Source organism: Lutibacter flavus, assembly GCF_900188355.1.
Taxonomy (GTDB): domain Bacteria; phylum Bacteroidota; class Bacteroidia; order Flavobacteriales; family Flavobacteriaceae; genus Lutibacter; species Lutibacter flavus.
The window spans coordinates 57,672-115,342 of record NZ_FZNX01000005.1 but is presented as its reverse complement, the minus strand read 5'-3'; the positions used below and the strand labels follow the sequence as shown (position 1 = coordinate 115,342).

Sequence of the window (57,671 nt, the reverse complement as noted above, 5' to 3'; positions counted from 1 at the left end):
TTATTAAAGTTTTTTCATATTTATTGTGCTTAGTTAGTTACTTATCTTACCCACAAGATTTAGCTATTAAAAGTGGCAGTTCATTAACTGTTTTACCTGGAACAGACTTTTATGTTAACGGAATAAATTTTAATCCTAGTAGCTTAAATTTTACCCTAAATGGTCCAATAGATTTTTCCAGAACAGCAACACCTGTTGGCGCAAGTATTGACAGAGTTTTTAATTTCAGCAACGCTATAACAAATTTTCAAGGTGATGTAACTTTTTTTTATGAAGATTCTGAGTTAGTTGCTAGCTCTGCAAATGAATTAACAATTGTACTTCGTACTAAGGATGGTGCAACTTGGGGTATTGATTTAATACCCATAAGAAAGGGAGGCTTAAATACGTTAACTTACAATTTCCCAACTTCAACAAATTTTTCATCAATTACAGCTAGTAAACCAGGTATTACCCTTTCGGTAAGTAAATTTAATGAGTTAAAAATAAATCTTTTTCCAAATCCGGTAATTTCAAGTTTTCAAATAACTACAGATTTAACTATTGAAACATTAATTTATAATAATTTAGGCCAAGCAGTTTTTAAATCGAATGAAAAAAATATTGATGTATCTCAATTAAGTGCTGGCACTTATTTAATTATTGTTAAAGACCTAAATAGTAATAATTTTAATTCTTATCAAATAATTAAATTATAGTCTTTAAAACATCTCTGTCTTTTAGAAAATTTCAAATCATAAAGAGATATGTAATTTCCAAAAATAAAATTTTATCTTTGCTATTATAGTGAGTAATTATAAAAATTCTTTTATTAATTACAATAACCTACCCTATTTATTATGAGTAAAAAACGCCTTTTCCTTTTAGATGCATATGCCTTAATTTTTCGTGGTTATTATGCCCTTATAAAAAACCCAAGAATAAACTCCAAAGGAATGGATACTTCCGCAATATTAGGGTTTACAAATTCTTTGTTAGATGTAATAAAAAGAGAAAATCCAGATCATTTAGCAGTTGCATTTGACAATGGTGGTTCTTTAACCAGAAATGAGGCTTTTCCTGAATATAAATCAAACCGACAGTCAACACCCGAAGCTATAAAAATTGCGATTCCCTATATTCATAAAATACTGGAAGCAATGCATATTCCAATTATTGAAAAACCAGGATTTGAAGCTGATGATTTAATTGGAACACTTTCTAAACAAGCAGAAAAAGCAGGTTATCAAACATTTATGGTAACTCCCGATAAGGATTTTGCTCAACTGGTTTCTGAAAATATTTTTATGTACAAACCGGCAAGAATGGGAAATGGTATAGAAATTTGGGGAATTCCAGAAGTACAAGCAAAATTTGAAGTTGATCGACCGGAACAGGTAATAGATTATCTTGGTATGATGGGTGATGCTGTAGATAACATTCCTGGATTACCGGGAGTTGGAGATAAGACTGCAAAAAAATTCTTAAAAGAATATGGTAGCATGGAAAATCTTTTAGCAAATACCCACGAGTTAAAAGGCAAAATGAAAGAAAAGATTGAAGCTAACAAAGAACTTGGCTTACTATCTAAAGAATTAGCAACAATTATTTTAGATTGCCCAGTTGAATTTCACGAAGAAAATTTTGAATTAAACCATCCAGATCTTCAAAAAACAAATGAGATTTTTAAAGAATTAGAATTTAGAAGAATTGCTGAAAGTCTTCCTAAAATATTTAAAAATCATACTGAAGCTAACTCTACGAATGAAAAAGAAGTGGTTACTATTCCTCAAAAAACAGAGCATTCATCCAATCAGCAATTTGATTTATTTTCAACTCCTATTGAAAACCAACAAGAAGAAAAAGAAATTTCGGGATATAGATCAAACGAAAATTTAGATCATTTATATCAATTTGTAGCGACTCCATTTTCAAGAAAATTATTACTGCAAAAATTAATTCAACAAAAATCTGTTAGTTTTCATATTGAAACCATTGGAACCAATTGTTTTGATGCTGAGATAGTTGGATTGGCTTTCTCTTATGAAAAAGGAAAAGGATATTATGTATCCATTCCAATCAACAAAAAAGAATCTAAAAATATATTGGAGGAATTTCGACCATTTTTTGAAAATGAAGCAATTGAAAAAATTGGTCAGGAAACAAAACAAACAATTAAAATTCTTAGCAACAATGGTATTCAACTAAAAGGAAATCTATTTGATACTCAATTAGCGCATTATCTTTTACAACCAGATATGCGACATGATTTAAATGTGTTGTCTGAAACTTATTTAAATTACCAACCTATTAACTTAACAGATTTTATTGGTAAAAAAGGTAAAAATCAACTTTCAATTCGTGAAATCGATTTAAAGAAACAAGCTGAGTACGCTACTGAAAATGCTGATATTATTTTTCAATTAAAAAGCATTTTTGAAAAAAAATTAGAAGACCTTAATCTCACTAAACTTTATAATGACATTGAAATTCCAGTATTGCGCGTTTTAGCATCAATGGAATTAGAAGGCATAAAATTAGACGCTCAATTTTTAAATTCTTTATCTGAAGAGCTAACCAATGATATTCAAAAATTAGAAAGTAAAATTTTTAAAGAGGCTGGTGTTGAATTTAATTTAGCTTCTCCAAAACAATTAGGAGATGTTTTATTTGATCATTTAAAATTAGTTGATAAACCCAAAAAAACAAAGACTGGGCAATATGCAACTGGTGAAGAAATTTTATCAAAATTAGCCCCCAAACATTTAATTGTTCAAGAAATATTGGAATGGCGTGGTTTGGTAAAATTAAAAAACACCTATGTTGATGCCTTGCCAAATGAAGTAAATGTAATTACTGGAAGAATCCATACAACTTACAGTCAGACAGTTGCCTCAACAGGAAGATTGAGTTCTAACAATCCTAATCTTCAAAATATTCCTATAAGAACTGAGAGAGGACGCTTAGTTAGAAAAGCCTTTGTTCCAAGAAATGAAGCATACACTTTAGTAGCTGCCGATTATTCTCAAATTGAATTACGAATAATTGCAGCACTTAGCGAAGATGAAAGTATGATTGAATCATTTAAAAGAGGAGAAGATATTCACGCAGCAACTGCAGCTAAAGTTTTTGGGATTCCTTTAAATGAAGTGACACGTTCACAACGTGGAGATGCAAAAGCTGTAAATTTTGGAATCATTTATGGACAAGGTGCTTTTACTTTAGCGCAACAATTAAATAAATCTAGGTCTGAAGCAAAAGAGTTAATCGATAATTACTACAAAAATTTCCCGAAACTAAAACAATATATTGCAAATCAGGTTGATTTTGCTCGTGACAATGGTTATGTTGAAACAATTTTAAACCGTCGCAGATACTTAAAAAATATCAATTCGCATAATGCCATTGTTCGGTCAGGTGATGAACGAAATGCTGTAAACGCACCAATTCAAGGAAGCGCTGCAGATATTATTAAAATTGCAATGATTCATATTCATAAATTTTTAACTGAAGGAAATTACAAAACCAAAATGTTATTACAAATTCATGATGAATTGGTTTTTGATATGCACAATGCAGAATTAGAACAATTAAAGCCTATAATAAAACAAAAAATGGAAAGTGCATTTAAACTTTCTGTACCGCTAACTGTTGATTTAGGAGAAGGTAAAAATTGGTTAGAAGCTCATTAAAAAAATTAGTTACAAAGTTGACAAGTTGAAAAGTCGTAAAGTTTCTAAAAACAAGCTTTTACCTATTGATTTTAGCCAAATAACTTCAGAATAAAATATTGCTAACTTACTGTTTGTTATATAAATAATTGTTTGTACATTTGCACTCCCTTTTTAGGGACAAAAAATAATGTTTAACTATAACAAAGAATTTAATTGTGAATAAATTAAGTTACAAAACAGTGTCAGCTAACAAAAATACCGTTACTAAAGAGTGGGTATTAGTTGATGCAGACGGCCAAACGTTGGGTCGTCTAGCTTCTAAAATAGCAATGCTAATTAGAGGTAAATACAAGCCAAATTACACTCCTCACGTAGATTGTGGAGACAATGTAGTGGTTATCAACGCAGAGAAAATTACATTATCTGGAAAGAAATGGAGTGACAAATCTTACATTCGTCACACAGGTTATCCAGGAGGACAAAGATCATTAACTGCAACAGAAATGTTTGAAAAAGACCCAACACGTCTTGTAGAAAAAGCAGTTAAAGGGATGTTACCAAAAAACAAATTAGGAAGTGCTTTGTACAAAAATCTGTACGTATATGCTGGTACAGAACACCAACAAACTGCACAAACACCTAAAGTTATTAACCCTAACGATCTTAAATAATAATGGATACAATACACAAAATAGGTAGAAGAAAAACAGCTGTTGCTCGTGTTTACGTTTCAGAAGGAAAAGGAAACATTGTGGTTAACAAAAAAGACTATAAAAACTACTTTACAACTCCGCATTTACAATACAAAATAATGCAAGCGTTAAACTTAACTGATAATGCAACTGCATTTGACATTAAAATTAATGTTTTTGGTGGTGGTATAACTGGACAAGCTGAAGCAATTAGATTAGGAATTTCTAGAGTTTTAGTTGAGTTAGATCCAGAAAATAGAGCAATTCTTAAACCAGAAGGATTACTTACTAGAGACCCAAGAATGGTTGAACGTAAAAAATTCGGTCAAAAGAAAGCAAGAAAAAAATTCCAATTCTCAAAACGTTAATCGTTTTATTAAATTGGTACACCAAATTATTTGGTGGTTCATTGAAATTAAAAACAAAGTTGTCGTTGATCAGTCAATGACTGTAAATAAGTTTAGCATCCAAATAGGGAAGATCGGTTTACCGCTACTTCCCTATTGCTAACTCAACGGAACGTAAACTAAATACAAATGGCAAATATTGAAATTAAAGAATTATTAGATGCAGGTGTGCACTTTGGACACCTTACTAGAAAATGGGATCCAAACATGGCTCCTTACATTTATGGAGAACGTAACGGTGTTCACATTATCGACCTTTACAAAACTTCTGCAAAAATTGAAGAAGCTGCTGAAGCTTTAAAGAAAATTGCAACATCTGGGAGAAAAATCCTTTTCGTAGCTACGAAAAAACAAGCAAAAGAAATTATTGCTGAAAAATCAAAAAGCATCAACATGCCTTACATCACTGAAAGATGGCCAGGTGGTATGTTAACAAACTTTATTACTATTAGAAAAGCTGTTAAAAAAATGGCTACTATTGATAGAATGAAGTTAGATGGATCTTTTGATGCACTTTCAAAAAGAGAAAAATTACAAATTAACCGTCAACGTGAAAAACTTGAGAAAAACTTAGGTTCTATTACAGATATGACACGTTTACCAGGTGCAATTTTTGTAGTTGATGTTAAAAAAGAGCACATTGCTGTTGCAGAAGCTAAAAACTTAAACATTCCAATTTTTGCAATGATTGATACAAACTCAGATCCAAGAGGAATTGATTATGTTGTACCTGCAAATGATGATGCTTCAAAATCTATTGAAAAAGTTTTAGGTTATATAACTGATTCAATTACTGAAGGTTTAGCAGAAAGAAAAGCTGGTAAAGAAAAAGTAGCAGATGCTAAAGCTGAAGCTAAAACAGCAGTGAAAAAATAATTAATGTAAAATAGTTGAATTTAAAATTCAATAAAAAATAGTAAAAAAAATGGCAAAAATTACAGCCGCAGAAGTAAACAATTTAAGAAAATCTACCGGAGCTGGTATGATGGACTGTAAAAATGCACTTGTTGAAGCAGAAGGAGATTTTGACAAAGCAGTAGATATCTTACGTAAAAAAGGACAAAAAGTAGCTGATAAAAGAGCTGATAGAGATACAGCAGAAGGAGCAGTTATTGCAAGCGTTAATGAAGCTAAAACTGTTGGGGCTATCATTTCATTGAAATGTGAAACTGACTTTGTTGCTAAAAACGATGCTTTTGTTGCATTAGCTAAAGAATTTGCTGCAATTGCAGTAAACTGTGATTCAAAAGATGAATTTTTAGCTGCTGATTTTGGAGGAATGACAGTTGCTGAAAAATTAATTGAGCAAACTGGAGTAATTGGTGAAAAATTAGAAATTGGTGCTTTTGAAAAAGTAACTGGTGAATTTGTTGGTTCTTACATTCACGCTGGAAATAAAATTGCTGCTATCACAGCATTATCTGCAAATGTAGATGGTGTTGATGTTGTAGCTAAAGACCTTTCTATGCAAGCTGCCGCAATGGGAGCTTCTATTTTATCTTACAAAGATTTTGATCCAGAATTTGTTGCTTCTGAAACTGAAGCTAGAATTGCTGTAATCGAAAAGGATAACATTGAATTAGGAAGATTAGGTAAAACACTTAAAAATGTTCCTACTTTTATTTCAAGATCTCAATTAACTGATGAGGTTATTGAGCAAACCAAATTAAAATTACAAGAGGAATTAAAAGCAGAAGGCAAACCTGAAGCAATTTGGGATAGAATTCTTCCTGGAAAATTAGAAAGATTTATTTCTGATAATACAACTTTAGATACTGAAAAATGTCTATTAGATCAAGTTTTCATTAAAGATGAAAAATTAACCGTTGCAGAATATGTAAAAACTATTGGTGATGATGTGTCTGTAGTAGACTTTAAAAGAGTTTCTATAGCATAATTAAATGCTTTATAAAACAAAAAAACCTCACAATTGTGAGGTTTTTTTGTTTTATATCTTTATGAAAATTTTTCGTCTATATAAAATATAAGTGAGAAACCAAAAGAAGATAATATGTGTAATTGCAAATAATAAGGAACCATTCATATTACCAGCTAATGGTACAAATATTTCAGAATATAAATAACCATATCCATTCAAAATTTCACCTGAAGCAATTTGAATACGAACAAAATATGCAATTACTGAAACATAAATTCCAGAAAACATATATATAGCTAACGGATTTGTACCAAAATGGATAAATGGAACTGCCCATTTTTTAAAACTTTTCACATCAATTATCCATAATAAAAATGCTAAAAATACCATAGCCCAACCACCAGCATACAAAACGTAAGAACTAGACCATAAAGGTTTATTTATTGGGAATAAAAAACTCCAAATAAAACCAATAAATACAAAAACTGCTCCATACATTAATAATTTTTTAACTGCTACCATTGTATCTCCAGACAACTCAATTAATCTTCCTGAGAAATAACCTAATAATAGAGTGCCTACAGAAGGTATAGAAGAAAGAAGGCCTTCAGGATCAAAAGGAATCCCAAAACCGCTATACAAATGGTTTTTCCCAAATAAAAGCAAATCTACTTCACGAACAAAATTAGTTGACAATTCAAACGGAGCTTCTGCAGATCCAAAAAATAACAATCCCCAATACCCTAACAATATTCCGCTAAAAATAAATAGTAATTGTTTGTAATTGAATTGCATACATAAAAGCGCACCTATTAGATAAGCAATTGCAATCCGCTGCAAAACTCCTAAATAACGTAAATTTTCAAAATCGAACTTTGGAAAAGCATTCAAAAAAACACCTAACAAAAACATTATTGAAAATCGTTTTAATACTTTGTAAAGTGATTTCTTTGTAATTCCTTTATCAAATTTTTTAAAAGAAAACCACATTGATACACCAACAATAAACAAGAAAAACGGAAAAACTAAATCGGTTGGAGTACAACCATTCCATTTAGAGTGTAACAATGGTGGATATACATAACTCCAATTACCTGGAGTGTTAACCATAATCATTAATGCAATTGTAAGTCCTCTCATCACATCAAGAGCTATTAAACGTTGAGCAGCCATATTAAAAACTTTATAAATTATTTTTTTAATCCTAATTTATGCCCAGAAATGGCATAATACAATATGATAAGATAACAAGGTAATAAAATCCAATACCCAGAAGTTGCAGATTCTGCAGAAGCAGCTGCTTCGCTCAGTCCTTGAGTTATCAATTCTAGTTTTTTACCGTCTACTAATTTTCCGTATAACGGAGGGATAATTGCACCCCCAGAAATTGCCATAATTAATAAAGCTGAGGCCGTTTTTGTGAATTTACCTAATCCTTTTAATGTTAAGGGCCAGACAGCGGGCCATACCAATGCATTTGCCACACCTAAAGCTGCAACAAATAAAATTGAAATAAATCCAGTTGTAAAAACAATACAAAAAGTTAATACGATTCCTAAAACAGCACTTAATTTTAATGCTAATGCCTGGTTTATATATTTTGGAATTAAAAACACTCCCAAGGCATAAGTTGCAACCATTGCCATTAGTGTAAATGTTGTAAAATATTTTGCTTCATCACCAGATATTCCTAAAGAAATTCCGTACGCAATAATTGTATCTCCAGCAATAACCTCAGCACCAACGTAAACAAATAACGTCAATACACCCAACCATAAATGTGGAAATTGAAAAATACTCGTTTTAGTGGTTTCTCCTTCAACAACTTCTTCAATCGGTTCTGCTTCTACGTGAGGTAATGGAGCTTTTCTAATCAAAATTCCTAAGATAAAAAGAACAACTGCCATAATAATATATGGCATAACAACACTATCTGCCATTGTATCTAATAATTGTGCCTTTTCAGTAGCATCAACATTATTAAGTTTTTCTTTAATCTCATCAATACCAGATAATAATATTGCTCCAAATATTAACGATCCTAAAGCTCCTGCAACTTTGTTCGCAATTCCCATAATTGCAATTCTTTTAGCGGCACTTTCTATTGGACCTAAAATTGTAATGTATGGATTTGATGCTGTTTGTAACAATGTCATACCCATTCCCTGAATAAAAATTCCTGCTAAAAACACCCAATAAGTTCTGGCCTCTGCTGCTGGTATAAAAACCAATGCTCCAATTGCCATAACAAATAAACCAAGTGACATTCCTTTTCGATAACCAATTTTATTTAATATATATGAAGCTGGTAAAGCCATTACTACAAACGAAATATACGAAGCTGAAGCAACTAAAAATGATTGTGCTGAAGTTAATTCGTTAATGGTTTTCATAAACGGAATTAATGCACCATTTATCCAGGTTACAAACCCGAATATAAAAAACAATCCAGCTATAATAAGTATAGGAATTAATGTGTTATTTTTATTAGAATTGAGGTGATTGGTTGTAGACATATTTGATTGTATAATTTGTTAAAGAATATTCTTCTAAGATAATATTAAAAATATGTTTTAGAAACAATTTTCTCTAATCGGCATAAAAACATAGCTGAACTTAACCTAATCAAACATAAACGATTTTTATTAGGATACATTAATCCGCAAAATCAGTGCTATTAAATATTTTATGCTTTGCTTGAACCAGATAATTTCTACCAATTGGAATTCTTTTTTTATCTATTTCTACAGTGTTCCCTTCTACCGAAGTAATTTTATTGATCGCAATTGTAAACGACCTATGAATTCTTAAAAAATTATCACTTGGTAATTCTTCAGAAATACTAGTCATAGATTTGTGTACCAAATAATTTTCAATTCTAGTAAATACCTTTATATAATCTTTTAAACTTTCAATATATAAAATATCATTCAGTTTAATTTTCATCATTTTTTTATTTACTTTCAAAAAAATAAAGGGTTCTTCTTTTATAACAATATCGGTTAGTTTTTCTTTCTCTAAATTTATTCTTGCTTGAATTTTATTAATAGCTTTCAAAAACCTTCCAAAGGGAATAGGTTTTACTAAATAATCCAACACGTCCAAATCAAAACTTTCAACGGCAAATTCTCTATAAGCGGTTGTAATTACGATATGCGGTTTCACAGAAATCGTTCTTAAAAATTCTAATCCACTCATTTTAGGCATATTAATATCTAAAAATATGACATCTATTTCATTTTCTTCAATTGTTTGCAAAGCCGAAATTGCCGTATTAAAAGTAGCAATTAGTTCAATATTTTGAAATTCACTCAAATGATTTTTAATCACTGAAATGGCTAAAGGCTCATCATCTATAATTATACATCTAATTATCATTGAATTGGAATTTTTAAACTAACCAAATAGTTGTTTTTTTTAATAGTTGTTTTAAGTTGAAATTTATTGTTAAATAACAATTCTAGCCTTCTTTTTACATTTTTAATCCCTATGCCATGTTTTTTATTAGATTTATAAAACTCATTAAAATTGTTTTCAACTTTAAATTTAAGCATATTATCTTTTAAAACTTCAAAAGCTATTTCTACCTCAATTAATTCATTTTCCTTGGAACCATGCTTAAAACAATTTTCAATAAATGGTAAAAATAATAAAGGTGGGACTTTAATGTTTTCAATATCACCTGTAATTTTTATTTTTGAACTTACTCGATCTCCATAACGCAACTTTTCTAAATCTAAATAATTTTGAATGTAATTAATCTCGTCATAAAGATTAATAAAAGGCTCTTTAACATCATATAAAATGTATTGCATAATATCGGAAAGCTTCAATACAACTTCTGGAGCAACATCAGATTTTTCTAAAGTTAATGCATACAAGTTATTTAAGGTGTTAAAAAAAAAGTGTGGCTGAATTTGAGATTTCAACAAATCTAACTCAGTTCTTAGTTGTATTTTTTGAAACTCTTCTGCTCTTCTTTTTTCATAAATCCAATCAAACCCTAATTTAATGGCAGAAACTAAAGCAACTACATATAATTCACCCAAAATTACAGCAACAATATGGTTAAATGTAAATGCTTGTTGTGAGCCTTCAGCTTCGGGCCAAATATTTTTAGTTACTAATAAAAAATTTAAACCAGTTCTAATGGAATATAATATGAACAATGAAAGTAAAAGAAAGAGAATATAACGTTTAAATTTTCTGGTTAAAATGTATTTTGGAATTAAATAATAAATATTAAAATACACGATTACTATGTGTAAAGGAAATTCTACTAAATTAGATTTTAAGGAATACCAATAATCATCAAAATAACTTCCCCATCTAATTACATTAAATATGAAATAACTAAACCAAAATAAAATATGATATTTTGTTGGGATGATACTACTTGTATTTTTAAACCATTTTAATTTAAAATAACTCAATTTTTACGCTTTAAATGTTAAAGTTTATAATCATATTCCAATCTATCTTTTTGGCTGTTTTTTTGTTATTTGTAAATTTTCTTTTTAAAATTCATTTTAAACCTTTCTGCTTTACAAAATCTAAATTAATTAAAATTATGGCTTATTCATATGATTTGCACATTAAAAATAAAAACAATTTCTAATAAATTAATACCGAAAAAATTACAGCACTAAAAGCTATCTGAAATATTATCATATAAATAATGTAAACAGAAGGTAATTATACTTTCCGGTTTGTTATTTATAGTTAATTCTATGCTTTTAGTCGAATAAATAATTTCAAACATTTAGTATTTATTAACTTTACTATATAATAATTCTTTTTATGAAAACTATATCTAAAATAAGTATTGAGCATCAAACTCCTGGTCAATTTGAAGATACCAGATTTGAAAAAATACACAATATTGTTTTTTCTAACTCTGAAGAAGGCTCAATTTGTGTAGCACAAGAAATTGCCAATTTAATTAGAAGTAAGCAAGCCGAAAATAAAGTTTGTATTCTTGGCCTTGCAACAGGTTCTTCTCCAATTAAGGTATATGAAGAATTAGTTAGGATGCATAAGGAGGAAGGATTAAGTTTTTCTAATGTTATTACATTTAACTTAGATGAATACTATCCGATGGATAAAAATAGTGTGCACAGCTATTACTATTTTATGCATCAGCATTTATTTAATCATGTAGATATAGATCCTGCAAATATCAACATCCCTTGTGGAACAGTTTCTGCTGAAGATTTACACCAATATTGTATTGATTACGATTTAAAAATTAAAGAAATTGGAGGACTTGATTTTCAGCTTTTAGGGATTGGAAGAACCGGTCATATCGGGTTTAACGAACCAGGATCTCATTATAACTCCGGCACACGAAGCATTACACTGGATCATTTAACAAGAGCTGATGCTGCTCCTTCATTTTTAGGAATTAATAACGTCCCTAAAAAAGCGATTACAATGGGTATTGGTACCGTTAAAAAAGCCAAAAGAATTATTTTATTAGCGTGGGGACACAACAAAGCTTCTGTAGTTAAAGAAACAATTGAAGGGGAAATTACTTCAGAAGTACCAGCCACTTATCTACAAGATCATCCAAACACCACATTTATTTTAAATGATGAAGCAGCCCAAGATTTAACTCGATTAAACACACCTTGGTTAGTTGGTCCTTGTATTTGGGATGAAGAATTAACTAGTAAAGCCATTGTTTGGCTGTGTCAACTAACAAAAAAATCAATCCTAAAATTGACAGATAAAGATTATAATAATAATGGAATGTCAAGTTTACTCGCTCAAGAAGGTTCTGCATATGATATAAACATTAAAATGTTTAATAAATTACAGCACACTATTACAGGTTGGCCAGGTGGAAAACCGAATGCAGATGATTCATCAAGACCAGAAAGAGCAAATCCAGTTAAAAAAAGAGTCATTATTTTTAGCCCACATCCAGATGATGATGTAATATCCATGGGAGGAACATTTGATAGACTCGTATCTCAAGGACATGAAGTACATGTTGCTTATCAAACATCTGGAAATATTGCAGTTTCAAATTCAGAAGCTTTAAAATTTGCTGAAGTTATTAAAGATGTAAATTCAACAAATCTAAATATTGATGCTTTAATCAATAAAATAATTTCAAAGAAAGAAGATGTTGAGGATGAGATAGAAGTTAGAAAACTTAAGGGTTACATTAGAAAAAGAGAATCTTTTGCTGCAACTCGTTTTATTGGTGTGCCTGATAAAAATGTGCATTTTTTAAACCTTCCTTTTTATGAAACGGGAACAGTAAAAAAGAAACCTTTAAGCAAAATAGATATAGATATTGTTTCAAAATTAATTGCTGAAGTTAAACCACATCAAATTTATGCCGCAGGAGATTTGGCCGACCCACATGGAACTCATAAAGTATGCTTAGATGCAATTTTTGCAGCCTTAAAAGAATTAAAACACCATGATTATATGAAAGATTGTTGGGTTTGGTTGTATAGAGGTGCTTGGCACGAATGGGACATTCATCAAATTGACATGGCGGTACCTATGAGTCCAGATCAAGTATTAAAAAAACGTAAAGCTATATTCTACCATCAATCTCAAAAAGATGGTGTAATGTTTCAAGGAAATGACACAAGGGAATTTTGGGTAAGGGCAGAAGAAAGAAATAATGAGACTGCAATTAAATATAATAACCTAGGTTTAGCCGATTATGAAGCTTTAGAGGCTTTTAAAAGATATCACTATTAAAATTTATTATGAAAAAACTTATTTTCGTTATTCTAGCTATCGTTTCAAATTTGGGTATAGCTCAAAAAAATGAATTGAATTTAATGCCTTGGCCTCAAGAAATTACCATTGGTAATGAGCAATTTATTATTGAACCCAACTTTAACATTGGAATTTCAAATAATTCTTCTGAAAGAATAAAAATTGCAACCACAAAATTTTTAAGAAGACTTAGTGGAAGAACAGGCGTTTTTATAGATGAAGGTTTTGCATTTACAACTCAAGAAATTCTTAATCCTTCCTTAGAAATCTCCTTTCAACGAATAGGAAATTTGGTAGTTAATGAAGATGAATCTTATCATTTAGAAGTAACAAAAAGTACTATTAAAATTACTGCAATTACAGATTTAGGAGTTCTCCATGCATTAGAAACCCTGCTACAATTGGTTAATAATAATGAAAATTCATATTACTTTACAGCAGCAACCATTAAGGATTCTCCAAGATTTACATGGCGTGGTTTAATGATAGATGTTGCACGCCATTTTGAACCTGTAGATGTTATAAAACGAAATTTAGATGCTATGGCAGCCGTTAAAATGAATGTTTTTCATTGGCATTTAACAGATGATCAGGGTTTTAGAATAGAATCTAAAACGCATCCCAAATTACACGAATTAGGCTCAGATGGTTTGTATTATACCCAAGAACAAATTAAAGATATTGTAAAATATGCAGGCGAAAGAGGGATTAGAGTTATACCGGAAGTAGATGTTCCAGGTCATGCAACCGCAATTTTAACCGCATATCCTGAAATAGGAAGTAAAGATACTAGCTATTCAATTGAAAGATTTTCAGGGATTTTTGATCCTACATTAGATCCAACAAATGAAAAAACCTATGAAATTTTAGGTGATTTATTTGGAGAAATGGCGTTGCTATTTCCTGATAAATATTTTCACATTGGGGGAGATGAAAATGAAGGGAAACATTGGGATGAAAACGAACATATTCAGGAATTTAAAAAGGTAAACAATTTAGAGTCAAACCATGACTTACAAACATATATGAATATACGTTTAGCAGATATTTTAGCAAAACATGGAAAGTTAGTAATGGGCTGGGAAGAAATAATGACTGATAATATGCCAATCACGGCATTAATTCATTCTTGGAAAGGAGAAAATGAGGGTATTGAAGGAGGAAGTTCTTTAGAAAAAGCAGCTGAAAAAGGGTATAAAACAGTTCTTTCGGATGGTTATTATATAGATTTAATGCAACCTGCTATTGATCATTATTTAGTTAATCCTTTACCTAAAAACAACAATTTAACCGCTGAAGAAAAGGCTCGTATTTTAGGCGGGGAAGCGACAATGTGGAGTGAATTAGTAACCAGTTTAACAATAGATTCTAGAATATGGCCTAGAACTGCTGCAATAGCAGAACGCCTTTGGTCTTCAGAAGAAGTTACTGATGTATCTAATATGTATAAACGATTAGAAACTATAAGTTTTAGATTGGAAGAACTAGGAATAAACCATATTAGAAACAGAGATGTAATTTTAAGAAACATTACTAATAACCAAAATATTGAGTGGTTAAAAACCTTAACTAAAATATACGAACCTATAAAAATATATTCTAGAAATAAAGGAGGAACAGAATATAAAACCTTTTCACCTTTTACATTATTTGCAGATGCATGTTCAGCAGATGCAAGTGATGGAATTATTTTTAACAAGTTAGTAAATGACTTTATTTCAACTAGTAACGAAAATAGCAAAAAGGAAATTATTGCTTATTTAAAAAAATGGTCGGACAATTATAGTCAATTTATACTAATGAAAAAAAAGAGTCCAATACTAAGAGATATTGAACCTATTTCAAAAAATTTATCTGAAATTGCAACTACTCTTTTATCAATTATTGATTCTGAAAAATTAAAAAAAGTTGATTTAAATAACTCTAAAGAACAACTTTTAAAAATTAAAAATCCAGTGGTAGATGTAGAATTAATCATATTCCAAGATTTAAAAAAACTTACTACTTTTTTAATTAATGAAAAAAAATAAATATCAAAAAATAAATATTTCTTCCATTTCACAGTAACATTTCATATAATTACTTCTAAAGTATTTCTTATATTTGCATAACTTTCAAAGAAAATATGGCTTATAAAAGAATTCTATTAAAACTAAGTGGTGAAGCTCTAATGGGAGATCGCCAACATGGTATTGATCCAAAAAGGTTATCAGAATACGCACAAGAAATAAAAAACATTGTTGATCAAGGTATTGAAGTCGCAATTGTAATTGGTGGAGGAAATATTTTTAGAGGTGTTGCAGGAGCAAGTAACGGAATAGATAGAGTTCAGGGTGATTATATGGGGATGCTTGCAACAGCCATTAACGGATTGGCTTTGCAAAGCGCTATAGAAACTGCCGGGGTTAAAACCCGATTGCTAACTGCCATTAAAATGGAGCAGGTTGCTGAACCATTTATTAAAAGAAGAGCTGTTCGTCATTTAGAAAAAGGACGTGTAGTTATTTTTGGATGTGGAACAGGAAATCCATATTTTACAACAGATACAGCTGCAGTATTAAGAGCAATTGAGATAAATGCAGATGTAATTTTAAAAGGAACAAGAGTTGATGGAATCTATACTGAAGATCCTGAAAAAAATAAAAACGCGATAAAATTGGACTCTATTACTTATGAAGATGCAATAAATAAAGGTTTAAAAATAATGGATACTACTGCATTTACATTAAGTCAGGAAAATAATTTGCCAATCATTGTTTTTGACATGAACACTCAAGGAAATCTTGAAAAAGTTGTATCTGGAGAAAACATTGGAACAAAAGTTGATAAATAAGAATTAAATTAAGTTTTTCAATTATGAACGAAGAATTAAACTTTATAATAGACAGTACAAAAGAATTAATGCAAAATGCAATAGCGCATTTGGAAAAGGCTTTTAGAAATATTAGAGCTGGTAAAGCAAGTCCTGCAATGATAGGTAGTGTAACCGTAGATTATTATGGCACTCAAACTCCTTTAACACAAGTAGCAAATGTGAGTACTATGGATGCGCACACTATTACTGTTCAGCCTTGGGAAAAACATATGCTTCATGAAATTGAAAAAGCAATTATGATTGCTAATTTAGGTTTCAATCCAATGAACAATGGAGAAATAGTTATTATTAACGTACCCGCTTTAACTGAAGAAAGACGTAAAGAACTTTCTAAACAAGCTAAAGCTGAAGCAGAAGATGCTAAAGTTAGTATTAGAAATGACCGTAGAGAAGCAATGCATGAAATTAAAAAAACTGATGCTTCTGAAGATATGAAAGCGAATGCTGAAGTTGATATTCAAAATTTAACTGATAAATACTCAAAAGAAGTTGAAGATCTTTATAAGATAAAAGACGAAGAAATAATGAAGGTTTAATTCTATTTTATTAAAGTTAAACTTATCATAAAAGCTAGAAGCACTCATTTGAGTGCTTTTTTATTCTCATATATTTGTTAAGTCTTTATAAAAACCATAAGATGAAAAAAGTTTTACTCTTAATTTTTTTAATTCCCATTTTATCTTTTTCCCAAAATCAAATTCAAGGAATAGTTTTAGACAGTAAAACAAATAAACCTTTACCCTTTGCGTCAGTTGTAACAAATACAAACTTTGGTTCACTTTCAGATGTTGATGGAAAATTCTCTATTCAGACCAAAAACCCATTTAATAATATTACTATTTCTTATATTGGTTACAAATCTGCATCTGTTCCAATTGATATTAAAGATCGGTTTATAACTATAAAATTAACCGCTTCTGTGGAAAGTTTAAATGAAGTTTTAATAACTGCAAAAGAAAATCCTGCACTTAGAATTATTAGAAATACTATAAAAAATAAACCAAGAAATAACATAGAAAAATCGTTAAGTTCTTTTAAGTTTAATACTTATAATAAAATTTTAGTTACTGCAAACCCTGATTCTATTGATGGAAAAATAGACTCCGTTTTTATCATTAAAAAAGACGGAAAAAAAGAATTCCATAAACTGGACTCCTCTAATTTCAAATTTAAAAAGGAAATTGTAAAACAGCACATGTACATCTCTGAAAAAGTTTCAGAGTTTCAATTTCAAAAAGGAAAGAAGAAAAAAGAAGTGGTACTGGCTTCTAGAATGGCCGGTTTAAAACAACCTATTTATGAGTTATTAGCAATTACTTTTCAGGATTTTTCTTTTTATAATGAAGTATATATAATTGCTGGGACAAAATACATCAATCCAATTGCTGATAATGCTTTAAAACATTACAATTACAAAATATTAGACACTATAAATAACGGAAATGGAGAATCAATTCTTATTTATTTTAAGCCTAAAGAAAAGAAAGAAGTTCTTGGTATTGAAGGCGTTTTATATATTGACACTAAAGAATATGCAATTACTAAAGCAATAGCAGAGTTAAAAGGTATAGTTAATGTAAAAGCAACCCAAAATTATATTTTTAAAAAGAAATATAATATTTGGTTCCCAAGTGAAATGAATATAGTTTTAAGAAAGGGTGAAAATGAGGAAAACATTTCATTGTTTGGAGGTACTGTAAAATTTTCGAAAAGTAAAAAAAGTGATTCAATTATTAACACGCAAAAAAACGATGGGGGTGATGTCTCCTATTTTATTTCAAAATCGGTAAATTCTAACATCTCAATAAATACACCTGTAATTGTAAAAAGTTCATCTTCAACTATTCAATTTGAAGACAACGCACATAAAAGAACAGAAGAATTTTGGAATTCTTACAGAACTGACACACTAACAAAACGAGGTGAAGCCACCTATATATTTTTAGATAGTGTTGCAGAGAAGGAAGGTGTAGGAAAAAAAATAAATTTAGCTAGAAATGTTTTAAAAGGCTATTATCCAACAAAATATTTTAATCTAAACCTAGGAAAAATTCTAAACCTAAATAATTATGAAGGGTTACGATTAGGTTTTGGAGGTGAAACAAATTCTAACTTTTCAAATACTTTTAAAATTGAATCGTACATTGCCTATGGTACAAAAGACAAAGATTTTAAATACAGTATTGGCGCCTCAACCAGATTAAATAAAGAAAAAAATACTTGGCTAGGAGCCAATTTCACAAATGATTTAAAAGAGGCTGCCGCTTTAGATTTTATAAAAGAAAATAATTCCTTTTCACCAATAAATCCAAGAAATTTAAATATTGACAAGTTTTATAATTATAAAACTGTAAACGCTTTTTTAGAACATGATATTCAACCAAATTTAGAAACTAAAATTCAGTTTAGCACAGGAGAATATTTACCAGTATTTAATTATCAATATATTTCTGAAAGCAAAAATTTAATAAATTATAAACTAACTACTGCAACATTTGGATTACAATACAATCCAAAAAATGAATACATGAACTCGCCGATAGGTAAACTTAAAATTAAAAATGAATTTCCCCAGTTCACTTTTCAACTAACAAAAAGTTTCGATGATTTACTAAATGGCCAATTTGATTTTACACAAGTAAATTTAAGAATCTTACATAAAATTAATAGACTTAGAGCCTCAAAAACAACAATTTTAACTGAAGGAGGAATTGTTTTTGGAGACGCTCCAATTTCTCATTTATTCAACGCTACACCGAATTACACCTTCAAAAATCCTTGGGTAAAACGCATCACCTTTGCTGGTAAAAACAGTTTTGAAACAATGGGATATAATGAGTTTATATCCGATAAATTTGTTGCCATACATATTAAGCATGAATTTAAACCTTTTAAACTTAGCTCTAAATTTAAACCTCAATTATCTCTAATAACCAGAGCAGCAATTGGAGATATTAAAAACCCGGAATATCATAATGGATTAGATTTTAGAAGTATGAATAAAGGATACTTTGAAAGCGGACTTGAATTTAATAGTCTTTTTAAAGGATTTGGCTTAAGTTCATTTTATAGGTACGGGGCTTATAATCACAGTGAATGGAGCGACAATTTAGCTGTAAAACTAACTTTTAAATTAAGGCTTGGTTTTTAAAAATCAAGTGGTTAAAAGCAAAACTATTTTATTACCTTTGCCAAAATTTTTTTGATGGATTTTTGGTCACAGGTTTCTAGGTTAATTTTAAAAGGAAGGTATATAATTTTAATTATTATAGCCGCTTTCACCTATTTTTTAGCTTCACAAATGCAGTATATGCGTTTCTCCTATACAGAAGCAAACTTATTACCTGAAAATCACCAAGTAAACATTGATTACAATAATTTTTTAGACCTTTTTGGAGAAGAAGGAAATCTTATAATTTTAGCAACAGAAGATCCTTCAATATTTACACCAAATAAATTTAACGCCTGGAATAATTTATCAAAAAGGTTAGATAGCTTTCCTGAAGTTGATTTCACAGTTGCAATTGGAGATATTCAAAAACTTAAAAAAAACAAAACCGAACAAAAATTTGACGTTGAACCACTTTACGAAAAAGAACCTGAAACTACCGAAGAAGTATTAAAAATCAAAAACGAACTTTTCGAAAACTTACCTTTTTTTGATAACTTTTTATACAATAAAAAATCAGAGACGATTAGAACAATTGTTTATTTAAAAAAGGATATTGTAAATACTGCCGCAAGAAAAGATTTTATTTTTGATGCCTTAAATCCAACAATTGAACAATTTGAAAAAGAACAAAATATAGATATCCGGGTTTCGGGTATGCCATATATTAGAACAATGAACGCTCAAAATATTATTGATGAAATTGGGCTTTTTGTTGTATTGGCTTTAGCCGTTACTGCGATTATTTTCTTCTTCTTTTTCCGATCCTTTAGAGCAACCTTTATTACATTAATAGTTGTAAGTATTGGTGTTGTTTGGGCCTTTGGTTTTATTGGCCTTTTTAGATATGAAATAACAGTATTAATGGCATTAATACCTCCATTAATTATTGTAATTGGGGTTCCCAATGCTATTTTCTTAATAAATAAATACCAACAAGAGGTTAAAAAACACGGAAATCAGGCAAAATCTTTACAGCGCGTTATTTCTAAAATTGGGAATGCAACATTAATGACCAATGTTACAACAGCTTCTGGATTTGCAACTTTTATTTTTACAAAAAGTCAGCTTCTTAAAGAATTTGGTACTATAGCTTCCATCAATATTTTGGCAATATTTATTTTGGCATTATTAATTATACCCATAATGTATAGTTTTTTACCATTACCAAAGGAAAAGCATTTAAAACATCTCGAGCGTAAATGGATTGATTCCATAGTTAATTGGATGGAGTCTATAGTTAGAAATCACAGATTTGCTGTATATGCTTCAACAATTGTTTTAATAATTGTAAGCATGATAGGTGTTTATATGATTAAAATTTCAGGTAGTTTAATTGAAGATATGCCTAAAGGCAAGCAATTTTTTAAAGATATTGTCTTTTTTGAAGAAGAATTTGGAGGTATTATGCCTTTAGAAATTGTAATTGATACAAAAGTTGAAAAAGGGGTAATGAAGCTCTCCACTTTACAACGAATGAATCGACTTGATGAAACGATAGATGAAATTCCAGAACTATCGAAATCATTATCTGTTTTAAATATTGTAAAGTATTCCAAACAAGCATTTTACAGCGGAAAGCCAAAATATTATCAACTACCTAATAATCAAGAAAAAAACTGGATTTTATCGTATACCAAAAACTCAACTTCCCATTCAGATTTATTAAACAATTTTGTTGATTCAACTGGACGTTATGCACGTATAACGACTTTTATGAAAGACATTGGTACTGATAAGATGAAACTTATTGAGGATCGAATAAAACAAAAAGTTGATAAAGAGTTTCCAAAAGAAGATTTTGATGTTACTATGACTGGCGGTGCTTTAGTATTTTTAAAGGGAACAACCTTTTTAATAAATAACCTAGTAATTTCGCTCTCTTTAGCCATTATATTAATTGCTGTTTTTATGGCATTTTTATTTCGTTCTTTTAGAATGATTTTAATTTCATTAATTCCCAATATATTTCCACTATTAATAACAGCAGGATTAATGGGGTATTTGGGTGTACCTATAAAACCATCAACAATTTTAGTTTTTAGTATTGCTTTTGGTATTTCTGTTGATGATACCATTCACTTTTTAGCAAAATATCGACAAGAATTAATAGCAAATAATTGGAGAATAAAACAATCGGTTTATGCTGCATTGCGTGAAACCGGAGTAAGTATGTTTTATACTTCTATAGTGTTATTCTTTGGGTTTTTAGTATTTACTGTTTCAAGTTTTGGAGGTACAATTGCTCTTGGTGGTTTGGTATCAATAACGTTATTATTTGCAATGGTTTCTAACCTTTTATTGTTGCCATCATTATTATTATCATTAGAAAAGAAAATTGCCAATAAAAAAACATTTAAAGAACCAACATTAGATATTCTTTCTCCTGAAGATGAAAATGGAGAAGATAAATAGTCTGTTTTTTGATAGTATTTTTTAATCTTTAGTCTTTCCAACTCTCATTAGTTCATGTATCTTTGTAATTCATAAAATTTCAATCATGATTAGAAGTAATGTAGCCGAACTTTTGAATTCAAATAATTTCTTACAAGAAGTAACTTTAAAAGGTTGGGTAAGAACATTTAGAGCAAATAGATTTATTGCAATAAATGATGGGTCAACAATAAATAATATACAATGTGTTGTTGATTTTGAGAAAACTGAAGAAAGTATTTTAAAGCGAATTACAACAGGTGCTGCTATTTCAGTTAAAGGTACTTTAACTGAAAGTCAGGGAAAAGGGCAAACTGTAGAAATTCAAGTTTCCGAAATTGAAATATTAGGAGATTCAAACCCTGAAGAATATCCAATACAACCTAAAAAACATAGTTTTGAATTTTTGCGTGAAAATGCTCATTTAAGAATTAGAACAAATACTTTTAGTGCTGTAATGCGTGTAAGATCTGCATTGTCTTTTGCTGTTCATAAATATTTTGTTGAAAACGGTTTTTATAATTTTCATGCTCCAATAATTACCGGATCGGATGCTGAAGGTGCGGGTGAAATGTTCAATGTATCTACTTTAGATAAAATGAATATTCCAAAAAATGAAGATGGTGAAATTGATTATACAAACGACTTTTTTGGAAAAGAAACCAATTTAACCGTATCAGGTCAGTTAGAAGCAGAAACTTACGCAATGGCCTTAGGAAAAGTTTATACTTTTGGCCCAACTTTTAGAGCTGAAAATTCGAATACAGCACGTCATTTAGCTGAATTCTGGATGATAGAGCCAGAAGTCGCTTTCAATAATTTAGATGATAATATGGATTTAGCAGAGGACTTTATAAAATCTGTAATCTCATATGTTTTACAAAACTGCAAGGATGACATCTCGTTTTTAGATAATAGATTAACCCAAGAAGATAAATCTAAACCTGCGATCGAGCGTAATGAAATGTCTCTTATAGAAAAGTTGAATTTTGTAATTGATAACAACTTTAAACGCGTTAGTTATACCGAAGCAATTGACATTTTAAGAAATTGCAAACCAAATAAGAAGAAAAAATTTCAATATATTATTAATGAATGGGGAGCAGATTTACAAAGTGAGCATGAACGATATTTAGTTGAAAAACACTTTAAATGTCCTGTAATTTTATTTGATTATCCAGCAAATATTAAGGCGTTTTATATGCGTTTAAACGACGACGGTAAAACTGTTAGAGCAATGGATGTTCTATTCCCATCAATTGGAGAAATTGTAGGTGGTAGCCAACGTGAAGAACGATTAGATGTACTTCAACAAAAAATTGCAGAACTTAATATTGATGAAAAAGAATTATGGTGGTATATCGATACTAGAAAATTTGGAACTGCAGTACATAGCGGATTTGGATTAGGATTTGAGCGTTTAGTTCAATTTACAACAGGTATGAGTAATATTAGAGATGTTATACCTTACCCAAGAACTCCCCAAAACGCAGAATTTTAATATTTTCAATCATAAAAACATATAATGCTTAATTATATGTTTTTTTTGTATTTTTATAAAAAAGCAACAATAGTATATGCTTAAACAAAGCTTACAATATAAATTATTACAAAAATTATCTCCTCAACAAATTCAATTAATGAAATTGATTCAACTGCCTACACAAGCATTTGAACAAAAATTAAAACAAGAATTAGAGGAAAACCCTGCTTTAGAAAGTGGTAAAGAAAATTCTGATGATTATGAAGATAATCAAAATGATGAATACGATGAAAGCGGCAACGATAACATAACTGCTGATGATATAAATATTGATGAGTATTTGAGTGATGATGAAATTCCAAATTATAAAACTCAAGCCAATAATTATTCGGCAGATGATGATGATAAAAATATCCCTTATGCTTCTGGAACTTCATTTACGCAGCATTTAAAAAGCCAAATGAATACCTTTCGCTTAACGGAAGATGAAGAAATTATTACTGATTTTTTAATTGGCAGTATAGATGATAGCGGATATATTAGAAGAGATTTAATTGATATTTTAGATGATTTAGCTTTTACTCAAAATATTTTTACAACTGAAGCTGAATTAGAAAGATTACTGTTATCAGTGCAACAACTAGACCCAGCCGGAGTAGGTGCTCGAAGTTTAAAAGAATGCTTACTGATTCAATTAAAAAGAAAAAATGCAAAACCAAGTAGATTACTGGCAATAAACATATTGGAAAACTCATTTGAACCTTTTGTAAAAAAACACTATAAAAAAATATTAAAAAAATATCATATTTCTGAAGAACAATTAAAAGATGCCATTTCCGAAATTGAAAAATTAAATCCAAAACCTGGTGGTTCTTATGTTGGTAACAACAAAATTGCTGAACAAATAGTTCCAGATTTTTCAATAAGAATAGTTGAAGGCGAATTAGAGCTTACATTAAATTCTAGAAATGCCCCCGAACTACACATTTCAAAAGAATATAATGATTTATTACACGGTTATAAAGATTCTAAAGAAAAATCAAAATCTCAAAAAGACGCAGTTCAATTTATTAAGCAAAAGTTAGATTCTGCCAAATGGTTTATTGATGCTATAAAACAACGCCAGCAAACATTATTATTAAATATGAATGCTATTATGCATCATCAAAAAGAATACTTTTTATCTGGTGACGAACGCAAGTTGAAACCAATGATTTTAAAAGATATAGCAGATAAAATTAATATGGATGTATCTACTGTTTCTAGAGTTGCAAATAGCAAATATGTTGCTACACCTTATGGTACTAAGTTAATAAAAGAGTTTTTCTCAGAATCTATGAAGAATGATCAGGGAGAAGATGTATCAACTCGTGAAATTAAAAATATTTTAGCTACCGTTATAAAAGAAGAAAGTAAAAAGAAACCATTAACAGATGATAAACTATCTATTATTTTAAAAGAAAAAGGGTATCCAATTGCCAGGAGAACTATCGCAAAATATAGAGAACAATTGGATATTCCTGTTGCTAGATTAAGAAAAAAGATCTAAATTTATTTGTAAAACCTATGAGATTTTCAAAATTTATTTCAATTTTCTTTCACCCAATTAATTTTCCTATTATTGGGTCATTAATATACTTCTTATTCATTCCTAAGTATATATTTAAACTTCAAGAATATACTTTTTTAGCGGTTATCTTTCTCCTTACGTACATTTTTCCATTAGTTCTGCTTTTTCTCTTAAAACGGGTTAAAATGATTACAAGCTATCATATGGTTAGTATTGAAGAACGGAAATTTCCAACTTTATTATTTATTTCAATCTCATTTATAATATGGAATTGGTTATATAAATCAACAATGGTTGATCTTTTGTCTTTACTATTCTTAGGTTATGGAATTGCATTTATAATTTCCTACATACTGCTATATTTTAAGATTAAAATTAGCTTGCATACAGGTGCAATCGGGGGTTTAATTGGTTTTTTAATTTACTTTAGCTACCACTATAAAATTAATTTAATTCTATTTTTAGCATTGTTTTTCGTTTTAGGTGGTCTTATTGCTTCTTCAAGATTACGGTTAAAAGCACATACCCCAACTGAAGTCTTTGTAGGTTTTGTAATTGGTATAGGAACTCAATTAATCGCATATCAACTCTACTACATTATATAAAACTGAAGACCTACTTTAAAATCCTTAATATTAAGTGAATTATTATCAATAAAAGCATCTTTAAAGATTGGGTTTAAGCCATAATAAATAAATAAATTCCAGGTACCATATCCAGCAGCTAAGGTTAATCCATATTGAATTTTATTTATTTCAGAAATATTTTTAGTTTTATTCACTTCTTCAAAATTATTATATTTTGACTTTGAAGTAATAATATAGGAAGCTTTTAATCCAGTATAAATTCTCCAAAATTTATATTTTTCTAAAGTCGAATTTCTCCATCTAAATTCAAAAGGAATATCAATGGAATGCAATCTTAACCAGTTAGATTTATAATCACTAACCGGTTCAAATAAAACAACATTATTTTCTTTTGAAATTTTTAAATTTTGAACATATACATTGTAACCATATCCTAAACCCAAACCAACTCCAAAATTATTTTCATGATTTAACGGAATATCTTTAATAAACCCAGCAGAAATTCCACTTGAAAATCCATTTTGAGAAATTGAAGAAGGTTTATTTCTTAAATTATTATACGTTAATGAAAGATAAATTTGATCCTCCAAATATGATAAAGAATCAACAGATGCTTCCTTTACTTGACTTTGTAGCATTGAAAAGCCAAATATTAAAAATAGAATTGATATGTATATGTACTTCCTCATATAAACAAATATACCTTATAAAAACAAAAAAGGCAATCAAAATTGATTGCCTTTTATTAATTAAAATAAATTATTTTATTTACTTTTTATAGTTACCTTTTAAGTCACTACCTTTTGTAGTTGAAAAACTAACTTTTAAGGCATTAATATCCCTAAGTTGTTCCTTAATATCTAAAATTGTACCTACGTTTGCCTCTTTATCAGCTTTTATTGAAGTAGTCATATATTTAACCTCTTCTTCTTTTCTTAAAGCTCTCTCTGAAAATATAAAACTTGGGACATCATTTACATCAATTATTTTATCATTGACTTGAATTTTGTCACCTCCAATTCTAGAATCCTTAGATTTACCTACATAAATCGTACTAACTAAACTTTTCATTTCCAACTTCTTCACCTCACTAGCCATTGGTAAAACCGGCTTCTTTATTAGTAAATCAGTTTCTCTCATAGTAGTAGATACCATAAAAAAGAATAACAACATAAACACAATATCAGGTAAAGATGCCGTAGAAATTGCAGGCAACCCTTTTTTCTTCTTTTTAAATTTACTCATTTTCTGATATTATTTAATTGGTTCTGGTTCAGAGATTATTTGAGGATAACTATCCTTCAAAAAATCAATTTTCTCTTTTAAACTTTCCGAGGCATTATCTTTATAATCAGCTAATAAATCATTATAAGATCTTTTATATTTTTCTAAAGCTAATCTGTTTCTCAACTCATTATACGCAGCTTCAATTTCATTTTGAATAGAAACGTACATTCCATAAGTTGTTCCCCTATCACTTTGCAAAGATATAACTGCCTTTGTTGGATGATCTGATGAGGCAGGATCCTTCGCTCCTTTACAATAATCACAAGGTTTTCCCGGCGTTCCATCTGGTTTTGCCGCAGACTCTCCTCCTCCATTGTCAATAAAATCCATTGCAATTCTTCTAATATCAGTAACCTCTACAAAATCGGTTCCTTCAACCAAAATTTGATTTTTCCTATTGACTGTTATATCTAATATATTCTTCTGCTTAATAGTTACTTCAGGAGTGTCTTCACTTTTTTCAGGTAACTTACGAGCAATACCAGAATCAACATCCATAGTAGTTGTTACTAGGAAAAATATTAAAAGCAAGAACGCAATGTCTGCCATTGAACCAGCATTTATTTCTGAATTTTCTCTTCTTGCCATAGTTCTATTATTTTGCTAATCCTTTAACAAAGTCTACTACAAAGAATCCTAATCCAATAACACCTAAAATTGCGCTAAAGTTAATTCCTGTACTAACCCATTTTGAAACACTTCCAGCTTCACCATCTTCTAATATTCTACCAAAAGGATCTGTAACCGCTGCATCCGATGCCATAACATAAGATATCGCTAAAAATACCCCTAAGATTCCTAGACCTATTAAGGTTCTTTTTAAAACCTGTGGGTGCTTAACTAAATTAACAACCGAAAAAACTATGGCTATTAATGCAGTTGCTATTAAAATAATTTTTGCAAAAGTTATAAATGGAGAAACTATGCTTGCCTGAACTGCAGCATCTGTTTCTATCGTTTCATCACCTATCATAACAATCCTAACGAAAAAGTAGAAAGCTACTAGTCCGATAAATCCTGCTACCAAGGTTAATATTTTTGATAATTTCTGATTCATAATTTCTCTTATTTTTTGTGTCTAACCAAAAGGTCAACAAGTGAAATTGAAGCATCTTCCATATTATTTACAATACTATCTACTTTAGAAATAATATAATTATAAAAAATTTGAAGAATAATTGCAACAACTAAACCAAACACTGTAGTTAATAATGCTACTTTAATACCTCCGGCAACAACAGTAGGAGAAATATCACCAGCTGCCTGAATTGAATCAAAGGCACTAATCATACCAATTACAGTTCCCATGAAACCAAGCATTGGTGCTAAAGCAATAAATAAAGATAACCAAGAAATATTCTTCTCTAATAATCCCATTTGAACTCCACCATAACCTACAACTGCTTTTTCAGCTGCATCTACACCTTCATCCATTCTATCTAAACCTTGGTAAAATATAGAAGCAACAGGTCCTTTTGTATTTCTACAAACTTCCTTAGCGGCTTCAACACCACCAGACGCTAATGCATCATCAACTTTACTAACTAATTTTTTAGTATTTGTTGTAGCCATGTTAAGATAAATTATTCTTTCAATCGCAATTGCCAACCCTAAAATTAAGGCTACTAATACAATTCCCATAAAGAATGGTCCACCTTCAATAAAACGTTGTTTTAATTCTTGGTGAAATGTTTTTGTGTCTTCAGCAACTTGTTCCGTGTTTGCTGCATCTTGTGCTATAGCTTTAGGCGCTGCTCCAAATAACAATAATCCTGTTATTGCAAGGATAGTAAATACTCTTTTCATCGTGTAATAGTTAATTTATTAATTTTTATGGTTTAAATATATAATATTTTTTTTTACAAATAGTGAAAATCAAGAGTAAGTTTAAAAGTAAATCTTTCTATCAACAATCCCTTTTACATTTCAGCTTTTGCGAATGGCAAGTAACAAAAAATTGTTGAATTTTGAAAATTTTAAACCTACTTTAAATATTTTTTTTATTAAAATCAGTTTATTTTTTAAAAATAATAAAAATCTAAACTTTATTTATTGATTTTTTATAAATTAATTCGAAATAGCAATATTTAATTAAAAAAAATTCAATAATTCAAACTCATTTCACCACGCAATGCAGTCTCAAAAATCGATTTAAATTCACTTTTAGGAATTTTCTGACCTAACATATACATTAATTTTGCCAAAGCAGATTCTGTAGTGATATCTTTACCACTAATTATTCCTATTTTATTTAATTCCTCACTAGTTTCATAATGTCCTAAAATAACACTTCCTCCAATGCATTGTGTAACATTCACAATAAACAATCCTTTATCAATAGCTTTTTTTAATAAGTTGATAAACCATTTTTCGGTGGGCGCATTACCTGATCCATAAGTCTCAATAATCATACCGTTTAATCCTTTTATAGATAAAATTTGCTCAACAACTGCTCTTGTAATTCCAGGGAATATTTTTAAAATAACAATATTATTATTTAATTCCTTTCTAACTTTTAAAGCTTCACTTTCATTTGACTTAAAAAATAATTGCTTCGAAAATTTTAAATGAACTCCACTTTCACATAATGGCGGAAAATTTGGAGATGTAAAAGCTTCAAAATGTTCTGCATTTACTTTTGTTGTTCTGTTTGCTCTATATAATTTATATTCAAAATACAAACATACTTCTTGAACAATAGGCTTTCCATCTTCTTGCGATGATGCAATCTCTATTGATGTTATTAAATTTTCTTTTGCATCTGTACGTAAATCACCAATTGGTAATTGAGAACCTGTAAAAATTATTGGTTTAGACAAGTTTTCAAACATAAAACTAATTGCCGAAGATGTATATGACATCGTATCCGATCCGTGCAACACTACAAATCCATCAAACTTGTCATAGTTTTTTTCTATAATCTCCGCAAGAGAAATCCAAGTTGCTGGATTCATATTTGATGAGTCTATTGGGTTCTTAAGTGAAATGCTTTCAATAGAACAATTTAAAAGATTAATTTCTGGAATATGATTTAATAATTTATCAAAATTAAATGTTCGTAAAGCACCCGTTTTAAAATCTTTAACCATACCAATTGTTCCACCAGTATATATTAATAGTATTTGAGGTTTTTTTGTCATTTTGTCTTGATGCTTTTTTTGGAGTAATTTATGATGTAAATTTACCAAATTAAAACATATTAACTAAAAAAGAAATCTATGATTGGATATTATATAGGAATTGGACTTATTTCATTAGTAAGCTGGCTTGTAAGTCAGCAATTAAAACGAAAATTTAAATATTATTCTAAAATTCAACTTCAAAACGGATTGAGTGGTAGAGAAATTGCCGAAAAAATGTTGAGCGATAATGGAATTTATGATGTTAAGGTTATTTCTACTTCTGGTAAATTAACAGACCATTATAATCCTGCTAACAAAACTGTAAATTTAAGTGAATCGGTATATCAACAACGAAATGCATCTGCAGCGGCAGTTGCCTCCCATGAAGTGGGTCATGCTGTGCAACATGCTCAGGCATATCAATGGTTGCAAATGCGCTCAAAATTAGTTCCTGCGGTTAACATTACTTCTAAATTTTCAACTTGGCTAGTATTTGGAGGTATTGCTCTTGGAGCTGCATCTGGAAACACAAGTTTTGGTTTTACAATAGCTATAGTTGGATTAGGAATGATGGCATTAGCCACAATATTTAGTTTTATTACGCTGCCCGTTGAATATGATGCAAGTAATAGAGCTTTAGCTTGGTTAAAAACTAATAATATGCTAACCAATACAGAACAAGATGGCGCCAAGGATGCTTTAAAATGGGCTGCCAGAACTTATTTAGTTGCTGCATTAGGGTCATTAGCGATGCTTGCCTATTGGGGATTCAAGGTTCTAGGATCAAGAGATTAAAAAAATAAATGCCGTTTTAAACGGCATTTATTTTTTATAGTTCTATTTGACGATCAATTTGTTGATCTAGTGAAATAAAAGTTTCAGTTCTAACAACACCATTAATGGATTGAATTTCTTGATTCAATAACTTTAGTAGATGATTATTATTTTTACATATTACTTTAATAAAAATTGACCAATTTCCAGTAGTATAATGACTTTCTATAACTTCAGGCATTTGCTTTAACCGTTTTAATACAGCCGAATATTTGCTTGCTGCATTTAAATAAACACCTACAAAAACCACTAAATTATACCCTAAAACTTTTGGATCTAAAATAAGTTTTGAACCTATTATTAACCCACTAGACTCAAGTTTCCTTAACCTTTGATGAATTGCTGCTCCAGAAATTCCTATTTCACGAGCAATACTCATAATTGGAGTTCGGGCATCTTTCATTAAATGCTTAAGAATGGTTTTATCTATTCCATCAATCTGAAACTTCTTTTCTTTCATCAGTCAATAAATTGAAATTAAAAAGGATATGAGAAATCATATCCTTTTTATTATAAATTTTAATCCTCTATTTTCTGAATTACAAAATCTTCCATAAATTTTGTAGTGTAATTCCCAGCTAAATAATCAGGATGATCCATTAATTGTCTATGAAATGGGATTGTTGTTTTTACACCCTCAATTACAAATTCATCTAATGCTCTTCTCATTTTATTAATTGCCTCTTCTCGCGTTTGAGCAGTAGTAATTAATTTAGCAATCATAGAATCATAGTTTGGTGGTATCGTATACCCTGCATAAACATGTGTATCAACTCTAACACCATGACCTCCAGGAACATGCAATGTTTCTATTTTCCCTGGTGAAGGTCTAAAACCATTATAAGGGTCTTCCGCATTAATTCTACATTCTATAGAATGTAATTTTGGAAAATAATTTTTTCCTGTTATAGGAATTCCAGCTGCAACTTTAATCTGTTCATAAATTAAATCGTAATCAATTACTTGCTCTGTTATAGGATGCTCAACTTGAATACGAGTATTCATTTCCATAAAATAGAAATTTTTATGTTTATCAACTAAAAATTCTATGGTTCCCGCACCTTCGTAAGAAATATATTCAGCCGCCTTTACCGCTGCATCACCCATTTTTTTTCTCAATTGAGGAGTCATAAAAGGAGACGGTGCTTCTTCTGTTAATTTTTGATGACGACGTTGTATAGAACAATCTCTTTCTGATAAATGACAGGCTTTTCCGAAAGAATCTCCAATTACTTGAATTTCAATATGTCGAGGCTCTTCAATCAGCTTCTCCATGTACATCGCATCATTTCCAAAACATGCAAATGCTTCTTGTCTAGCTGAATCCCAAAGTTCTCTTATATTTTCTTTTTCCCAAACGGCACGCATTCCTTTCCCACCACCACCGGCAGTTGCTTTTAACATTACAGGATATCCCATTTCATCCGCCAATTTCTCAGCTTCTTCAAAAGTTTCTAATATCCCTTCAGAGCCTGGTATTGTTGGGACTCCTGCTGCTTTCATTGTTGCTCTAGCTGAGGCTTTATCACCCATTTGGCTAATCATCTCAGCTGTTGCGCCTATAAATTTTATACCATGTTCTTCACATAATTTTGAAAATTTAGCATTTTCAGCTAAAAATCCATATCCTGGATGAATTGCATCGGCATTTGTAATTTCAGCCGCAGCCAAAATTGCAGACATCTTTAAATATGACTCACTACTTGCTGGAGGTCCAATACAAACAGCTTCATCAGCAAAACGCACATGTAAACTTTCAGCATCAGCCGTTGAATAAACCGCAACTGTTTTTACTCCAATTTCTCTACAGGTTCTAATAACACGTAGGGCTATTTCACCTCTATTGGCAATTAATATTTTTTTAAACATAAATATTTCAAATTTTCAATATTCAATAAACAAACCAAAAAATGGGTTTTGGAAATTAAAAATTGCGTTTTAATATTATGATGGGTCTACTAAAAATAGCGGTTGGCCAAATTCAACAGGAGTTCCATCTTCAACTAATACCTTCACTATTTTACCTGATACTTCAGCCTCAATTTCATTAAAAAGCTTCATTGCTTCTACCATACAAACAACAGTATCTTCGTTAACATTATCACCTATCTCAACAAAAACATCTTTATCTGGAGATGGTTTTCTATAAAAAGTCCCAATAATTGGAGAGGTTATTTCTATATATTTTGAAGCCTCATCTTTTTGATCTCCTCCTTCAGTGACTGGTTGTATTGCTGCTGGAGCTTGAGCAGCAACAGGCATTTGTGGCAATCCTACCGGAGCTTGTTGAACAATTGTTGTTTCAGTTTTTCCTGATCCAGTTTTAATGGTGATTTTAATATCTTCCATTTCTAACTTAACTTCACTTGTACCAGATTTCGCTACAAATTTTATTAAATTTTGAATATCTTTTAAATCCATACTCATATAGTTTTAATGATTAGTTAATTATGAATTGTATGCCCATTTTAAGTAAATAGATCCCCAAGTGAAACCTCCACCAAATGCTGCAAAAATTATTTTATCTCCTTTTTTAAGTTGTGTTTCGTAATCGGCTAAAAGTAACGGTAATGTTGCTGATGTAGTATTTCCATACTTTTGAATATTCATCATTACTTTAGAACTATCAATATTGATTCTATTTGCCGTAGCTTCAATAATGCGCTTATTTGCTTGATGTGCCGCTAACCAATTTACATCTTCTTTAGTTAAATTATTTCTTTCAAGCATTTTTACAGCAACATCTGCCATATTAAAAACTGCATTTTTAAATACCGTTTTACCTTCTTGATATACAAAATGCTCTCTTTTTTCTATAGCTTCTTTTGTAATAGGATAGCAAGACCCTCCAGCTTTCGCACGCAAAAATTCCCTTCCAGTACCATCACTTCTTAAATATTCATCTTGTAAGCCAAGCCCTTCTTCATTCGGCTCAAATAATGCTGCACCAGCACCATCTCCAAAAATGATACAAGTTGCTCTATCCGTGTAATCAATCATAGATGAACACTTGTCCGCTCCTATTAATAAAACTTTTGTGTATCGCCCAGATTCAATATAACGGGCTGCCACAGACATACCATATAAAAAACTAGAACAAGCCGCTTCTAAATCAAATCCAAATGCATTTGTTGCTCCAATTTCTGTAGCTACATATGCAGCAGTTGCTGCCGCTTGCATATCTGGAGTTGCAGTTGCAACAATAACAAGTTCTATTTCTTTAGCATCTAAGTTTCTTTTTTGAATTAATTCTTGAGCTGCTTTAATTGCCATATAGGAAGTTCCTCTTCCTTCTCCTTTTAAAATTCTGCGCTCTTTTATTCCTGTTCTTGAAGTTATCCACTCATCATTAGTATCAACCATTTTTTCTAACATTGCGTTCGTTAAAATGTCTTCAGGAACATACTTTCCAACGGCTGTAATTGCTGCGGTAATTTTTGTCATAATATGTTTTCTTTTTTGGTAAAAAAGAATTTCAAAGTAATGAAATTTATTTTTAATAATTAATGAAAATTATCATTTTTTAGATAATATAGGTCTAAAAACTAAAAAAAACCCTCAATAAGAGGGTTTTTTAAATATATTTTATCTTAATAAATTAAGCAAGACTTTCTACTGAATCTATTACAATTTGGCCTCTGTAATAAAGTTTTCCTTCATGCCAGTGAGCTCTATGATATAAATGTGCCTCACCAGTTGTTGGATCAACAGCTATTTGCGGAGCTACTGCTTTATAATGAGTTCTTCTTTTATCTCTTCTAGTTTTTGAAATTTTTCTTTTAGGATGTGCCATTACTCTTATTTTTTTCTATTAGTATATTCTTTAATTTATTCCATCGAGGATCAATCTCTTTATTACTATCAACCTCTTGGTTTTCTTCTTCTTTATCTTTTACTTCTAATTCCTTTAATTTATCTAATACATCTGACTCCAATGTTCCATCATTCACACCAGGGTGAATTCTTTTTAATGGTACACCTAAAACTATTGCTTCATAAATGTACTGCGAAACATTAAATTTAAACTCGGAATAAGGAATAATTAATAACTCTTCATTCTCATTGTTAAATTCATTTCCAAATTTAACAATTAGATTTATGCTAGTTTCAATTGGTTGATGAAATAATTCATTAGTAATGTCGCAAGCAACCTCTACCCAACCAGAAAAAACAAAATCTAATTCAAACATATTAGCTTTCTTTAATAAAGATAAACTAACGTTTATATTTGCATTGTTAAATTCGTCATAATCAAAAAAATCAAAGAACTCTTTGGTTATTATATAATCAAACTGATGAATTCCTTCTTTTAAACCTATAAAAGAAATATCAAACTCTTTTAAATCTTTCATTTAGAACTTCAATTTGAGCGTGCAAAGATATAAAATTATATATATAAATTGTAAAATAAAATTCGAAATTTTATAGTTTTTATTTTCTTCGCTCTGTTTTTAAAGTGTTTTCAGTCAAACTTTTATATTCACTTCTTGTTCTAAAAACTTTTATTGCAGTAAAAACAGCCTCTTTAAAAGAATTAATATTCGCTATTCCCTTACCTGCCAATTCATAAGCAGTACCATGATCTGGTGAGGTTCTTACTTTATTTAAACCTGCTGTAAAATTAACTCCTTCACCAAATGATAATGTTTTAAAAGGTGCTAACCCTTGGTCATGATACATCGCTAAAATTGCATCAAAATTTTTGTAATTTTCTGAACCAAAGAAACTATCTGCGGCATATGGACCATAAACTAACTTACCATCTTCTTGAATTTCAGCAATTGTTGGTCTAATAACTTCATCATCTTCATTACCAATTACACCATGATCCCCGCAATGTGGATTCAACCCTAAAATTGCAATCTTTGGTTTTGAAATGGCAAAATCCTGTACTAATGTTCTATATAAAATATCAACTTTCTTCTTAATAAGTTCAGGAGTTATTGTTTCTGAAATTTTTGAAACAGGAATATGACCTGTGATTAAACCAATTCTTAATTTGTCGGTCATTAGAATCATTAAACTTTCTCCTTCAAGTTTTGACTCTAAATATTCTGTATGGCCAGGAAATTTAAATTCTTCCGATTGTATGTTGTCTTTATTTATTGGAGCAGTTACCAACACATCAATTTCGCCACTTGCTAATGCATTTGTTGCTGCTTCTAATGATTTAAAAGCAAATTCTCCAGACATTTTTGTAGGCTCACCTAATTTTAAGTCAATATCATCTTTCCAAAGGCTTAGAATATTAATTTTTCCATGAATAGTCTGATCAATATGTTTTATTCCATTAAAAGGCACATTATTATCTATCCTTTTTTTATAGGCCGTTATTAACCTTGTACTTCCAAAAATTATTGGCGTACAGAAGTCTAACATGCGTTTGTCAGAAAAGGTTTTCAAGATAATTTCTATTCCAATTCCATTAAAATCCCCAATAGAAATTCCTAATTTTATTTTTTCAAATTTGTCCATAAATAAGGTAATAATGCTTAATTTTGAGACTGCAAAAGTAATCAAATAAATTAACAAAATTATGTTTACAGGTATAATAGAAAGCTTAGGTATTGTTAAAAATATTGAACAAGAAGGTGAAAATATTCATATTACAATTAACAGCAATTTTACTTCAGAATTAAAAATAGATCAAAGCGTTGCTCACAATGGAGTTTGCTTAACCACCGTTGCCATAAATGGAAATGAATATGTAGTTACAGCAATTAAAGAAACTTTAGATAAATCTAATTTAAAGTTCCTTAAAATAGGTGACAAAGTAAATTTAGAACGCGCTATGATTTTAGGTGCGAGATTAGATGGTCATATTGTTCAAGGGCATGTAGATCAAACAGCTATTTGCACAAATGTTTTAGAAGAAGATGGAAGTTGGGTTTATAGTTTTGAATATGACAGCTCCTTAAATAATGTTACCATTGAGAAAGGTTCAATAACAGTTAACGGAACTAGCTTAACAGTTGTAAATTCTAAAAAAGATAATTTTTCTGTTGCTATCATCCCTTATACACAAGAGTACACAAATTTTCACACCTTTAAAAAAGGAACTGTGGTAAATTTAGAATTTGACGTTATTGGTAAATATGTAGCAAGATTACTAGAGAAGTAATTATTTTTTACTTTTAAGTTTATAAACTCCAAATGCTAACCCGGAAAAAAGCAATAATGATATACCCCCATCTATAGGCAAGCCAACAGGTGGAGCACTACTTTGTCCTGGCCTGTTTGGCAATGGCGGGGTTTTATTTGCAAATATTATTGAGCTTGTTAATATAAAAAACGAACACAATATATACCTGAGATTCTTTTTCTTCATTCGGGGGCTATAGGGTTTTGCTGAATGTAAAAATCAATATTTAATATTTACAAATATATAATTTTATTTTTAACAAATAGATATCTTTTTCAATTTAAATTAATCTATTTTTTTTATTACACCCTAATTATCAACTACATACATTTAAATTAAGCTAATATTTATATTAAAAACTTTATAAAAATCATAAAAAAAGACTTTACAATTAAGTAAAGTCTTTTTAAATATGTGGTCCCACTTGGGCTCGAACCAAGGACCCTCTGATTATGAGTCAGATGCTCTAACCAGCTGAGCTATGGGACCGAAAACTGGGTGCAAAATTACTACTTTTTATTTTATGCACAACTCTTTTTTAAACTTTTTGAAAAATAAAATAAATAAAAGACAATTACCTTTTATTAATCTTTTGATAACCAAATATTCAATAAAAATAAGCTACTTAAAATTATAGCTATAAGCTATTGTAATTTTTCTTTAACCAAACTTTTTGAAACTCTCTTTTTAATATTAGAAATGAAATTTGCTCAATAGCAATGGTTAGTTTATCATCTTTTATAAGTGCAAGATCTTTTTCCGGGATATCTATTCTATATAATAAATTTAAATAATCATCGTACTTGTTACTTATCAAATCTAAAACTACAGCGTCTAATTCGTTTTTTAAACTATTTGGAGATATCGTATTTATAAAATGTTCATTAATATTAGCCAATTGAAAATCTTTATTTAGTTGCTCCACTATTTTTTCAAGCAATTGCTCTGCTTCAATGGTTTTAAATAATTCTAAAGAGTTTTGCGGCTTCAGCATTATATAGTACGTTTCATTAAACTCAAACCAAAGTTTTTAAGGATTGCTTTTTTATCTTCAGATAGGTCCATTTCATTGAGAATTTCAAAAGCTTTTTTTGTATAAACAGCGATCTCATTTATAGTAATTTCAACTATTTTATTTTTTTTGAAAAGCTCAGTTACTTCTTCAACTTTAGTAGTTGTAGTCTTATTAGAATTGTACAACCCTAAAAGCTTTTCCTTATCTTTTAAATTACAAACCTGAAGGCATTTTAAATACAGAAAAGTTTTTTTGTTCTCAATTATGTCACCTCCTATTTGTTTCCCAAAAGTTTCAGAATTTCCAAAAGTGTCTAAATAATCATCCTGTAATTGAAACGCGATACCGAGATTTAAACCAAAATTATAAATATTCTCAGTATCTTTTTCAGTTGCATTTGCAATTATTGCTCCCATTTTCATAGCGGCAGCAACTAAAACCGACGTTTTATAAGTAATCATTTTAATATATTCATCTATAGAAACATCATTTCTGGTTTCAAAATCAATATCTAATTGTTGCCCTTCACAAACTTCCAACCCTGTTTTATTAAATAGTTGCACTAACTTTTTAAAAATGATAGGTTCGTAACTTTCAAAACATTGAAGTGCTAAAATCATCATGGCATCTCCAGACAAAATTCCGGTATTTAAATCCCACTTGTGATGAACAGTTTCTTTTCCTCTTCTAATGGGGGCACTGTCCATAATATCATCATGTATTAAAGTAAAATTATGAAAAACTTCAATTGCCAAAGCTGCATCATAGGCTTCTTTTGCGTTTCCTTTAAACAAATCACAAGTCATTATAGTTAAAATTGGCCGTAATCTTTTGCCTCCTATTTGCAATATATAATGCATTGGCTCATACAAGTTAACTGGTTCTTTTACAGCAATTTTAGAGTTTAAATAAGTAAGAAAATCTTCTTTATAAGTATCAACAATATTCATTTACACTTTATTTTTTGTAAAAATACATCTTTCGTAGTAACTATTAATAATAGATTATTCTTTTTAAATGTTATTAAATTGTTAAAACTGTGGAAACTTTTTTTGTTTCTTAAGTTTCCTTTAGTACATTTGCACCTGCTAATTATAGCATTAGTTTAAATTTATGAAGGAAGACATTTTAAAAAAATCTGGAGAAATATTTTTAAAATACGGAGTTAAAAGTATTACAATGGATGATATTGCAAATTCACTTGCCATATCAAAAAAAACAATTTATAAATATTTTAAAAATAAGGAAGAATTAATAGATGAAACTGCATCTTTTATGCATGAAGAGATGCACAACCATGTTTTAGGCGTTTGTAACCTAGGGTATAATGCAATTGAAGAGAACTTTAAAATAAAAGAAATTTTTAAAGATATGTTTCAAAACCTAAATGATTCCCCTGTATTTCAACTTCAAAAATACTATCCAAAAACATACAAAAAAATTATGTCTAACGAATTTTCAATGTTTAAAGAATGTATTTCAAGAAATTTGGAAAAAGGAGTTAGTGAAGGGTTATATAGAAAAAATATTGACATTGAATTATCAACAAAATTTTACTTTTCATTAGTAATGAGTGTACACGATTCAAGTATGTACACCTATAATAAAAACACAATTAATAAATTAGAGCAAAGCGTTCTTGAATATCACACAAGAGCCATAGCTACTTTAAAGGGATTTAAAATTTTAGAAGAACAACTAGCACAAAATTTAATTAAATAATGAAAAGAACAATACTAATAGCTATTGCACTACTTTTTAGCTTTCATATAAATGCTCAGGAAAACAGATCACTTTCACTAAAGGAAGCGATCGATTTTGCATTGGAAAATAGTTATGCCGCAATAAATGCATCAAGAGATGTAGATGCTGCAAAAAAGAAAAAATGGGAAACCACAACAATAGGATTGCCGCAAATAAGTGCAAAAATTGATTATCAAAACTGGATAAAACAACAAGTATCTCTAATTCCTGCTGAATTTTTTGGCGGAATTGAAGGTGAATTTGCCGAAGTTGCTTTTGGTACAAAACACAACATGAACGCTACCGCAACTTTAGATCAATTAATTTTTGATGGATCTTATTTAGTTGGCTTACAGTCTGCTAAAACCTATTTACAAATATCAGAAAATGCAAAGGAAAAAACAGATCTTGGTATTAGAGAAGCTGTAATTAATGCTTATGGAAATGTTTTACTTACTGAAGAAAGTATATTAATTCTAGAAAAAAATATTTCATCTTTAGAAAAAAATTTAAAAGAAACTAATGAGATCTATTTAAATGGATTAACTGAAGAAGAAAATGTAGAACAATTAAAAATTACACTTTCATCCATAAAAAGTCAACTTTCTAAAACTAAAAAATTAAAAAGCATTGGATATAAAATGTTAAATATAACTTTAGGAATAGATATAAATACATCGGTTTTATTAACTGATACTTTAGACAGTCTTTCTAAAGAAAATATGGATTTAGGATTGCTTAATTCCGATTTAAATATCGAAAACCATATCGATTTTAAAATTGCTAAAAACACTGAAAAATCTAATGAATTACTTGTAAAATTAGAACAAAGTAAAGCTTTGCCTACTTTAAGCAGTTTTATAAATTTTGGTTATGCCGGTTTTGGACAAGATTTTGATTTTCTTAAAAAAGAACAAAAATGGTTCGATTCGTCTTTATTAGGTGTTTCATTAAACGTTCCAATTTTTAGCAGCTTAGCAAGAAGTTCAAGAACACAACAAGCAAAAATTGAACTTGAAAAGGCAAGAACTCAACTTACTGAAACTGAACAAAAATTACTGCTTCAGGTAGAGTCTTCAAAAACCGATTATAATTACAGTTTAGAAGAATTAGAAACATCAAAACAAAATTTAGCACTTGCAGAACGCATTGAAAAAAAGCAACAAATTAAATTTTTTGAAGGTATTTCAACAAGTTTTGAATTAACAGAAGCTCAAAGACAACTGTATACAATGCAACAAAATTATTTACAAGCAATGCTAAACATAATTGCTACAAAAGCTGCATTAGATAATGCATTAAACATATCAATCAACTAGAAAAACTTAAAAAATGAAAAAAATAATATTACTTTTTATAACTGCTACAATTACAATTTCTTGTGGTGAAGAAGTTAAAACATCCTCTCTATCAGATTTAAATACTGAAAAATTAGAATTAGTAAACAAAATAGATAGTTTAAATAAAGTATTAAAAACTGTTGAAGATCAAATCTCAAAATTAGATACAAATAAAAAACTTCAAACAGTAACTGCTAAACCTGTTAAAACAGCAACCTTTAAACATTTTATAGAAATTCAAGGAGTTGTACAAGCTGATAAAAATATTGAAATAAAACCTGAATTAGGAGGTACTGTAAAAGCAATCTATGTAAAAGAAGGTCAAAGAGTTTCTGCCGGACAAACCATTATTCAATTAGATGATGTTGCCATAAGAAACAGCATTCAAGAGCTAAATACTCAATTAAATTTAGCAAAAACTACTTTTGAAAGACAGGAACGCCTTTGGAATCAAAAAATTGGTTCAGAAATGCAATACCTGCAAGCTAAAGCTCAAATGGAAAGTTTAGAAAACAACTTAGCTTCCTTAAAAACTCAAGCTCGAAAAATGAAAGTAATTGCTCCATTTAGTGGAATAATTGATGAAATTTATCCTAAAAATGGAGAATTAACAAGTCCTCAAATGCCTGTAGTTCGTTTATTAAATTTAGATAAAGTGTATGTTGAAGCTGATGTTACCGAAACTTATTTGCCTGTTATAAAAATTGGAACAAAAACAATTGTTAATTTCTTATCAATTAATAAAGAAGTAACATCTGAAATTTCTCAAATAGGAAATTTCATAAATCCTGATAACAGAAGTTTTAAAACCAGAATTAATATTAATAATAAAGATAACAGTATTAAGCCAAATTTATTAGCTGACATAAAAATTCAGGATTTTGAAGAAGATGGGATTATCATTCCTTCTAATTTAGTACAAAAAGATCAAAATGGTAATGATTATGTATTTGTAATACATACAGAAAACGGCGAAAATAAAGTTGTTAAAAACATAGTTACTATTAAAAACGAATACAATCATAACGTTTTAATAAGTGAAGGGTTAATCGATAACGACACTTTAATTTATGAAGGAGCGAGACTTGTTAAAGCCAATGATATTGTTGAAATAAACAATAAATAGAGCTATTCCCTAACCTAGAATAATATTAATATGAATAAAATATTAAAAGAATTTAAACTCTCAACTTGGTCAATTAGTAATAAAATGACCGTGTTTGTGCTAATTGCTATGATTTTTATAGCTGGTATATTTTCTTACCAAAGTATGCCAAGAGAAGCTTTCCCAGAAATTGTTGTACCTCAAATATATGTTTCAACACCTTATCCCGGAAACTCAGCATTAGATATAGAAAAACTAATTACTCGTCCATTAGAAAAAGAGATAAATGGAATTTCAGGAGTAAATGAAATTATTTCAACATCAATTGAAGGTTTTTCATCTATTCAAGTTGAATTTGATTTTAGCGTAACACCAACAGAAGCTTTACGTAAAGTTAAAGATAAAGTTGATGCCGCTACTTCAGGTAAAGATTTTCCAAATGATTTACCGGCAGATCCTACAGTACAGGAAATGAATTTTGCTGAATTAATTCCAATTATGAATATTAATTTATCCGGTGATTTTTCAATGGATAAATTAAAAGAATTTGGAGAATATTTAGAAGATGAAATTGAAAAAGTTCCTGAAATTTCTAAAGTTGACATAAGAGGAATCCAGGATAAAGAAATGGAAATTAGTGTTGATTTGTACAAGATGGAAATTTCTCAAATTAGCTTTAATGATATAGCTGGTGCAATTCAAAATGAAAATATGACCGTTTCTGGTGGTGATTTATTAGAAAATGGTATTAGAAGAAATGTTAGAATTATTGGAGAATTTAAATCAGCAAAAGAGATTGAAAACATTATTGTAAAACAAGAAAATAACAATATTGTTTATTTGCGTGATATTGCCAAGGTTAGTTTTAAAGAGCAAGAAAAACAGAGCTATGCTCGTGAGTTTTTACAACCCGTTGTAATGTTAGATGTTACAAAACGAGGTGGAGAAAACTTAATTGCTGCTTCTACACAAATTGATAAAATTATTGCTGAAGCTAAGGAGAATTATTTTCCTTCAAATTTATATATCTCCAAAACAAATGACCAAACAAACGACACCAAAACAATGGTTGCCGATTTGGAAAACAGCATTATTTTAGGTGTTATTTTAGTGGTAGTTGTCTTACTCTTTTTCTTAGGAATTAGAAATGCCTTATTTGTTGGTATTGCCATTCCATTATCAATGTTTATTTCATTTATTATTTTAAATGCGTTAGGAGTTACTTTAAATACAATGGTACTTTTTTCATTAGTAATTGCATTAGGAATGTTAGTAGATAATGGAATTGTTGTTGTTGAAAACGTTTACCGCCTGCTTGATGAAGGGCACTCTGGCTTTGACGCTGCAAAATATGGAGTTGGTGAAGTTGCAATGCCAATTATTGCTTCAACAGCAACTACATTAGCTGCCTTTTTACCAATAGCTTTTTGGCCTGGTATGATGGGTGAATTTATGCGTTATTTACCAATTACATTAATTATAGTTTTAACATCTTCTTTGTTTGTTGCTTTGGTAATTAACCCAATGTTAACATCCGTATACATGAAAATTAAAGAAGATGAAGTTAATTTTAAACGAATTCTTATTTTTAGCTCTGCCCTTTTTATAATAGGCGTTTTATGTATAATTGGTGGTTTATCAACAGGTGCAAAAGGATTAAATGCATTAGGTCTTATACTTGTATTAGCTGGGTTATTGCGTGTTATTAACACAAAATTATTAACCCCGGCAACAGCTTGGTTTCAAGATAAATTTTTACCAAAATTAGAGAACTTCTATGAAAAAACTTTACAAAGTGTTTTAAAAGGAAAAAGACCGGGATGGTATCTTTTTGGAACTTTTGGATTGTTATTTTTATCTTTTGTTTTATTTGCAATGTTTCCGCCAAAAGTACTTTTCTTTCCTGAAACGCCTCCAAAACAAGTATATGTATATTTAGAATACCCAATTGGAACAGACATTGAAGAAACTAACAACCTTTCTATTTTAGTTGAAACCAAAATTCAAGATTATTTAAAAAAATATGAAGTAAATGGCGAAAATAAATTAGTTACTTCTATTATTGGTCAAGTTGGTGAAGGAACCAGTGATCCAAACCAAGGACAACAAGGTGGAACTACCCCAAACAAGGCACGTATAACTGTAGATTTTGTAAAATTTATGGATCGAGGTGGGATTGAAACAGACGATGTTTTAATTGAAATTAGAGAATTATTACAAGATTTACCTGGTGTAAATATTACTGTTGACAGACCTTCAGATGGACCTCCAACCGGAGCACCAATTAATATTGAAGTTTCTGGTGATGATTATGAAGAGCTTCTAAAAACTGCAGATGACATTAGACAATTTATTAATAAATCAAGTATTTTAGGAATTGAAGATTTAAAACTAGATGTTGAACAAGGAAAACCTGAACTTCCTATTATAATTGACAGACAAAAAGCGAGGCGTTTAAATATTTCAACCGGACAAATTGGTGATGCTTTAAGAACTTCATTATTTGGAAAAGAGGTTTCAACATTTAAAGATGGTGAAGACGATTATCCAATAAATATCCGTTTAATGGATAAATACCGCTACAATAAAGAAGCGTTAATAAATCAAAAAATTACGTTTAGAAATCCAAGTAGTGGACAAATTGTACAAGTTCCAATTTCGGCAGTAGCGCACTCTGAAACATCATCAACTTTTAGTGCTGTTAAAAGGAAAGATTTAAACCGAGTTATTACTGTATTTTCTAATGTACTCGAAAATTATAACGCAACTGACATTAATGATGAAATTAAAAAAGAATTAGAACTTTTTAATTTACCTAAAAACATCTCAGTTTCATTTACTGGTGAGCAAGAAAAGCAAGCTGAAGAAATGGCTTTTTTAAGTAAAGCATTACTAATTGCCGTATTTTTAATTTTCTTAATTCTGGTAGGTCAATTTAATTCTACCTCTACTCCTGTTATTATATCAGTCTCTGTATTATTAAGTTTAATTGGAGTGCTATTTGGGTTAATAATTTTTAGAATGGAATTTATTATTATGATGACCATGATTGGAATTATTTCCTTGGCAGGAATTGTTGTAAATAATGCCATTGTACTTATTGATTACACCAATTTAATAATGCAAAGAAAAAGATTAGAGCAACGTTTAGAGCCTGGAACGTTAAGTAGAGAATTAATTTATGAAAGTATTGTTGAAGGTGGAAAAACGAGATTAAGACCTGTTTTATTAACTGCAATTACAACTATTTTAGGTTTATTACCACTTGCTGTTGGTATTAACATAAACTTTATGACCTTGTTTACAGAATTTGATCCACAGTTTTATATTGGAGGTGAAAATGTTGTGTTTTGGGGACCAATGTCCTGGACCATTATTTTTGGTTTAACCTTTGCTACATTCTTAACTTTAATTATAGTTCCTGTAATGTACTCTTTAATAAATAACTTAAAAGTGAGGTTAAAAAGAAACCAATAAATTGAAATTATATTAAAAGCGACTCTTTGAAGTCGCTTTTTTTCTTTTTATTTGTGCGTAATGAGAACTAAAAAATCATATACCGTAGATGAAGCTACAAAACTTTTAGAAAACTATTGTGCTTATCAAGAGCGTTGTCATAAAGAAGTTGAACAAAAAATTTATGATATAAATATGATTCCTGAAGCAAAAGAGAAAATAATTCTTCATTTATTGCAACATAATTTTTTAAATGAAGAGCGTTTTGCCAAAGCCTTTGTTAGAGGGAAATTTTCAATTAAAAAATGGGGTAAAATTAGAATCGTCAACGAATTAAAATTTAGAAATATTTCAGCTTATAATATCAAATCCTCATTAAAAGAAATTAATAACGAAGATTACTTAGAGGCACTTCAAAAAATTGCCGAAAAAAAATTGCCCTTAATAAAAGAATCAAACTTGTTCAAAAAAAGAAATAAACTTGCTACGTTTCTAATTTCAAAAGGTTTCGAGTCTGATTTAGTTTTTAAAACAGTAAAAGCTCTTATTTAGTCTTCTTATTTTACTGATTTCTATCATCTATTCTACATTTAGAATATTGTAAATTTGAGTAATTATAATTCTGTCAAATTAACAATTATGAAAAATTTATTATTCGTTTTTACATTTTTGCTTTTTGGTTCTTTCGCTTATTCTCAAGAAAACAATTTGCCAAAAGTCGAAGAAAAAGGTGATTTACAAGAAGTTACTTTATATTACGAAAATGGCAACATAATGCAACATGGTTTTTATACAAAGGATGGAAAATTACATGCTTCTTGGGAAAGTTATAATTTAGATGGTACAAAAAAATGCTATGCAACTTATAATTACGGAGTTAAAGTTGGTGTTTGGACTTATTGGAGCAAAAATAAAATTACTAAAATTGAGTATGACAATAATAAAATTATAAATATTACTGAATTAGACATTCAAAATTCACCTAAAAATAATTTATAAATTACTTTTTATAGCGTTTTAAAAATATTGAATCGTGCTTTTTATTTATTTTAATAATATCTTGAACGTTATCATTTGGAGTTGTTAAAGAAAGTACATAATGCTCTATTTTCCATGAATCATCTATTTTCTTTAAAACACCAGAACCTCTACAAACACCCATCCAAGTATCAAGTAATTCATCAAACCAGGCAATTTTCCCATTGGTATCTATATAAATATTACGATCAACTGGCGTAAAATCCCAAGCTTTACCTTTATCAAAATACGGCTTACTAAAATCTTTAAATTCAGGAGTTTTCCAATTTTCAGAAGCATCCGTTCCTATAAAAATTCCATTAGAAGTCATGGCGCTAAAATAGGCTTCAAAATTTGCTTCTGCAGCGTTTTTATGCCAAGTGTCCAGCTCCATTTTAATAGCTTCTTTTTCTAAATCTATATTTACATTTTCAGTGATTTTCTGTTCATTTTTACAACAGGAAACAGTAATTATTGCAATTAGAAATACAGCTATTTTTTTCATAAATTATTGTTTTTTTGCATTTGAGATAAGCCTTTCTCTTTTCAATCTATTTTTTATTTCATTCCGTTCCTTTAATTCAATTGGCATTTCAGTATCAACATCTAACGCTTTTTGAAGTTCCTCTGCCTTATAAATTGTATTAATTTTTGAATTAACTGCTGAATATAAATCTATTATTTTTTTAACCTCTTCTTTAACTTCATCTTCTGTAATAGAAGGGATATTCGCCATATCGGCAAGTCTTAAGGTTTCGTTATGCAACACATTAAATCTTGCAATCACATTTATTTTATCCAATTTATCAATCCTAATGGTATCTATCATATTTTTTACTAAATCTGAAAGTTCTTTCGAATTGTTAAGAGCTTCCAATTTAGAAACATTATAATACTTTATCATAAACTCATCCACATTATTGTACTCTTTCCAATCCCTTAAATTACGTCTTGCATTTGGAATTAAAGTTTCACCAATACTATTAACAATTCTATCCTCGTTAACTTTTAGACTATCAACAACTTCAGTTACTTCTTCCATATTTTTATTTCTATTACACGAAATAGTTAGAAATAATATTACCAATAAAAAACTATATAAATACTTCATTTTAAAACTTATTGCAGTCAAAAATACTAATAAAATAACTGTTTTAAATAAAAAATATGATTTTCATAAAAAACAAATACTATAAATTTGATTATTTTATTTCTGTATATTTGATAACGATAAAATTGATAAATTATTAAATGAACACATGTATTTTAATTATTGGGGCTTGCGGGCAAATTGGAACTGAGTTAACACTTAAATTGCGTGAGATTAACGGTGATAATGCAGTTATAGCTTCAGATATTAGAGAAGGAAGTAAAGAATTAATGAAATCTGGACCCTTTGAATTTATCAATGCCATGGAATATGACTCAATACTAAATGTAATTGAGAAATATAAAGTAACAGATGTTTATCTAATGGCGGCTATGTTATCTGCAACTGGAGAAAAATTCCCTGCAAAGGCATGGGAATTAAACATGAATTCTTTGTTTAATGTACTCAATTTAGCAAAAGAAGGGAAATTCAAAAAATTATTTTGGCCAAGTTCAATAGCAGTTTTTGGCCCAACTACACCAAAAGAATATACACCTCAAGAAACCGTAATGGAACCTTCAACGGTTTACGGAATAAGCAAACAAGCTGGTGAACGTTGGTGTGAATATTATTTTAATAAATTTGGTGTTGACGTTAGAAGTATTCGTTATCCAGGCATAATTAGCTGGAAAACTAATCCAGGTGGAGGAACTACAGATTATGCTGTTGAAATATATCACAATGCATTACTTATTGGTAAGTACAATTCTTTTTTAAATAAGGGAACAAAATTACCAATGATGTATATGGACGATGCTATTGAGGCAACAATTAAAATTATGGATGCCAATCCAGAAGATGTAAAAATAAGATCTTCGTATAATTTAGCTGCAATGAGTTTTACTCCAGAAGAGATTGCCGAAGAAATAAAAAAAATTGTACCTGAATTTAGAATTTCATATAACTCAGACTTTAGACAAAATATAGCGGATAGCTGGCCACGAAGTATTGATGACTCCAAAGCTAGAGAAGATTGGGGATGGAAACATAAAATTGATATAAAGAAAATGTCAGAAATTATGCTGAATAGCCTTCATACAAAGTATGAAGAAATATAAAAATTTTAAAATAATAAATTACAAGCCTTGAATTAATAATTCGAGGCTTTTTTATGAAAAACAACCTTAGTAGAAATCATTAAATAAAAATCTAAATTATTGAAAACATATAGGTTACTCTAGTTACTCAAACGATTTAGTAGTTTAATATAGTTTATGACATCTGTCATATTCCGTGGATTTACTATGCTCTAATTTTGTTGTCTAAATTAGGAACTGCTTATCTTTTCAACTCCTTTTTTTAGAATAACTAATTTAAAAACAACTAAAAATATTTAAATAATGAATATTTCTCATATAGAACATATCGGAATTGCAGTAGACAACTTAGAAGAATCAATAAAATACTACGAAGAAGTATTGGGGCTCAAATGCTACAGTATTGAAGAGGTTGTTGATCAAAAAGTGAAAACAGCCTTTTTTTTGGTAGGTGATACAAAAATTGAATTGTTAGAAAGTACTTCTCCTGATGGGCCAATTGGTAAATTTATTGAAAAGAAAGGGCAAGGAATTCACCACATAGCTTTTGCTGTGCCAAATGCTTCTAAAGCTTTAAAAACAGCTGAGGAGCGTGGTGTTAAATTGGTTGATAAGGTTTCTAGAAAAGGAGCTGAAGGGTTAAATATAGGATTTCTTCACCCTAAATCAACAAATGGCGTACTTACAGAACTTTGTTCAAAATAAAAAAGTTAAGAAAAAATAGAAAATGGCAAATCAAGACAAAATTAATGAGCTCATTGAGAAAAGAGCTCAAGCAAAATTAGGTGGTGGTGAAAAACGTATTGAATCACAACATGCTAAAGGTAAATTAACAGCTCGTGAACGTATTGATATTCTTTTAGATGATGAAAGTTTTGAAGAATTTGATATGTTTGTAACTCACAGAACAAGATCTTTTGGTTTAGACAAACAAATTTATCTTTCTGATGGTGTTGTTACCGGTCACGGAACAATTGATGGAAGAGTTGTGTATGTATTTGCACAAGATTTTACTGTATTTGGAGGGTCATTATCTGAAACATATGCATTAAAAATATGTAAGGTAATGGATATGGCAATGAAAATTGGTGTTCCCGTTATTGGTCTTAATGATAGTGGTGGTGCTCGTATTCAAGAAGGAGTAAGATCCTTAGCTGGTTATGCAGAGATTTTCCAAAGAAATATTATGGCTTCAGGAGTAATACCTCAAATATCTTCAATTTTAGGCCCTTGTGCCGGTGGAGCTGTTTATTCTCCTGCTTTAACAGATTTTACAATTATGACAGATCAAACAAGTTATATGTTTGTAACTGGACCTAAGGTAGTACAAACTGTAACTGGTGAGGTTGTAACTACTGAACAATTGGGAGGTGCTAAAATTCATTCAACAAAATCTGGTGTATCACATTTCTTGGCTGAAAATGATGAAGAAAACCTTTTACTAGTTCGTAAATTATTAAGTTATCTTCCTTCTAACAATTTAGAAGAAGCTCCAATAATTACGTGTAATGATCCTATTGATAGATTAGACGATATTTTAAATGAAATAATACCGGAAAATGCAAATCAACCTTACGATATTGTTGATGTAATTTCAATTATTGCAGATAGAGGAGAATTTACAGAAGTACATAGAAACTATGCCCGAAATATAGTTGTTGGTTTTGCAAGGTTTAATGGTCACCCTGTTGGAATAGTTGCAAATCAACCAAAATATTATGCAGGAGTTTTAGATATTGAAGCATCAAGAAAAGCAGCCAGATTTGTTCGTTTTTGTGATGCATTTAATATTCCAATTGTAACGTTGGTAGATGTACCTGGTTTCTTACCTGGAACTGGTCAAGAATATGGCGGAATTATACTTCATGGTGCAAAATTATTATTTGCTTATGGTGAAGCTACTGTACCAAAAGTAACCATTACACTTCGTAAATCATATGGTGGTGCACACGATGTAATGAGTTGTAAACAATTACGTGGTGATGTTAACTACGCTTGGCCAACAGCGGAAATTGCTGTTATGGGTGCTAAAGGAGCTGTTGAAGTTTTAGAAGGTTCTAATATTAGAAAAATTGAAGATGCCGAAGAAAAACAAGAATACATCGATAAAAAAGAAGAAGAATACACTAAGAAATTTGCAAACCCATATGAGGCTGCAAAATACGGATTTATTGATGATGTAATTGAACCAAGAAACACTCGTTTTAGAATTATTAGAGCTTTACAATTACTTCAAAATAAAAAAGAAGTAAATCCTCCAAAGAAACATTCAAATATTCCATTATAATGATACATATTCCACTAGTTGTCGATCAAATTAGCGAAGGATACGTTATCTTGATTACCGGATTAATAATTGTTTTTAGTGCATTACTTACACTTTCGTTATTTTTTAAATATGGATTACCTCTTATGCTTTATGTATATAAGATAATTACCAAAAGAAAAGATAAAAAGATGTCGGAGATTAAAGTTGAATCTGATAAAAATTTTACAGGTGAAATTGCTGCAGCAATTGGCGCTGCGGTTCATATGTATTTAGATCAACAACACGATCACGAAAGTGCAATTTTAACAATAAAACAAGTAAAAAAACCATATTCACCTTGGAGTTCTAAAATCTACGGAACACAAAATAGATTATAAAAGATGAAAAGTTATAAATTCAAAGTAAACGAAAACGGTTATACAGTTAATATAAAATCACACGAAGATAATATTATTAATCTGGAAGTTAATGGAACTTCTTATGCTGTTGTAATGAAAGAGGAAATCAAAAAAACGAAAACTCCTACATTAGTTCGTGCCGCTTCTAAAAGACCTTCAGAACCTTTAAAAGTAAATCCAACTTCATCAAAAACAACAATTGTTGCTCCTATTCCTGGAGTTGTATTATCTATTGATGTAGCGGTAGGTGATTCTTTAAAAGTTGGTGACAGGATGTTAGTTTTAGAAGCTATGAAAATGGAAAACAACATTGTTTGTGAAAAAGCTGGTACAATTACAGCAATAAAAGTTAGTGTTGGCCAACAAGTTTTACAAAACGAAGTAATGATAGAATTAGGATAAACGTTTTCATTTTTTAATTGAAAGTAAAAAAGCCACTTTCATTTTGAAAACACAAAAAAAAGAAAAAAATGAAAAAAATATTATTAATATTTAGTGTTCTATCGTTGCTAATTTTTATTAGACCTGCACTTGGAATTAACTCAAATGCAAGCACTAATAATTTAAATTCATCGGTTTCAATTGAACAACATGATGAAGCAAATGCAGAAGATGATGAATCTTACGTTGGTGCTTTTGAAGGTATCAAACAATTTTATAATTATACTGGTTTTGCCAATGCCTCATCAGGTAATTTAATTATGATTTTAATTGGGATTATATTTATCTACTTAGGTATTAAATTTGATTATGAACCTTTACTATTAATACCAATTGGAGCAGGTGTAATTATTGGAAATATTCCATTTGTTGCAGGAAATCAAACAGGTATTTACGAAACAGGTTCTGTTTTAAATTACTTATACTTTGGGGTGGTAAAAGGTATTTACCCACCTTTAATTTTCTTAGGAATTGGAGCAATGACAGATTTCTCATCTTTAATTGCGAACCCTAAATTAATGCTTTTAGGAGCTGCAGCTCAAATTGGAGTATTTGCAACCTTCTTAGGAGCTCTTTATTTAGGATTTAACCTTCCGGAAGCAGGTGCAATAGGAATAATTGGTGGTGCCGATGGCCCTACAGCAATTTTTCTTTCATCTAAATTAGCAAACGGAGTTAATATATTAGCAGATGGAACAACAGTTAAAAACTTAATTGGTCCTATTGCTATAGCGGCATATTCCTATATGGCATTGGTACCTGTTATTCAACCTCCACTAATGAGATTACTAATTTCTAAAGAGGATAGAAAAATTAAAATGAAACCACCAAGAGCTGTAACTCAAAAAGAAAAAATGATTTTCCCGATTGTAGCTTTAATTTTAACAACATTTATCTCTCCTAGTGCATTACCATTATTAGGTATGTTATTCTTTGGTAACTTATTAAAAGAATCTGGAAGAACGGAAAGATTAGCCGATACAGCACGTACAAAATTAATTGACATTGTAACCATTTTATTAGGGGTAACTGTTGGAGCTTCAACACAAGCTGATATTTTTATAACTAAAGATTCTATGTTAATCTTTGGATTAGGAGCAATATCATTTGTAATTGCAACTTGCGGTGGATTATTGTTTGCTAAACTTATGAACTTATTTTTAAAAGGAGATAATAAAATTAATCCACTAATTGGAGCTGCAGGTGTTTCTGCCGTTCCAGATAGCGCAAGAGTTGTTCATACCGAAGGTTTAAAATCAGACCCAAGTAACTATTTGTTAATGCACGCAATGGCACCAAATGTTTCTGGTGTTATTGGTTCTGCAATTGCTGCAGGTATTATATTAAGTTTTTTAGGATAATTAATTATTGTTGAATTTAACAACAATACTCAAATTTAAGTAAAATGAAAATACCAAATATTATGACAGCTGATGAAGCTGTTAAATTAATCGAGTCAGGAGATAGAGTATTAATTCAAGGAGGGTCTGCAACGCCTCAAACATTAATTAGAGCGATGGTAGCTCGCGCTCCAGAATTAAAAGGAGTTGAAATTTGCCATTTGCATACTGAAGGAGAATGTGGTTATACAGCTCCAGAATTAAGAGAAAGCTTTCATACAAGTGCTTTCTTTATTGGTGGAAATATTAGAAAAAACATAGGTGATACAGCAGATTATATTCCAATTTTCCTAAGTGATATTCCAAGTTTATTCCGTCAAGGATATATGGATTTAGATGTTGTATTGGTAAACGTTTCACCTCCAGACAAACACGGATTTTGTTCTTTAGGAGTCTCTGTTGATATTATAATTTCAGGAATTGAAAAAGGCAAAAAGGTAATTGCACAAATAAACCCAAAAATGCCACGTACTTTTGGTGACGCACTGGTTCATTTAAATCATTTTAGTGCTTGTGTTTTAGTTGATGAAGAAATTCATGAGATGAGTTTTGTGGCTCCTTCTGCAGCTGAAAAAGCAATTGGAAAAAATATTGCTGAAATTATTGATGATGGATCTACACTTCAGATGGGAATTGGAGGAATTCCAAATGCTGTACTAACATATTTACACAATCATAAAGATTTAGGTGTGCATACCGAAATGTTCTCTGAAGGAATTGTTGATTTAGTTGAGAAAGGAATTGTAAACGGATCTAAGAAAAAAGTTAATCCTTATAAAATTATCTCTGGTTTTGCAATGGGTACTCGTCGTTTATACGATTTTATGGATGACAATCCAGAAATTGAAATGTTAGACATTGCCTATGTAAATGACACGGCTGTAATTCGTCAAAATCCAAAAGTAACTGCAATTAATTCTGCTATTGAAATTGATTTTACTGGTCAAGTTTGTGCAGATTCAATTGGAACAAGAATGTTCTCGGGTGTTGGTGGCCAAATGGACTTTATGCGTGGAGCTGCTTTATCTAACGGAGGAAAACCAATTATTGCTGTAACTTCAACAACTTTAAAAGGAGTTTCTAAAATTGTTCCTGCATTAAAACCAGGAGCTGGAGTAGTTACAACTCGTGCACATGCAAGATTTGTTGCCACAGAATATGGAATAGCTGAATTATTTGGAAGAACTTTAAAACAACGCGCACAAGCCCTAAGAGATGTTGCACACCCTGATCATAGAGAAGAATTAGACAAAGCTATTTTCGAGCGTTTTGGAAGTAGTTTAATGGTTAAATAAATCTATTAAAATTAGAGTTCCTAATTTTTGTAATTTTAAGGACTCTAAATTTTAAATTCATAATAAATTTACAGATAATGAGCGATAAAAATAACCCACTTTTTTCTGAATTCCCTCCAGTTACTACTGAGCAGTGGATGGAAAGAGTGACCGCAGATTTAAAAGGAGCTGATTTTGATAAAAAACTAGTTTGGAAAAACTTAAGTGGTATCAATATTCAACCTTGTTACAATAATGAAAATAAGATTGAACAGCTTCAAAATACTGGAGAAAACTCTCAATCATTAGTTAACTATAGAAATATTAACGTTTATTGTGCTGATTCTGGAAACGAATTAGCAAAAAAAGCTGTTGAAGAAGGAATGAACGGAATCATTTTCTCATTAGAAGGAAATATTTCTGCTACTGCACTTTTAAACGGTATAGATTTAAACGAAATTACTGTTTCTTTTGAATTAACTTCAAACGCTGTTGCTTTTGTTACAGGTTTAGTTGCAATTGCAAAAGGAAAAGACTTAAAAGGATATATAAACACAGGTATTATTTCTAATTATGTAACAACTGGTTCTTTTGACGTTAGTCAGATTGAAGTTGCTGCAGAATTAGTAAAATTAACTGCTGATTTTCCAAACTTTAAAGCAATCACAGTTTCAGGAACTGAATATTTAGATTCTGGTGCAAACCAAGTTCAAGAAATTGCTTACACATTAAACTCTTTAGTTTTCTTAATTGAAAAACTTTCAGAAAAAGGTGTTGAAATTCAAACAATATTTAACAACTTAAACTTTAAACTAGCAATTGGTTTAGAATACTTTGTTGAAATTGGTAAATTTAGAGCATTCAACAGTTTATTAGCTGAAGTTGCCGCTAAATACGGAGTTACTGAATTAACAAATACTATCACTGCAAAAACTTCAATTTGGAGTAAATCAGTTACAGATGCTGAAACAAACTTATTACGTTGTACAACTGAAGCAATGTCTGCAATTTTAGGAAATGTAGACAGTATTTTAATTGATGCTTACGATAAAGAATTTAAAGACTCTTCAGATTTTTCAAGCAGAATTGCTGGTAATATAACTACAATTTTAAGAGAAGAATCTTACTTTGGTAAAGTTTCAAACCCAGTAGATGGATCTTATTATATAGAAGAAGTTTCTTCAAAAATAGCTGAAAAAGCATTGGAATTATTCCAAACTATTGAAGCTGATGGTGGTTTTTACACTGCTTTTGAAAACGAAACAATTCAACAACAAATTGCTGAAATTCGTCTAAAAAAATTAAAATTAATTAGCCAACGTAGAACTCCATTAGTAGGTATTAATAAATATCCTAACTTAATGGAAACGGTTTCTGTTGATATTCTTTCAGAAGGTGGAGCTGATAATTCAAAAGTGTTGACTCCGAGAAGAGCATCATTAGAAATTGAAGCTTTAAGAAGAAAAACTGAAGAATTAGTAGCTGATACCAATGTACGTCCAATTGTACAATTAGCTAGTTTTGGAAACTTAAATATGCGTAAAGCTAGAGCGGCTTTTGCTTACGACTTTATTGGTGTTAGCGGTTTTGACGTTCACCAAGAAGAAAGTTTTGACAGTGCTGAAGCAGCTGCTAATGAAAGTGCAAAATCAGACGCTCACGTTGTTGTTATCTGTAGTTCAGATCAAGATTATGATGAAAGCGCTGTTACATTTATAAAATCATTTAGAGCAATTACAACTGATAAAGTTTTATTATTAGCTGGTGCTCCTAAAAATATGGATGAATTAACTGAAGCTGGTTTAGATGGTGTTGTTAATATGAGATCCGATGTGCTTGTAACACTTTCTAAAATTCAGAATAAAGTTCAAAAAACATTAAAATCTTAAGAAGTATGAAACCAGATTTTTCAGATATAAAATTAAATTCAGCTGTGAAACAAACAGCTGCAACTTCAGAGAATCAAGACGTTTGGAATACTCCTGAAGGAATCCCAGTAAAAAAACAATTTGCAAAAGAAGATATTTCAGAAGCTGAGCATTTAGGTTATGCTGCTGGCCTACCTCCTTTTTTAAGAGGACCATATAGTGCCATGTACGCAATGCGTCCTTGGACGGTTCGTCAATATGCAGGTTTTTCAACTGCAGAAGAGTCGAATGCTTTTTACAGAAGAAACTTAGCTGCTGGTCAGAAAGGACTTTCAGTTGCTTTTGATTTAGCTACACACCGTGGATATGATTCAGATCACCCACGTGTAACTGGTGATGTTGGTAAAGCTGGTGTTGCCATAGATTCTATTTTAGATATGGAAATCTTGTTCGATCAAATTCCATTAGATAAAATGTCTGTTTCTATGACAATGAATGGTGCTGTACTACCAATTATGGCCTTTTATATTGCTGCTGCAAGAAAACAAGGTGTTTCTTTAGATAAACTTTCCGGAACAATTCAGAATGATATTTTAAAGGAATTTATGGTACGTAATACTTACATTTACCCTCCAGCACCTTCAATGAAAATTATTGGTGATATTTTTGATTACACCACTAAAAATATGCCTAAGTTCAACTCTATTTCTATTAGTGGTTACCATATGCAAGAAGCTGGTGCAACTGCTGATATTGAATTGGCTTACACATTAGCAGATGGTATGGAGTACATTAGAACTGGATTAAAATCTGGTTTAAAAATTGATGAATTTGCTCCTCGTTTATCATTTTTCTGGGCAGTAGGAATGAATCACTTTATGGAAATTGCAAAAATGCGTGCTGCACGTATGCTTTGGGCAAAAATCATAAAATCTTTCAATCCAACAAATCCAAAGTCAATGGCATTGCGTACGCATAGTCAAACTTCCGGATGGAGTTTAAGCGAACAAGATCCTTTCAACAACGTAGCTAGAACTTGTATTGAGGCTATGGCTGCTGGATTAGGGGGAACGCAATCTTTGCACACAAATGCATTGGATGAGGCTATTGCTTTACCAACAGATTTCTCTGCAAGAATTGCACGTAACACGCAAATCTTTATTCAAGATGAAACCCAAATGACTAAGGCGGTTGATCCGTGGGCTGGTTCTTATTATGTTGAGTATTTAACTCAAGAAATAGCAAAGAAAGCTTGGAAATTAATTGAAGAAGTTGAAGAAT

Annotated in this window: 54 protein-coding genes and 1 tRNA gene (2 of these 55 cut by a window edge); 32 read left to right on the top strand and 23 right to left on the bottom strand. The window is 30.1% G+C overall.

What is annotated here, in order from left to right; all coding sequences use genetic code 11:
• The 6 genes from CHB63_RS13740 to tsf all read left to right on the top strand — a co-directional run.
• Nucleotides 1–698, top strand: partial view of a T9SS type A sorting domain-containing protein gene (locus CHB63_RS13740; protein ID WP_176420379.1) — the 3' portion only. The gene continues 10 nt to the left of window position 1, outside the view; the window shows 698 of its 708 coding nt (coding positions 11–708); its start codon lies off the left edge, out of view; the stop codon is at nt 696–698.
• A 138-nt stretch (nt 699–836) separates the two neighbouring features.
• Complete coding sequence (polA, locus tag CHB63_RS13735; protein WP_089379065.1) at nt 837–3,671, top strand: DNA polymerase I; 2,835 nt, start codon at nt 837–839, stop codon at nt 3,669–3,671.
• A 197-nt stretch (nt 3,672–3,868) separates the two neighbouring features.
• Complete coding sequence (rplM, locus tag CHB63_RS13730; protein WP_089379064.1) at nt 3,869–4,324, top strand: 50S ribosomal protein L13; 456 nt, start codon at nt 3,869–3,871, stop codon at nt 4,322–4,324.
• Between the two features lie 2 nt (nt 4,325–4,326).
• Nucleotides 4,327–4,713, top strand: coding sequence for a 30S ribosomal protein S9 (gene rpsI, locus CHB63_RS13725; RefSeq protein WP_089379063.1), 387 nt, complete (start codon nt 4,327–4,329; stop codon nt 4,711–4,713).
• 168 nt (nt 4,714–4,881) lie between these two features.
• Nucleotides 4,882–5,628, top strand: a complete 747-nt coding sequence (rpsB, locus tag CHB63_RS13720) for a 30S ribosomal protein S2 (RefSeq protein ID WP_089379062.1) — start codon at nt 4,882–4,884, stop codon at nt 5,626–5,628.
• Between the two features lie 49 nt (nt 5,629–5,677).
• On the top strand, nt 5,678–6,649 hold the full coding sequence (tsf, locus tag CHB63_RS13715; protein WP_089379061.1) for a translation elongation factor Ts: 972 nt from the start codon (nt 5,678–5,680) through the stop codon (nt 6,647–6,649).
• A 51-nt stretch (nt 6,650–6,700) separates the two neighbouring features.
• Here tsf and CHB63_RS13710 read toward each other — a convergent pair whose 3' ends face one another.
• The 4 genes from CHB63_RS13710 to CHB63_RS13695 all read right to left on the bottom strand — a co-directional run bounded on the left by CHB63_RS13710 (nt 6,701) and on the right by CHB63_RS13695 (nt 11,064).
• Nucleotides 6,701–7,804 (bottom strand): acyltransferase family protein, encoded by a 1,104-nt coding sequence (locus CHB63_RS13710; protein ID WP_089379060.1) that lies wholly within the window; start codon nt 7,802–7,804, stop codon nt 6,701–6,703.
• Nucleotides 7,805–7,821: 17 nt separating this feature from the next.
• Entirely contained in the window at nt 7,822–9,147 is a 1,326-nt protein-coding gene (locus tag CHB63_RS13705) for a sugar MFS transporter (RefSeq protein WP_089379059.1), read from the bottom strand.
• A 139-nt stretch (nt 9,148–9,286) separates the two neighbouring features.
• Entirely contained in the window at nt 9,287–10,009 is a 723-nt protein-coding gene (locus tag CHB63_RS13700; protein WP_089379058.1) for a LytR/AlgR family response regulator transcription factor, read from the bottom strand.
• The gene (locus CHB63_RS13695) at nt 10,006–11,064 is read right to left on the bottom strand and encodes a sensor histidine kinase (protein ID WP_245856988.1); all 1,059 of its coding nucleotides are present in this window, start codon (nt 11,062–11,064) and stop codon (nt 10,006–10,008) included. The genes CHB63_RS13700 and CHB63_RS13695 overlap by 4 nt, the downstream gene beginning before the upstream one ends.
• Before the next feature lie 367 nt (nt 11,065–11,431).
• On the opposite strand from CHB63_RS13695, the gene nagB reads away from it, so the two are divergent.
• From nagB to CHB63_RS13650, 9 genes are all read left to right on the top strand, one after another.
• On the top strand, nt 11,432–13,354 hold the full coding sequence (gene nagB / locus CHB63_RS13690) for a glucosamine-6-phosphate deaminase (RefSeq protein WP_089379057.1): 1,923 nt from the start codon (nt 11,432–11,434) through the stop codon (nt 13,352–13,354).
• A gap of 8 nt (nt 13,355–13,362) precedes the next feature.
• Nucleotides 13,363–15,405 carry a beta-N-acetylhexosaminidase gene (locus tag CHB63_RS13685; RefSeq protein WP_089379056.1) on the top strand — a complete coding sequence of 681 codons (2,043 nt, stop codon included), beginning with the start codon at nt 13,363–13,365 and terminating at the stop codon, nt 15,403–15,405.
• A 95-nt stretch (nt 15,406–15,500) separates the two neighbouring features.
• A complete protein-coding gene (pyrH, locus tag CHB63_RS13680; RefSeq protein ID WP_089379055.1) occupies nt 15,501–16,208 on the top strand; it encodes a UMP kinase in 708 nt (235 codons plus the stop codon).
• 23 nt (nt 16,209–16,231) lie between these two features.
• On the top strand, nt 16,232–16,786 hold the full coding sequence (frr, locus tag CHB63_RS13675; RefSeq protein ID WP_089379054.1) for a ribosome recycling factor: 555 nt from the start codon (nt 16,232–16,234) through the stop codon (nt 16,784–16,786).
• 101 nt (nt 16,787–16,887) lie between these two features.
• Nucleotides 16,888–19,401 (top strand): DUF5686 and carboxypeptidase-like regulatory domain-containing protein, encoded by a 2,514-nt coding sequence (locus tag CHB63_RS13670; RefSeq protein ID WP_089379053.1) that lies wholly within the window; start codon nt 16,888–16,890, stop codon nt 19,399–19,401.
• A gap of 54 nt (nt 19,402–19,455) precedes the next feature.
• The gene (locus CHB63_RS13665; protein ID WP_089379052.1) at nt 19,456–21,834 is read left to right on the top strand and encodes an efflux RND transporter permease subunit; all 2,379 of its coding nucleotides are present in this window, start codon (nt 19,456–19,458) and stop codon (nt 21,832–21,834) included.
• An 85-nt stretch (nt 21,835–21,919) separates the two neighbouring features.
• Nucleotides 21,920–23,353: an asparagine--tRNA ligase gene (asnS, locus tag CHB63_RS13660; RefSeq protein WP_089379051.1), complete on the top strand. Its 1,434-nt coding sequence runs from the start codon at nt 21,920–21,922 to the stop codon at nt 23,351–23,353.
• 76 nt (nt 23,354–23,429) lie between these two features.
• Nucleotides 23,430–24,884, top strand: a complete 1,455-nt coding sequence (gene rpoN / locus CHB63_RS13655) for an RNA polymerase factor sigma-54 (RefSeq protein WP_089379050.1) — start codon at nt 23,430–23,432, stop codon at nt 24,882–24,884.
• A 206-nt stretch (nt 24,885–25,090) separates the two neighbouring features.
• Nucleotides 25,091–25,510 (top strand): phosphatase PAP2 family protein, encoded by a 420-nt coding sequence (locus CHB63_RS13650; RefSeq protein WP_176420377.1) that lies wholly within the window; start codon nt 25,091–25,093, stop codon nt 25,508–25,510.
• On the opposite strand, the gene CHB63_RS13645 is transcribed toward CHB63_RS13650, so the two are convergent.
• From CHB63_RS13645 to CHB63_RS13620, 6 genes are all read right to left on the bottom strand, one after another.
• Nucleotides 25,498–26,130, bottom strand: a complete 633-nt coding sequence (locus CHB63_RS13645; protein ID WP_176420375.1) for a porin family protein — start codon at nt 26,128–26,130, stop codon at nt 25,498–25,500. The two genes, CHB63_RS13650 and CHB63_RS13645, sit on opposite strands and share 13 nt — an antisense overlap.
• Before the next feature lie 130 nt (nt 26,131–26,260).
• Complete coding sequence (locus CHB63_RS13640; RefSeq protein WP_089379047.1) at nt 26,261–26,737, bottom strand: ExbD/TolR family protein; 477 nt, start codon at nt 26,735–26,737, stop codon at nt 26,261–26,263.
• A gap of 9 nt (nt 26,738–26,746) precedes the next feature.
• The gene (locus CHB63_RS13635) at nt 26,747–27,367 is read right to left on the bottom strand and encodes an ExbD/TolR family protein (RefSeq protein WP_089379046.1); all 621 of its coding nucleotides are present in this window, start codon (nt 27,365–27,367) and stop codon (nt 26,747–26,749) included.
• A 7-nt stretch (nt 27,368–27,374) separates the two neighbouring features.
• Nucleotides 27,375–27,836, bottom strand: a complete 462-nt coding sequence (locus CHB63_RS13630) for a hypothetical protein (protein ID WP_089379045.1) — start codon at nt 27,834–27,836, stop codon at nt 27,375–27,377.
• Nucleotides 27,837–27,844: 8 nt separating this feature from the next.
• The gene (locus CHB63_RS13625; protein WP_089379044.1) at nt 27,845–28,585 is read right to left on the bottom strand and encodes a MotA/TolQ/ExbB proton channel family protein; all 741 of its coding nucleotides are present in this window, start codon (nt 28,583–28,585) and stop codon (nt 27,845–27,847) included.
• 296 nt (nt 28,586–28,881) lie between these two features.
• Complete coding sequence (locus CHB63_RS13620) at nt 28,882–29,919, bottom strand: asparaginase (protein ID WP_089379043.1); 1,038 nt, start codon at nt 29,917–29,919, stop codon at nt 28,882–28,884.
• Nucleotides 29,920–29,997: 78 nt separating this feature from the next.
• On the opposite strand from CHB63_RS13620, the gene CHB63_RS13615 reads away from it, so the two are divergent.
• Nucleotides 29,998–30,696, top strand: a complete 699-nt coding sequence (locus tag CHB63_RS13615; protein ID WP_089379042.1) for a zinc metallopeptidase — start codon at nt 29,998–30,000, stop codon at nt 30,694–30,696.
• A gap of 34 nt (nt 30,697–30,730) precedes the next feature.
• On the opposite strand, the gene CHB63_RS13610 is transcribed toward CHB63_RS13615, so the two are convergent.
• The 7 genes from CHB63_RS13610 to pdxA form a co-directional block, all read right to left on the bottom strand.
• Nucleotides 30,731–31,195, bottom strand: a complete 465-nt coding sequence (locus CHB63_RS13610; protein WP_089379041.1) for an Lrp/AsnC ligand binding domain-containing protein — start codon at nt 31,193–31,195, stop codon at nt 30,731–30,733.
• Between the two features lie 59 nt (nt 31,196–31,254).
• Nucleotides 31,255–32,604: an acetyl-CoA carboxylase biotin carboxylase subunit gene (accC, locus tag CHB63_RS13605; protein ID WP_089379040.1), complete on the bottom strand. Its 1,350-nt coding sequence runs from the start codon at nt 32,602–32,604 to the stop codon at nt 31,255–31,257.
• A 75-nt stretch (nt 32,605–32,679) separates the two neighbouring features.
• Nucleotides 32,680–33,156: an acetyl-CoA carboxylase biotin carboxyl carrier protein gene (accB, locus tag CHB63_RS13600; RefSeq protein ID WP_089379039.1), complete on the bottom strand. Its 477-nt coding sequence runs from the start codon at nt 33,154–33,156 to the stop codon at nt 32,680–32,682.
• A gap of 27 nt (nt 33,157–33,183) precedes the next feature.
• Complete coding sequence (locus CHB63_RS13595) at nt 33,184–34,179, bottom strand: beta-ketoacyl-ACP synthase III (protein WP_089379038.1); 996 nt, start codon at nt 34,177–34,179, stop codon at nt 33,184–33,186.
• Nucleotides 34,180–34,333: 154 nt separating this feature from the next.
• Entirely contained in the window at nt 34,334–34,528 is a 195-nt protein-coding gene (rpmF, locus tag CHB63_RS13590) for a 50S ribosomal protein L32 (RefSeq protein ID WP_089379037.1), read from the bottom strand.
• The gene (locus tag CHB63_RS13585; protein WP_089379036.1) at nt 34,515–35,087 is read right to left on the bottom strand and encodes a YceD family protein; all 573 of its coding nucleotides are present in this window, start codon (nt 35,085–35,087) and stop codon (nt 34,515–34,517) included. The genes rpmF and CHB63_RS13585 overlap by 14 nt, the downstream gene beginning before the upstream one ends.
• A gap of 79 nt (nt 35,088–35,166) precedes the next feature.
• Nucleotides 35,167–36,210, bottom strand: coding sequence for a 4-hydroxythreonine-4-phosphate dehydrogenase PdxA (gene pdxA / locus CHB63_RS13580; RefSeq protein WP_089379035.1), 1,044 nt, complete (start codon nt 36,208–36,210; stop codon nt 35,167–35,169).
• Nucleotides 36,211–36,271: 61 nt separating this feature from the next.
• Here pdxA and CHB63_RS13575 point away from each other — a divergent pair, with 61 nt between their 5' ends.
• Nucleotides 36,272–36,856, top strand: coding sequence for a riboflavin synthase (locus CHB63_RS13575; protein WP_089379034.1), 585 nt, complete (start codon nt 36,272–36,274; stop codon nt 36,854–36,856).
• Here CHB63_RS13575 and CHB63_RS17480 read toward each other — a convergent pair whose 3' ends face one another.
• From CHB63_RS17480 to CHB63_RS13560, 4 genes are all read right to left on the bottom strand, one after another.
• A complete protein-coding gene (locus CHB63_RS17480) occupies nt 36,857–37,063 on the bottom strand; it encodes a PID-CTERM protein-sorting domain-containing protein (protein ID WP_394335316.1) in 207 nt (68 codons plus the stop codon).
• Nucleotides 37,064–37,292: 229 nt separating this feature from the next.
• Nucleotides 37,293–37,366, bottom strand: a tRNA-Ile gene (locus CHB63_RS13570).
• A 148-nt stretch (nt 37,367–37,514) separates the two neighbouring features.
• Nucleotides 37,515–37,871 carry a hypothetical protein gene (locus CHB63_RS13565; RefSeq protein WP_089379033.1) on the bottom strand — a complete coding sequence of 119 codons (357 nt, stop codon included), beginning with the start codon at nt 37,869–37,871 and terminating at the stop codon, nt 37,515–37,517.
• Complete coding sequence (locus CHB63_RS13560; protein ID WP_089379032.1) at nt 37,871–38,842, bottom strand: polyprenyl synthetase family protein; 972 nt, start codon at nt 38,840–38,842, stop codon at nt 37,871–37,873. The genes CHB63_RS13565 and CHB63_RS13560 overlap by 1 nt, the downstream gene beginning before the upstream one ends.
• 163 nt (nt 38,843–39,005) lie before the next feature.
• On the opposite strand from CHB63_RS13560, the gene CHB63_RS13555 reads away from it, so the two are divergent.
• The 6 genes from CHB63_RS13555 (at nt 39,006) to CHB63_RS13530 (ending at nt 46,535) form a co-directional block, all read left to right on the top strand.
• The gene (locus CHB63_RS13555) at nt 39,006–39,614 is read left to right on the top strand and encodes a TetR/AcrR family transcriptional regulator (protein ID WP_089379031.1); all 609 of its coding nucleotides are present in this window, start codon (nt 39,006–39,008) and stop codon (nt 39,612–39,614) included.
• Entirely contained in the window at nt 39,614–40,954 is a 1,341-nt protein-coding gene (locus CHB63_RS13550; protein ID WP_089379030.1) for a TolC family protein, read from the top strand. Before CHB63_RS13555 ends, CHB63_RS13550 begins: the two co-directional genes overlap by 1 nt.
• 13 nt (nt 40,955–40,967) lie before the next feature.
• Nucleotides 40,968–42,101 carry an efflux RND transporter periplasmic adaptor subunit gene (locus CHB63_RS13545; protein ID WP_089379029.1) on the top strand — a complete coding sequence of 378 codons (1,134 nt, stop codon included), beginning with the start codon at nt 40,968–40,970 and terminating at the stop codon, nt 42,099–42,101.
• 30 nt (nt 42,102–42,131) lie between these two features.
• On the top strand, nt 42,132–45,557 hold the full coding sequence (locus tag CHB63_RS13540; protein ID WP_089379028.1) for an efflux RND transporter permease subunit: 3,426 nt from the start codon (nt 42,132–42,134) through the stop codon (nt 45,555–45,557).
• Between the two features lie 60 nt (nt 45,558–45,617).
• Entirely contained in the window at nt 45,618–46,088 is a 471-nt protein-coding gene (locus CHB63_RS13535) for a regulatory protein RecX (RefSeq protein WP_089379027.1), read from the top strand.
• A gap of 87 nt (nt 46,089–46,175) precedes the next feature.
• A complete protein-coding gene (locus CHB63_RS13530; protein ID WP_089379026.1) occupies nt 46,176–46,535 on the top strand; it encodes a toxin-antitoxin system YwqK family antitoxin in 360 nt (119 codons plus the stop codon).
• A gap of 1 nt (nt 46,536) precedes the next feature.
• Here the strand turns inward: CHB63_RS13530 and CHB63_RS13525 are convergent, their stop codons facing one another.
• Nucleotides 46,537–47,058 carry a nuclear transport factor 2 family protein gene (locus tag CHB63_RS13525; RefSeq protein ID WP_089379025.1) on the bottom strand — a complete coding sequence of 174 codons (522 nt, stop codon included), beginning with the start codon at nt 47,056–47,058 and terminating at the stop codon, nt 46,537–46,539.
• Between the two features lie 3 nt (nt 47,059–47,061).
• Nucleotides 47,062–47,664, bottom strand: a complete 603-nt coding sequence (locus CHB63_RS13520) for a hypothetical protein (protein ID WP_089379024.1) — start codon at nt 47,662–47,664, stop codon at nt 47,062–47,064.
• Between the two features lie 140 nt (nt 47,665–47,804).
• Between CHB63_RS13520 and CHB63_RS13515 the strand changes: the two genes are divergently transcribed.
• The 9 genes from CHB63_RS13515 to scpA form a co-directional block, all read left to right on the top strand.
• Nucleotides 47,805–48,761: an NAD-dependent epimerase/dehydratase family protein gene (locus CHB63_RS13515; RefSeq protein WP_089379023.1), complete on the top strand. Its 957-nt coding sequence runs from the start codon at nt 47,805–47,807 to the stop codon at nt 48,759–48,761.
• Between the two features lie 282 nt (nt 48,762–49,043).
• Nucleotides 49,044–49,445, top strand: coding sequence for a methylmalonyl-CoA epimerase (gene mce / locus CHB63_RS13510; protein WP_089379022.1), 402 nt, complete (start codon nt 49,044–49,046; stop codon nt 49,443–49,445).
• A 22-nt stretch (nt 49,446–49,467) separates the two neighbouring features.
• Complete coding sequence (locus tag CHB63_RS13505; protein WP_089379021.1) at nt 49,468–51,027, top strand: acyl-CoA carboxylase subunit beta; 1,560 nt, start codon at nt 49,468–49,470, stop codon at nt 51,025–51,027.
• The gene (locus CHB63_RS13500) at nt 51,027–51,386 is read left to right on the top strand and encodes an OadG family protein (RefSeq protein ID WP_089379020.1); all 360 of its coding nucleotides are present in this window, start codon (nt 51,027–51,029) and stop codon (nt 51,384–51,386) included. Before CHB63_RS13505 ends, CHB63_RS13500 begins: the two co-directional genes overlap by 1 nt.
• Nucleotides 51,387–51,389: 3 nt before the next feature.
• A complete protein-coding gene (locus CHB63_RS13495; protein WP_089379019.1) occupies nt 51,390–51,809 on the top strand; it encodes a biotin/lipoyl-containing protein in 420 nt (139 codons plus the stop codon).
• A gap of 68 nt (nt 51,810–51,877) precedes the next feature.
• Nucleotides 51,878–53,209: a sodium ion-translocating decarboxylase subunit beta gene (locus CHB63_RS13490; protein WP_089379018.1), complete on the top strand. Its 1,332-nt coding sequence runs from the start codon at nt 51,878–51,880 to the stop codon at nt 53,207–53,209.
• Nucleotides 53,210–53,253: 44 nt separating this feature from the next.
• Entirely contained in the window at nt 53,254–54,543 is a 1,290-nt protein-coding gene (locus CHB63_RS13485) for an acetyl-CoA hydrolase/transferase family protein (protein WP_089379017.1), read from the top strand.
• 77 nt (nt 54,544–54,620) lie between these two features.
• Nucleotides 54,621–56,411 (top strand): methylmalonyl-CoA mutase family protein, encoded by a 1,791-nt coding sequence (locus CHB63_RS13480; RefSeq protein WP_089379016.1) that lies wholly within the window; start codon nt 54,621–54,623, stop codon nt 56,409–56,411.
• A gap of 5 nt (nt 56,412–56,416) precedes the next feature.
• Nucleotides 56,417–57,671 carry the 5' portion of a methylmalonyl-CoA mutase gene (gene scpA / locus CHB63_RS13475; protein WP_089379015.1) on the top strand. The gene runs 878 nt beyond the window's last position, so only the first 1,255 of its 2,133 coding nucleotides appear in the window; its start codon is at nt 56,417–56,419; its stop codon lies off the right edge, out of view.

Coding starts and splice junctions, on each gene's coding strand:
- CHB63_RS13610 (WP_089379041.1), bottom strand. CDS start 31,195: ATGAAAGAAAAGAAGTTTCAGATTGATGGAATAGATAAAACCATTCTT.
- CHB63_RS13710 (WP_089379060.1), bottom strand. CDS start 7,804: ATGGCTGCTCAACGTTTAATAGCTCTTGATGTGATGAGAGGACTTACA.
- CHB63_RS13495 (WP_089379019.1), top strand. CDS start 51,390: ATGAAAAGTTATAAATTCAAAGTAAACGAAAACGGTTATACAGTTAAT.
- CHB63_RS13645 (WP_176420375.1), bottom strand. CDS start 26,130: ATGCTACAAAGTCAAGTAAAGGAAGCATCTGTTGATTCTTTATCATAT.
- CHB63_RS13565 (WP_089379033.1), bottom strand. CDS start 37,871: ATGCTGAAGCCGCAAAACTCTTTAGAATTATTTAAAACCATTGAAGCA.
- CHB63_RS13545 (WP_089379029.1), top strand. CDS start 40,968: ATGAAAAAAATAATATTACTTTTTATAACTGCTACAATTACAATTTCT.
- accB (WP_089379039.1), bottom strand. CDS start 33,156: ATGGATTTAAAAGATATTCAAAATTTAATAAAATTTGTAGCGAAATCT.
- pdxA (WP_089379035.1), bottom strand. CDS start 36,210: ATGGACAAATTTGAAAAAATAAAATTAGGAATTTCTATTGGGGATTTT.
- rpsB (WP_089379062.1), top strand. CDS start 4,882: ATGGCAAATATTGAAATTAAAGAATTATTAGATGCAGGTGTGCACTTT.
- rpsI (WP_089379063.1), top strand. CDS start 4,327: ATGGATACAATACACAAAATAGGTAGAAGAAAAACAGCTGTTGCTCGT.
- CHB63_RS13665 (WP_089379052.1), top strand. CDS start 19,456: ATGGATTTTTGGTCACAGGTTTCTAGGTTAATTTTAAAAGGAAGGTAT.
- CHB63_RS13650 (WP_176420377.1), top strand. CDS start 25,091: ATGATTACAAGCTATCATATGGTTAGTATTGAAGAACGGAAATTTCCA.
- CHB63_RS13585 (WP_089379036.1), bottom strand. CDS start 35,087: ATGAAAGATTTAAAAGAGTTTGATATTTCTTTTATAGGTTTAAAAGAA.
- CHB63_RS13535 (WP_089379027.1), top strand. CDS start 45,618: ATGAGAACTAAAAAATCATATACCGTAGATGAAGCTACAAAACTTTTA.
- CHB63_RS13705 (WP_089379059.1), bottom strand. CDS start 9,147: ATGTCTACAACCAATCACCTCAATTCTAATAAAAATAACACATTAATT.
- CHB63_RS17480 (WP_394335316.1), bottom strand. CDS start 37,063: ATGAAGAAAAAGAATCTCAGGTATATATTGTGTTCGTTTTTTATATTA.
- CHB63_RS13515 (WP_089379023.1), top strand. CDS start 47,805: ATGAACACATGTATTTTAATTATTGGGGCTTGCGGGCAAATTGGAACT.
- CHB63_RS13555 (WP_089379031.1), top strand. CDS start 39,006: ATGAAGGAAGACATTTTAAAAAAATCTGGAGAAATATTTTTAAAATAC.
- CHB63_RS13530 (WP_089379026.1), top strand. CDS start 46,176: ATGAAAAATTTATTATTCGTTTTTACATTTTTGCTTTTTGGTTCTTTC.
- CHB63_RS13670 (WP_089379053.1), top strand. CDS start 16,888: ATGAAAAAAGTTTTACTCTTAATTTTTTTAATTCCCATTTTATCTTTT.
- rpmF (WP_089379037.1), bottom strand. CDS start 34,528: ATGGCACATCCTAAAAGAAAAATTTCAAAAACTAGAAGAGATAAAAGA.
- CHB63_RS13620 (WP_089379043.1), bottom strand. CDS start 29,919: ATGACAAAAAAACCTCAAATACTATTAATATATACTGGTGGAACAATT.
- nagB (WP_089379057.1), top strand. CDS start 11,432: ATGAAAACTATATCTAAAATAAGTATTGAGCATCAAACTCCTGGTCAA.
- CHB63_RS13640 (WP_089379047.1), bottom strand. CDS start 26,737: ATGAGTAAATTTAAAAAGAAGAAAAAAGGGTTGCCTGCAATTTCTACG.
- CHB63_RS13520 (WP_089379024.1), bottom strand. CDS start 47,664: ATGAAGTATTTATATAGTTTTTTATTGGTAATATTATTTCTAACTATT.
- asnS (WP_089379051.1), top strand. CDS start 21,920: ATGATTAGAAGTAATGTAGCCGAACTTTTGAATTCAAATAATTTCTTA.
- CHB63_RS13615 (WP_089379042.1), top strand. CDS start 29,998: ATGATTGGATATTATATAGGAATTGGACTTATTTCATTAGTAAGCTGG.
- CHB63_RS13635 (WP_089379046.1), bottom strand. CDS start 27,367: ATGGCAAGAAGAGAAAATTCAGAAATAAATGCTGGTTCAATGGCAGAC.
- CHB63_RS13540 (WP_089379028.1), top strand. CDS start 42,132: ATGAATAAAATATTAAAAGAATTTAAACTCTCAACTTGGTCAATTAGT.
- CHB63_RS13505 (WP_089379021.1), top strand. CDS start 49,468: ATGGCAAATCAAGACAAAATTAATGAGCTCATTGAGAAAAGAGCTCAA.
- CHB63_RS13685 (WP_089379056.1), top strand. CDS start 13,363: ATGAAAAAACTTATTTTCGTTATTCTAGCTATCGTTTCAAATTTGGGT.
- CHB63_RS13500 (WP_089379020.1), top strand. CDS start 51,027: ATGATACATATTCCACTAGTTGTCGATCAAATTAGCGAAGGATACGTT.
- frr (WP_089379054.1), top strand. CDS start 16,232: ATGAACGAAGAATTAAACTTTATAATAGACAGTACAAAAGAATTAATG.
- pyrH (WP_089379055.1), top strand. CDS start 15,501: ATGGCTTATAAAAGAATTCTATTAAAACTAAGTGGTGAAGCTCTAATG.
- CHB63_RS13560 (WP_089379032.1), bottom strand. CDS start 38,842: ATGAATATTGTTGATACTTATAAAGAAGATTTTCTTACTTATTTAAAC.
- CHB63_RS13625 (WP_089379044.1), bottom strand. CDS start 28,585: ATGAAAAGAGTATTTACTATCCTTGCAATAACAGGATTATTGTTATTT.
- rpoN (WP_089379050.1), top strand. CDS start 23,430: ATGCTTAAACAAAGCTTACAATATAAATTATTACAAAAATTATCTCCT.
- mce (WP_089379022.1), top strand. CDS start 49,044: ATGAATATTTCTCATATAGAACATATCGGAATTGCAGTAGACAACTTA.
- tsf (WP_089379061.1), top strand. CDS start 5,678: ATGGCAAAAATTACAGCCGCAGAAGTAAACAATTTAAGAAAATCTACC.
- CHB63_RS13525 (WP_089379025.1), bottom strand. CDS start 47,058: ATGAAAAAAATAGCTGTATTTCTAATTGCAATAATTACTGTTTCCTGT.
- CHB63_RS13595 (WP_089379038.1), bottom strand. CDS start 34,179: ATGACAAAAATTACCGCAGCAATTACAGCCGTTGGAAAGTATGTTCCT.
- CHB63_RS13630 (WP_089379045.1), bottom strand. CDS start 27,836: ATGAATCAGAAATTATCAAAAATATTAACCTTGGTAGCAGGATTTATC.
- CHB63_RS13550 (WP_089379030.1), top strand. CDS start 39,614: ATGAAAAGAACAATACTAATAGCTATTGCACTACTTTTTAGCTTTCAT.
- CHB63_RS13480 (WP_089379016.1), top strand. CDS start 54,621: ATGAGCGATAAAAATAACCCACTTTTTTCTGAATTCCCTCCAGTTACT.
- accC (WP_089379040.1), bottom strand. CDS start 32,604: ATGTTTAAAAAAATATTAATTGCCAATAGAGGTGAAATAGCCCTACGT.
- CHB63_RS13700 (WP_089379058.1), bottom strand. CDS start 10,009: ATGATAATTAGATGTATAATTATAGATGATGAGCCTTTAGCCATTTCA.
- CHB63_RS13485 (WP_089379017.1), top strand. CDS start 53,254: ATGAAAATACCAAATATTATGACAGCTGATGAAGCTGTTAAATTAATC.
- CHB63_RS13490 (WP_089379018.1), top strand. CDS start 51,878: ATGAAAAAAATATTATTAATATTTAGTGTTCTATCGTTGCTAATTTTT.
- CHB63_RS13575 (WP_089379034.1), top strand. CDS start 36,272: ATGTTTACAGGTATAATAGAAAGCTTAGGTATTGTTAAAAATATTGAA.